This window comes from Pseudomonas sp. S04, assembly GCF_009834545.1.
GTDB lineage: Bacteria > Pseudomonadota > Gammaproteobacteria > Pseudomonadales > Pseudomonadaceae > Aquipseudomonas.
Map to the genome: position 1 here is coordinate 3593144 of NZ_CP019427.1, position 56515 is coordinate 3649658.

Genomic DNA, 56515 nt, shown 5'->3' on the forward strand with positions numbered 1-56515 from the left:
GCCGTTGCTGATCCAGTTCGTGCTGTTCAACTCGCTGAAAAGCATCGTCGGCCTGAACATCAGCGCCTTCAGTGTCGGCTGCATCGTGCTGGGGGTGTACGCCGCGGCGTACTTCACCGAAATCGTGCGTAGCGGTGTGCTCTCGGTGCCCTACACCCTGCGCCGCGCCAGTCGTTCCCTGGGTCTGAGCTACCTGCAGGACCTGCGCTGGATCGTCCTGCCGATGGCTACCCGCGTGGCCTTCCCCGGCTGGCTGAACCTGGTCCTGAGCGTGATGAAAGACACCGCGCTGGTGATGTGGATCGGCATCGTCGAACTGCTGCGCGCCTCGCAAACCATCGTCACCCGCATCCAGGAGCCGTTGTTGGTGCTGTGCGTCGCGGGTCTGATCTATTACGTCATGAGCCTGGTGGTTGCCCGCCTGGGCGCTCGTCTGGAAAGAAGGTGGCAAGAAAATGATTGAGATCGACAACGTACACAAATCCTTCGGCGACCTGGAAGTGGTCAAGGGCGTCAGCCTGACGGTGAACAAGGGCGAGGTGGTGTCGATCATCGGCGGCTCCGGCTCCGGCAAGTCGACCCTGCTGATGTGCATCAACGGCCTGGAACCGATCCAGAAAGGCAACATCCGCGTCGACGGCATCGAGGTCCACGGCAACGGCACCGACCTCAACCGCCTGCGGCAGAAAATCGGCATCGTGTTCCAGCAATGGAACGCCTTCCCGCACCTGACGGTCCTGGAGAACGTGATGCTGGCGCCGCGCAAAGTGCTCGGCAAAAGCAAGGCCGAGGCTGAGGAGCTGGCGGTCAGGCAACTGACTCACGTGGGCCTGGGCGACAAGCTCAAGACCTTCCCCGGCAAGCTTTCCGGCGGCCAGCAACAACGCATGGCCATCGCCCGCGCCCTGGCGATGTCGCCGGACTACATGCTGTTCGACGAAGCCACCTCGGCCCTCGACCCGCAGTTGGTGGGCGAAGTCCTGGACACCATGCGCATGCTCGCCGAAGACGGCATGACCATGGTCCTGGTGACCCACGAAATCCGCTTCGCGCGGGATGTCTCCGACCGCGTGGCGTTCTTTCGCAACGGCCTGGTGCACGAGATCGGCTCGCCGGACCAGGTCATCGGCAACCCGCTGCACGCAGAGACGGCGGCGTTTCTCAAATCGGTGAAATAACCCCAATCCTGTGGGAGCTGGCTTGCCCGCGATGGTCGTCAACGATGACACGTGCAGTCTGGACAAACGCGTCGCTCTTGCGACCATCGCGAGCAAGCTCGCTCCCACAGGGTTGGGTGGTGTACACAAAATCGATGGCCGCCACAGATCAATGTGGGAGCTGGCTTGCCAGCGATGGTCGTCAACGATGACATGTGCAGTCTGGATAAACCCGTCGCTCTTGCGACCTTCGCGAGCAAGCTCGCTCCTACAGGGTTGGGTGGTGTACACAAAATCGATGGCCGCCACAGATCAATGTGGGAGCTGGCCAGCGATGGTCGTCAACGATGACATGTGCAGTCTGGATAGACGCGTCGCTCTTGCGACCATCGCGAGCAAGCTCGCTCCCACAGGGTTGGGTGGTGTACACAAAATCGATGGCCGCCACAGATCAATGTGGGAGCGGGCTTGAAGCGATGGTCGTCAACGATGACATGTGCAGTCTGGATAAACCCGTCGCTCTTGCGACCATCGCGAGCAAGCTCGCTCCCACAGGGTTGGGTGGTGTACACAAAATCGATGGCCGCCACAGATCAATGTGGGAGCTGGCTTGCCAGCGATGGTCGTCAACGATGACATGTGCAGTCTGGATAAACCCGTCGCTCTTGCGACCTTCGCGAGCAAGCTCGCTCCTACAGGGTTGGGTGGTGTACACAAAATCGATGGCCGCCACAGATCAATGTGGGAGCTGGCTTGCCAGCGATGGTCGTCAACGATGACATGTGCAGTCTGGATAAACGCGTCGCTCTTGCGACCTTCGCGAGCAAGCTCGCTCCTACAGGGTTGGGTGGTGTACACAAAATCGATGGCCGCCACAGATCAATGTGGGAGCTGGCTTGCCAGCGATGGTCGTCAACGATGACACGTGCAGTCTGGACAAACGCGTCGCTCTTGCGACCATCGCGAGCAAGCTCGCTCCCACAGGGTTGGGTGGTGTACACAAAATCGATGGCCGCCACAGATCAATGTGGGAGCGAGCCTGCTCGCGATGAGGCCCAAATAGACAACAACAGGAGGACAGCATGCGTTCATCAAAAGTCATTCACGTCGTCAGTTGCCACGCCGAAGGCGAGGTCGGTGATGTAATCGTCGGTGGCGTTGCACCGCCACCCGGCGCCACGCTGTGGGAACAGTCGCGCTGGATCGCCCAGGACCAGACCCTGCGCAACTTCGTGCTCAACGAACCGCGCGGCGGAGTGTTCCGCCACGTCAACCTGCTGGTGCCGGCCAAGGACCCGCGGGCGCAGATGGGCTGGATCATCATGGAACCGGCCGACACCCCGCCGATGTCCGGGTCCAATTCCCTGTGCGTGGCCACCGTGCTGCTGGACAGCGGCATATTGCCGATGACCGAACCACAAACCCGGCTGGTACTCGAAGCCCCGGGCGGCCTGATCGAAGCGGTCGCCGACTGCCGGGACGGCAAGGTGCAACGGGTGGAGGTGAAAAACGTGCCCTCCTTCGCCGATCGCCTCGACGCCTGGATCGAAGTCGAAGGCCTGGGATCGCTGCAGGTCGATACCGCCTACGGCGGCGACAGTTTTGTGATCGCCGATGCCCAAGCCCTGGGCTTCTCGATTCGTCCCGATGAGGCGGCGGACCTGGTGGCGGTCGGGCTGAAGATCACCCGCGCGGCCAACGAGCAACTGGGCTTCGTCCACCCGCTGAACCCAGAGTGGTCGCACATTTCCTTCTGCCAACTGGCGGCCCCGATCGTGGTGGAGAACGGCATCGCCACTGGCGCCAACGCGGTGGTGATCCAGCCCGGCAAGATCGACCGCTCGCCCACCGGCACCGGCTGCTCGGCACGCATGGCGGTGTTACACGCCAAGGGCCTGATGCAGGTCGGCGAACGCTTTATCGGCCGCTCGATCCTTGGCTCCGAGTTCCACTGCCGCATCGATTCGCTGACCGAAGTCGCCGGACGCGCTGCCATCTACCCGTGCATTTCCGGGCGGGCCTGGATCACCGGCACCCATCAACACCTGCTCGACCCCAGCGACCCGTGGCCACAAGGCTATCGCTTGTCGGACACCTGGCCCGGCGCCTGAGTCTGCCCGGACCAACGGCAGCAAAACCCCTGTTTATTTTGCAAAAAGCACTAGCCGAGCTTCGGCATTTAAAATATCGTATACGAAATACAAAAAACCAATCGGAGGCAACAATGAGCAAGCGCATTAACTGGAGTGGCGTCTTCCCCGCGGTGACCACCCAATTCAACGATGACTTCTCGATCAACCTGGAAAAAACCCACCAGGTGATTTCCAACGTGATTCGCGATGGCGTATCCGGGCTGGTGGTCTGCGGTTCGGTAGGCGAAAACACCTCCCTGACCGCGGAAGAGAAAATCGCCGTGACCGAAGTCGCGGTCGACGCTTCCCGCGGTCGGGTCCCGGTGATCTGCGGCGTGGCCGAGTTCACCAGCGTGCAAGCGGCCAAAGTGGCCAACGCCGTGCGCCGGGTCGGGGTCGATGGCGTGATGCTGATGCCAGCGCTGGTCTACGGCTCCAAGCCGTTCGAGACCGCCGAGCACTACCGCTACGTGGCGAAAAATGCCGACGTGCCGCTGATGGTCTACAACAACCCGCCGATCTACAAAAACGACGTGACCCCGGACATCCTGATTTCCCTGGCCGACTGCGACAACGTGGTGTGCTTCAAGGACTCCTCCGGCGACACCCGGCGCTTCATCGATGTGCGCAATGAAGTCGGCGATCGCTTCGTGCTGTTCGCCGGCCTCGACGACGTGGTCCTGGAAAGCATCGCCGTGGGTGCCGAAGGCTGGGTCTCGGGCATGTCCAACGTGTTCCCCAAGGAAGGCGAAACCATCTTCCGCCTGGCCAAGGCCGGGCGCTTCGCCGAAGCCATGCCGATCTATGAGTGGCTGATGCCGATCCTGCACCTCGATGCCCGTGCCGATCTGGTGCAGTGCATCAAGCTGTGTGAAGCCATCGCCGGTCGCGGCAGCGCGCTGACCCGTCCGCCACGCCTGGCCCTGCCGGAAGCCGATCGGGCATTCGTCGAGCAGATCATGGCCAAGGCCCTGGCCAACCGTCCGCAGTTGCCGGACGTCGGTCTCTGAGTGAGTGCCGGGCGGACCTTCGCAGGTCCGGCCCGGCTGCCTGTTTTTGCGCCCCTACAGGAAACGCCAGCATGTCCAACGCTCAACCCACTCAAAGCGCAACCACCCCCGCAGGACTCAAACGTGTCGTCGGCGCCGCCATGGCCGGTACCGTCGCCGAATGGTATGAATTCTTTCTCTACGGTACGGCCTCGGCACTGGTCTTCGGCCAGCTGTTCTTTCGCCAGACCGACAGCCCCATCGACGGCATCATCGCCGCCTTCGCCCTGTACGCCGTAGGCTTTCTCGCCCGTCCCCTGGGTGGCCTGGTGTTCGGTCACTACGGCGACAAATTCGGCCGCAAGCGGCTGCTGCAACTGAGCCTGGTGGTAGTCGGCATCACCACCTTCCTCATGGGCTGCCTGCCCGGCTTCGACCAGATCGGTTATGCCGCGCCGGTGTTACTGGTGCTGTTGCGATTGATCCAGGGCTTCGCCTTTGGTGGTGAATGGGGCGGCGCGATCCTGCTGGTCTCCGAACACTGCCCGGACAACCGTCGTGGGTTCTGGGCCAGTTGGCCACAAGCCGGGGTTCCGGCGGGCAACCTGGTGGCCACGGTCGCCCTGCTGCTGTTGTCGTCGAACCTGTCCGAGGAGCAATTCCTCGCCTGGGGCTGGCGCGTAGCGTTCTGGTTCTCGGCCGTGGTGGTACTGATCGGCTACTGGATTCGCACCAGCGTCGACGATGCCCCGATCTTCAAGGAAGCCCAGGCTCGCCAGGCGCAGACCAAGCAGCAACAACTGGGGGTGGTGGAAGTCCTGCGCCACCACTGGCGTGCGGTGCTGGTGGGAATCGGCGCACGGTTTGCCGAGAACATCCTCTACTACACGGTGGTGACCTTCTCCATCACGTACCTCAAGCTGGTGGTGCACAAGGACACCTCGGAAATCCTGTTCCTGATGTTCGGCGCCCACCTGCTGCATTTCTTCCTGATCCCGCTGATGGGCTACCTGTCGGATATCGTCGGACGCAAACCGGTGTACCTGACCGGGGCGGTACTCACCGCGTTCTGGGGCTTCATCGGCTTCCCGCTGATGGACACCGGCAACAACTGGCTGATCATGGCGGCGATTACCCTGGGCCTGGCCATCGAGTCGATGACCTACGCGCCCTACTCGGCGCTGATGGCCGAGATGTTCCCCACCCATGTGCGCTACACCGCCCTGTCGCTGTGCTACCAGGTGGCGCCGATCTTCGCCGGTTCGCTGGCTCCGCTGATCGCCATCACCCTGCTGAACAAGTACCACAGCTCGACACCGATCGCCTGGTACCTGGTCGGCGCGTCGCTGATCTCCATCGTGGCCGTCGGCCTGACTCGGGAAACCCGTGGCAAGTCCTTGCACCTGGTGGATGCCGAATCCGCGGCACGGATCGCCGCCCTCGACCCGAACGCCACCCCACGCCGCGCCGACTCACTGGCGTAACCCGGTCTGTCTGTTGGGGTGGGCTCCCGCTTGCGGCCCCCGCTTGCGGCGCCTGTTTGCGGTGCCTGTTTGCGGTGCCCGCTTGCGGCGTGCTCCCGCCCCGACAAAATCAGCAGAGCCGACCCCATTTTTCACAGGAGCTTTTGCATGTCCGACCTTCTCGGCCACAACTACATTGGTGGTGCCCGCAGCGCCGCTGGCAGCCAAACCTTGCGCAGTTACGACGCCAGCACCGGCGAGCCCCTGTCCTACGCTTTCAGCCAGGCTACCGAGGCTGAGGTGGACGCCGCCGCCCAGGCCGCCGCGAGCGCCTATCCGGCCTTTCGCAGCTTGGCGGCCAGTCGCCGCGCCGAGTTCCTCGAGGCCATTGCCGAACAACTGGAGGCGCTGGATGAACAGTTCAGCGCCCTGGTCAGCCGCGAGACCGCGTTGCCGACAGCGCGCATTCAGGGCGAACGGGGTCGCACCAGTGGCCAGATGCGTCTGTTCGCCCAAGTCCTGCGCCGCGGCGATTTTTATGCCGCGCGCATCGACCGCGCCCTGCCCGATCGCCAGCCATTGCCCCGCGTGGACCTGCGTCAGTACCGGATCGGTGTGGGTCCGGTGGCAGTGTTTGGCGCCAGCAATTTCCCCCTGGCCTTCTCCACCGCCGGCGGCGACACGGCCGCAGCCCTGGCCGCCGGATGCCCGGTGGTGTTCAAAGCCCACAGCGGACATATGGCGACGGCCGAACGAGTCGCCGATGCGATCATCCGCGCCGCCGAACAGACCGGCATGCCCAAGGGTGTGTTCAACATGATCTACGGTGCCGGGGTCGGTGAAACCCTGGTCAAGCATCCGGCGATCCAGGCAGTCGGGTTTACCGGTTCATTAAAAGGCGGTCGAGCCCTGTGCGACATGGCCGCCGCACGCCCGCAACCGATCCCGGTGTTCGCCGAGATGAGCAGCATCAACCCGGTGCTGGTACTGCCCGAAGCCCTGCGGGTACGGGGTACGACAATCGCCAGTGAACTAGTGGCCTCGGTGGTCCAAGGGTGCGGGCAGTTCTGCACCAACCCAGGCTTGGTGATCGGGATTCGCTCTGGCGAATTCAGTGCCTTCATCGAGCAACTCAGTGCCCTGATGGCCGAGCAGCCGGGGCAAACCATGCTCAACGCCGGCACGCTGGCGAGCTATACCCGGGGGGTCGAAGCGTTGCACGCGCATCCGCAGGTCAGCCACCTCGCCGGCCGCGCGCAACAGGGTCGCCAGGCCCAGCCGCAGTTGTTCAAGGCCCACAGCCGTCTGTTGCTCGAGGGTGACCGGCTGCTGCAGGAGGAAGTCTTCGGTCCGACCACCGTGCTGGTGGAAGTGGCCGACGCCGCTGAACTGCAGCGCGCGCTGCACGGCTTGCACGGTCAACTGACGGCGACGCTAATTGCCGAAGCCGCTGACTTGCAGGCCCATGGCGAGCTATTGCCGTTGCTGGAGCAGAAGGTTGGCCGGGTGCTGTTCAACGGCTACCCGACCGGGGTCGAGGTGTGTGATGCGATGGTCCACGGCGGCCCTTACCCTGCCACCTCCGATGCTCGAGGCACCTCGGTCGGCAGCCTGGCCATCGAGCGTTTCCTGCGCCCGGTGTGCTACCAGAACTGCCCCGACCAGCTACTGCCCGAGCCCCTGAAAAACGCCAACCCACTGGCCATCAACCGCCTGGTTGACGGCAAACAGCAACGTGAAGCCATCAGCCAATAAGCGGGTTGCTCCAGGTGAGCGGGTGTATGCGGAACCTGTGGGCACCTAATATCACTGTAGGAGCGGGCGCCCGCTTGCGGCGCCCGCTACTTCTAAGGGTTCAGGCCAACAACGCCTTCAGGTCGTGGTACAGCGCCTCGGGGATCTGCACACCTTCTACCTGGCTGCGGGCTCGCGCTTCATAGCGGCGTTGCGATGGCAAACGGGCGCCTTGGCCTTCGATACTCTGGAACAGGGTTTCGGCACGGGCCAGGTGTTGCTCGGTGGCGTCGCCAAGGAAGCGCCGTGGGTCGAGGGCGATGATCAGTTCGCCGTGGTACGGCGAGGATTTGCTGCCCGCATCGTAAGCCAGGGATTCGGCGCTGGTCAGGTCACCGATCAATGGCCCGGCGATCAACTCCACCATGGCCGCCAGTGCCGAACCCTTGTGCCCACCGAAGGTCAGCATCGCACCGCTGTCGAGCACCACGTTGGCATCGGTACTCGGCCGCCCCTGCCCATCCACGCCCCAGCCTTGGGGAATCGCCTTGCCGGCTCGGCGGTGCAATTCGATATCGCCGCGGGCGATTGCACTGGTGGCGAAGTCAAAGACAAACGGCTCCTGGCCCGCGCGCGGCCAGCCGAAGGCAATCGGGTTGGTGCCGAACACCGGCTGACTGCCGCCAGCCGGTGCGACCCAGGCATGGCTCGGGTTGCAGGCCAACGCCACCAGGCCGGCCGCGGTGAGTTGCTCGATCTCCACCCACAACGCGGAAAAATGCACACAGCGATTGATCGCCAGGGCAGCAATCCCGTTGGCCCGGGTTTTCGCCGCCAGCATCGGCAACCCGGCCTGGAACGCCAGTTGGGAAAAGCCGCCGGCCGCGTCGACCCGCACGATCGAGGGCGCCTGGTCGATGACCTGGGGCTCGGCATCGGCCGAGACCTTGCCGGCCCGCAGTGAATTCACGCAGCCGAGAACCCGGTACAAACCGTGGGAGGCGCAGCCATCGCGCTCGCCGGCGATCACCGTGTTGCTCACTGCCTGGGCGTGGGCGGAGTTAAAACCGTTGTGCAGCAGGATCGATTCGGCCAGCTCGCGGGCTTCGGCCAGGGACAGTCGGATCATAGTCAGCTCCTTGAACAGACCGTCCAGACTCGCCCATTCCACCGCCCCCGGCTTGATCGCTTTAAGCCTGGGCGATGACGATTTCGGCACAACCTGGCGCAATCCGTCAGTCGATCAGATCAATCAACTGCTCACGCTGCGCCCCCGTCAGCATCGAGCCAAAACCGGCACCGGCATTTTCGCTCATCAAGCGCGGGTGGCGGGTACCGGGGATGACGCACGTCACCGCGCTATGGGACAACACAAACTTCAGCGCCAGTTGCGCCCAACTGCTGACCTGCACTTGCCCCGCCCAACCTGGCAACGGCTTGCCTTTGAGCCTGGCCAGCAAGTCACCGCCGCCAAACGGCCGGTTGCAGATCACCGCCACCCCTCGCTCGCGACACAACGGCAACAGGCGCTTCTCGGCGGCCCGGTCATCGAGGGCATAGTTGATCTGCAGGAAGTCCAGCGACTCGGCCTTGAGCAGGGCCTCGACCTCGGCATAGGCGCTGGCGCTGTAATGGCTGACGCCGATGTAGCGAATCCGCCCGGCCGCCTTCCACTCTCGCAGCGTCGGCAGATGGCTCTGCCAGTCCAGCAAGTTGTGGATCTGCATCAGGTCGACACGGTCAGTCTGCAGCAAGCGCAAGGACTGCTCCATTTGCCGAATGCCTTCATCGCGACCTCGGGTCCACACCTTGGTCGCCAGGAAGGCCGGCGAACGCGGCTCGTGGATCGACAGCAACTCGCCACTGGTCTGTTCGGCCCGCCCATACATCGGCGAGCTGTCGAGCAGCGTGCCGCCCTTAGCGAACAACGCATCGAGCACCGCCGGCAACTGTTGGTAGGACGCCGTTCCCGGTGCGACATCAAAGCCGCGATAGGTGCCCAACCCGACGATGGGCAAGGGTTCGGAACTGGAAGGAATGGCGCGGGTCAGCATGTTCATGCCTCCTGGTCCGATCGATGTACTAACGTTAGACGAATGTCGCGCATCCTGATGTCCATCGTGCTCATCGCTGTAGCGCTGTACCTCGCGCTCTGTACGGGACTGTGGGTGTTCCAGCGCGCGCTGATCTACTACCCGCAAGCGCGTTCCGCTGACAGCGCGACAACCCTAGTGAGGCTTGCGGTGGATGAGACCCAGGTGCTGGTCAGCGTCCGTCAGCGCGACGGGCCCCAGGCCCTGATCTACTTCGGCGGTAATGCCGAGGATGTCTCGGCGAACCTGCCGCAGTTTGCCCAGGCCTTTACCGATCACGCCCTGTACCTGATGCACTACCGGGGTTTTGGCGGCAGCGGCGGCTCACCTTCGGAGGAAGCGATTGCCGCGGATGCGCTGGCACTGTTCGATCAGGTCTACGCCGAGCACCGACAGGTTGTGGTGGTCGGTCGCAGTCTAGGCTCTGGGGTCGCGGTGCGCCTGGCCAGCCAACGGCCGGTGGCGCGACTGATCCTGATTACCCCCTACAACAGCCTGGAAGAGCTGGCCGCCCGCCAGTTGCCAATCTTCCCGGTGCACTGGCTGCTGCGCGACCGCTACGACTCCTGGAAGTACGCCCCGCGCATCCTGGTGCCAACCCTGCTGCTGGCCGCCGAACATGACGAGGTCATCCCCCGCGCCAGCACCGAGCGTCTGCTACGCCAGTTCGCCCCCGGCGTGGCCAGGCTCGAGGTCATACCCGGCACGGGACACAACTCCATCGCCGCCAGCCCCAGGTACCTGCCGTTGCTGCGCGATGGGATGTGAGGGCTGCGTCAACGGCCGCAGGACGTTCATTCAACTTGGCAACACTGGGCTAAGTAATACCCGCGTCACCCGCCGCTCTTCGACCTCGACCACGGTCAGGTTCCACCCTTCCCAGGTGAGTGTGTCGCCAATCACCGGCAGGCGGTCCAGCAGGCTCATGACCAGTCCCGCGAGGGTCTGGTAGTCATCCGTGGCCTTGGCCTGGAAGCCGATCTGCTGGCGCACCTGGCTCAGGTTCAAGGCGCCGCTGACCAGGAAACCATTGCCCTGGGCGACAATGTTCGGGCCTTCGATTTCGCTGGCGTCCGGCAACTCACCGGCGATCGACTCAAGGATGTCGGTCATGGTCAGCAAGCCAATGAAGTCACCGAACTCGTTCACCACAAAGGCGATGTGCGTCGACTCCTTGCGCATCTGTTCCAGCGCATTGAGGATCGAAAAACTCTCCAGCAGGTTGATCGACGTGCGGGCCATGGCTTCCAGGTTGGGCTGGTGGCCTGCGAGCAATTCCTTGAGCAGCTCTTTCTTGTGGACGAAGCCCAGCGGCTCATCGATGCGGCCCTCGCGGATCAACGGCAACCGCGAGTACGAGGAGTGCATCAGTGTGGTCCGGATCGCCTCGGCCGAGTCGGCCAGGTCAATGTAATCGACCTCGGCCCGCGGCGTCATCGCGCTGCGGATCGGCCGCTCGGCCAATTGCAGGACGCCGCTGATCATCACCCGCTCGCGGCGATCGAAGACCTGATCGGCGTCAGTGCCTTCGAGCATGTCGGCAATCTCCTCGCCCACTTCATCGGCGTGCAAGCTACGCCCGCCGAGCAAACGCAACACTGCGTGCGCAGTGCGCTCGCGCATCGGCCGGTGCCCTTGCAGACTCTTCTTGCGCCGCGCCCGCGCCAACTGGTTGAACAGCTCGATCAGGATCGAGAAGCCAATGGCCGCGTAGAGGTAGCCTTTGGGGATGTGGAAACCCAGGCCCTCGGCGGTCAGGCTGAAGCCGATCATCATCAAAAAGCCCAGGCAGAGCATGATCACCGTCGGGTGGCCGTTGACGAAGCGCGTCAGCGGCTTGCTGGCGATGATCATCAGGCCGATGGAGAACACCACGGCAATCATCATCACCGACAGGTGTTCGACCATGCCCACCGCAGTGATGACCGCGTCCAGCGAGAACACCGCATCCAGCACCACGATTTGCGCCACGATTGGCCAGAACAGCGCATAGGCGGCCGTCCCGGTGCGGGTGGCAACGTGGCCTTCGAGACGCTCGTGCAACTCCATGGTCGCCTTGAACAACAGGAACACACCACCGAACAACATGATCAGGTCGCGGCCAGAGAAGACCTTGTCGAACACCTCGATCAAGGGCTCCGTGAGGGTCACCATCCACGAAATACTCGCCAGCAAGCCCAGGCGCATCAGCAATGCCAGCGACAGGCCGATGACCCGGGCACGGTCACGCTGCTCGGGCGGCAGTTTGTCGGCCAGGATGGCAATGAACACCAGGTTGTCGATGCCGAGCACCAGCTCCAGCACAATCAGGGTCAACAGGCCAAGCCAGGCCGTGGGATCTGCAATCCATTCCATAGGGATTATTTACTCTCTCGAATCAGCTTGAACGATTGACGCGCACGCAAGTACGACGCCCTGCAACGCACAATGGGGGCGGTTTGGTTCGGGGTAAAGGGTGCTGCGCAACAGGCGAGGAAGGTGCCTGGGCGGTTTATCGCAACCGTGATAGGTGCGATGGACCTACGGGCGCTGACTGAGGGAAACGAGGCTGCAAGGTGAGCGAAGCGACTGGGAGGCTCCAGGAGGGTGTTCATACGGACCTGTAGAAAATTGGGTCCATGATCCTACAGTGCGGCAGGGTTTTTCTGCCGCGCAGAGTTATTACAAGATTTGACACGATCGACCACTGATTACACCGGGGAAATGGTGGCAAGGGCGCCGATCATGATTGTCAGCAGAAGGAATCCACCGAGAAACATCGCCATCTTGAACATCGCGCCTCCAAAAATTTGTCCAGGGTTACGGCCCTATTGTGGCGCCCCGGCTGTACCGAAAACAGCGTCAGGTACAGATGAAAAATACGTATCAGATGGCGCTGTACGGCTTGGTTGAAGGCGAGCCCGTCGAGACGCTCGACCCTGATCAAAATCAGTCGGGAGTGCCTGACTGACCGCGTTTGCCCAGCGCAAAATGGCTTATCAGCAACGCCAGAATGATCAACACGGTGGCCACCGCGAAGCTGGCGTGCATCCCCTGGGCCAATGCGGGCGCAGACGCAACCGACACATCCGCCGCCGTGGAGAAGGCAAACAGCGCGCCCATGCACGCCGCCCCACTGATCAGCCCCAGGTTGCGCGACAGGCTGAGCAGGCCTGCCACCACGCCCCGTTGCTGCGGGTCGATGCCGGCCATGATCGAGGTATTGTTGGCCGCCTGGAACAACGCATAACTGGCGGTCAGCAACAGCATCGGCATGAGGTAGCCGGGCACTGCGCTGGCGCTCGGCAATAGCGCCAGCGCCGTGGCGCCAAGCGCCATCCCCAACAGCCCGGCCTGGGTCATGCGGCGCGTGCCCCAACGGTCGACCAGGCGCCCGGCTGGCACACCGCTGAGGGCCGCGACTGCGGGCCCCGCCGCCAGCACCAAGCCCACTGCCAGGGCATCGAGCCCCAGGCCGCGAGCCAGGTAAAACGGCCCGACCACCAGAGTCGACATGATCACCGTCGACACCAGCAGGCTCATCGCCAGACCCGCGCTCAATTGCCGATCGCCCAGCAGTTGCAGGCGGACCAAGGGTACCGCCACCCGCCCCTGGCGCCAGACAAACAGCCCAGCGCCCGCGGCTGCCAGCAGCAACAGCACCCAGTGCCCCTGGGTCATGGCCAACGCGTAGGCACCCAGGGTCAACGCCAGCACCAGGCTCCCTGGCAGATCAAAACCGCGCGGTTTGCCTTTGGCGAACGGCCCATCCGCCGGCAGGTAGCGCCAGGCCAGCCAGCCATTGAGCAGGCCCAGCGGCACGCTGACCAGGAAGATTGCCTGCCAGCCGCTGGCGACCAGCAACACCCCGCCCAGCGCCGGACCCAGCGTGGTGCCGATCGCCGACAGGCTGCCCAGCAGGCCCATGGCGCTGCCAATCCGCGCCTTGGGCACAGTCTCGCCCACCAGCGCCAGGGTCAGGGCGAGCATGATCGCCGCGCCAAATCCCTGCAGCGCCCGTGCTGCGATCAGCCAGCCAAGACTGGGCGCCAGGCCGCAGAGCAATGAGGCCAGGGTGAACAGGCTGATGCCACACAGCAGCAGGCGTCGCCGCCCCATGAGGTCACCGAGGCGACCGGCACTGACCAGCAAGGTGGTGATGCTCAGCAGGTAGGCCAGGACAATCCATTGCACCTGGGCAAAAGAGGCCTCGAACGTCCCGGCCAGGGCTGGCAGACCAGCATTGGCGATACTGGTATCGAGTGACGGCAACAGCATCGACAGTGACAGGCTGGCCAGTGCCCAGCGGCTCGGTGGCGCTTGGGCGGCGGTTGTTGTGGAGAGAGTGTTCATGGATTAGGCCTTGTGCTCGGTGATGGCGAAAGCCTATGCCTGAGTGAGATAAGGCGGAAGACGCAGCATTTACACTTTATAGCTGCAGCAAACGCCATCCCAGGTGCGCAGCGTGCTACCGTTGCCCAATGTCGACGCCTGATCTGAACCTGCTGATTACCCTGGACGCCCTGCTCGCCGAAGGCAGTGTGGCGCGCGCGGCCCAGCGTTTTCACTTGAGCCCCTCGGCGATGAGCCGGGCCCTGGCTCGTTTGCGCACCACCACCGGCGACCCGCTGCTGGTGCGGGCCGGGCGCAGCCTGGTACCGACGCCACGGGCCATCGAGCTGCGCGAACAGGTGCGCCAACTGGTGCAGGACGCCAGCGCCGTGTTGCGCCCCGTCGAACAGCTGGACATCGGGCATCTGGTGCGCACTTTCACGCTGCGCACCAGCGACGGATTTGTCGAAAACTTCGGCCCGGCATTGATCCAGCGCCTGGCCGCAGAGGCGCCCGGTGTGCGCGTGTACTTCCTGCAAAAGCTCAGCAAGGACAGCGCCCCCCTGCGCGAGGGAAGTGTCGACCTGGACACTGGCGTGGTCGAGCCAGGGACCAGCCCCGAGCTGCACACTCGCCTGCTGTTCGAGGATCGTTTTGTCGGCGTGGTACGCCACGGGCACCCCTTGAGCCAGGGCCAAATCACCGTTGCCCGCTACATGGACGGGCAACACGTGCTGGTTTCCCGTCGCGGCCTGGCCAAGGGGCTGCTGGATCAAACCTTCAATAGCCAGGGTCTGCAACGCAACATCGCGACCCTGGTCAGTGGATTCGCTGCCGCATTGGCGCTGACCCGCGACTCGCAGTTGATCGCCACGGTGCCCGAGCGCCATACCCGGCACTTGCGCAGTGAGCTGTTCAGTTTCACCTTGCCGCTGCCCACCCCGGCCATCGGCCTGTCGCTGATCTGGCACCCACGAATGGACGCCGACCCTGCCCATCGCTGGCTGCGCGGCTGCATACGCGAGGTGTGTACCCAGGTGCTTGCTCAACCCGACACGTTGAGCAAGATCGTTCAAGCCTGAAGCCAACAACCCTTCTATGATCTCGCCATCAACCTGCTCAAGGACGGTGGCAAACCATGGCGACGCACAAGCTCTTCTGGCAAGACCCTTATCGAACCGAGCTGCAAACGCGGGTCACCGCGGTCGAGGGGGATGCGGTGTGTCTCGAACAGACAGTGTTCTTTGCCTTTTCCGGTGGCCAGGAGAGTGACAGCGGAACCCTCGCGGGCCTTGCAGTGCTGGCGGCGGAAAAACATGGCCTGGAGATTGTCTACACCCTGCCCACCGGGCATGGCCTGCAGGTGGGCAGCGAGGTCGAGATGCGCATTGACTGGGCGCGGCGCTACCGCTTGATGCGCCTGCATTTTGCTGCGGAAATGGTCCTGCAACTGGTCTACCAGCTTGAACCGGGCATCACTCGCATCGGTGCCCATATCTCGGCCGACAAGGCGCGCATCGACTTTGCCCGCGAGACCAGCATCGCCACCCTGTTCCCGCAGATCGAGTCCCAGGTCGCTACCTTGTTGAGCGCCGACCTGCCCATCATCACCGCCTTCAGCGATGAAGCCGCGCAGCGCCGCTACTGGCACGTCGAAGGATTTGCGCGAATGGCCTGTGGTGGCACTCACCCACGCTCCACCGGGGAAATCGGCGCCCTCAAGCTCAAGCGCAAGAACACCGGCAAAGGCAAGGAGCGCATCGAAATCACGTTGCTCTAGGCGTCGCTGGCAAGCCAGCTCCCACAGGTTGAGTAGGTGTACCCAAAATCTGCGAACACCCAGAACCACTGTGGGAGCGGGCTTGCCCGCGATGGGGCCGGCCCATTCAACATCGATGATGCCTACACCAACACGCCCAACCAGGCCGACAGCAGCAGCAACACCGCCAACCCACGGTTCATCCGCACAAACGCCCGGGGCGAACGCAATACCCGGGCGCTGCCCACGCCCAACAGCGCCCACAGGGTCATGCACGGCAGGCAGGTCAGGAGGAACAACAGTGACAACAGCAGCATCCGCGACGCCTGTTCCCCGTCGCCGGCAAACACGCTCGCCACGGCCACCGCCATCATCCAGACTTTGGGGTTGATCACTTGCAGGGCCGCGGCGCCGAGCACGCCCATACCGGCGTCGCGCGTGTCGGTCGAATCCAGCGCAGGCGGTGGACTGCGAAAGATCTGCCAGGCCAACCAGCTCAGCCACAACGCCCCGGCCCAGACCATCGCCTGTTGCACGCGCGGGAACCGCAGCAGCGTCTCACCCAGCCCGAGCCCGACACTCAACACCACCAGCGCCGCCGCGACACAGGCGCCGAGAATAATCGGCAGGGTGGCAACCAATCCGCGCCGGGAACCGTGACTCAGGACCAGGATATTGAGTGGCCCCGGGGTGATCGAGGCCACGAAGGCAAACAACAGAAAAGGCAGGAACGACAGCATGGCAGGGACTCCTTGATCAGACAGGGGTCCATGCTCGCGCGCCGGCGGGGTTCAGTCTGGAAGGTTTGAGCAGCGCTTACGGTAATCGGCCGGGGTGAGCCGATAGGCACGGCGGAACCAGCGCCCCAGATGACTCTGATCGGCAAAACCCAGGGCACTGGCAACCTGCGCCGGAGTTTCGCCCCGCGCCAGCCACAAGCGCGCCCGGGCCAGGCGCAGCTGGATCAGATAGGCATGGGGCGCCAGCCCGAACGCCGCCTTGAAGGCGCGGCTCAGGCGAAAACGGTCGACGCCACAGACCTGGGCCAATTGATCCAGGCCGATGTCTTCAAAGGCGTGGGCCTGCAGGTAGTCACGCGCCACCTGGGCCACCCGTGGCAGGCGCGGATCATAGGTCTGGCGCTGACGCCAGTCGAGGTGCCGGGTGAGCGCGGCCAACAAGTTGTCGGTGGCGCTCTGGCGCACGATGCGCAACTCGCCCCGGTGCAGCGCCTGGAAAGCCTGGCCAATGCACATTGCCAGGCCCGGATCCTGGCTCAGGGTGTCGGCGAAGCCCAACTGGCTGTGCTGCGGCACCTGCTCGAACAGCAAGCGCAGTTGCTGCTCCAGCCACGCCGGATCGAAGTACAGCATGGAGTAGGTGAAACCTTCCTCGGTCGGGGCCTGCCCATCGTGGATTTCCCCCGGCTCCAGCATGAACACCTTGCCGGGCGTACTGAGGTGGCGCACCCGCCGGCAATTGAACTGCTGCACGCCCTGCTCGGTGATTCCCACCAGGAAGCTGTCGTGCCAGTGCGGGTCATAGGCGTGGCCCTGGAAATGCGCGCGGATCGACTCGATCCCAGTGTCGGGATCCTGGGACAGTTCGATCCAGTGGTGATCGTCCATGGTGCCTCCGGCGCCAGCACTGGGCAAAAAATTCGGGCGATCAACTTACCGCGCTTTGCATCTCGCTGTTTAGAAGATTTGTGCAGCTCATCCCGCCGCCGGAAAAATCCTCGCCGCCACCAGGCCGGCCATTGCCAGCAGGCAAGCCAGCCCTAGCCCATAGGCAATCGTGCGCCATGGCTGCCAGCCGCCGAGGTACATCAGGGTGTGCAGCACCCGGGCACTGGTGAACAGGCAAAACAACCCGGGTGCGAGCTGGTCATCGGCTTCCAGGGCCAGACACAAGCCGCCCAGCGCAAAGAACAGCGGAATGTTTTCCAGGTCATTGGCCCAGGCTTTGCCGGCCCGATGTACCTGGGGCAGTTCCTGAGGTAGCGCCGGGCGCTGGAAAAATCGCGCATCCTCAGCGTTGGTGAACACCCGGTGGCGGATACGAAAGAACCCCTGGTAGCAGGAGATGAGCAACATTTTCCCGAACAACAGCAGCACACACAGGGCATAGACGTGCAGCGGGCTGTTCATCCCTGCCCCCTGGCGCCGGGCTTGGCGCAAAAGCCATTGACCACCAGGTACAGCAGCGGGCCGATCGAGACGAAGATCGCGGTGAGCAGCAAATACGGCAGCACCGATACCAAGGAGCGGCCCTTGGCCCGGGCGTCCCGGTACATCCAGACGCCGGCCATGCCCGCCAGCAGGTAGAGATCGATGACCACCTGGGCGGTATCCGGCCGGGACAAAAGGCCCATCCCGAACGCCAGCAGCGATTGCTCGGCGATCAACAGGGTCCAGCCGGTGTACAGGGAAAATCCGCTCAAGGCGGCCAGGGCGAGATAGGGTCGAGACATGCGGTGCTTCCTGCAATCGGCGGTTGATGAGCAGCACGTTAGTGCTATCGTCGCCCGGCCCTCAATGACCTCTGAGGTCATGGACGCCTACCCCTTGCACGGCCAGAGTCAACGTATGGATATCCGACCCTTTCCCCGCACGACACCCCCGACCACCGCCGGCGAGCAGTTGCGCCTGCTGCGCCGCCAGGCCCGCCTGAGCCAGCTCGACCTCGCCTTGATCGCGGGGGTTTCCCAGCGTCACCTGAGCTGCATCGAAACCGGCCGCGCCCAGCCGAGCCCCGGCACCCTGCACAACCTGCTGACCGCCCTGGAGGCACCCTTGGAGCAGTGCAACCGCGTGTTCCTGGCATCCGGTTATGCGCCGCGCTACGAAGCGACGCCCCTGACGGCGCCGCCCATGGAGGCGGTGCGCGGCGCGATCAGCCATGTCCTGCACGCCAACAATCCCGCACCGGCGATTGTCCTGGGCAGCCACTGGCAAGTGCTGGCCGCCAACGCCAGCACTGCCGTGCTCTTCGACCTGGTGGGACTGCCGGCCGATGCGGCGGTGGAGCTCAACCTGCTGGTGACGCTGCTGCAGCCGGGCGGACTGGGCGACCATTTGCGCAACGCCGAGGAGATCCGCAGCCTGGCCTGGCAGCGCGCAACCCGCGAGGCCATGGCCAACCCGACCCTGGCCCAGCTCCTGGACACCCTGCCCGCCCCGGTCAACCCGCCGCCGATGACAGCCGAACTGCCGCCGCTGGTACTGACGCGCATCGACTGCGCCCAGGGCGAATTGAACTTCCTGTCGACCTTCACCACCTTCGGCATGCCCCAGGACATCACCCTGAGCTCACTGCGCATCGAGCACCTGATCCCGGCCGATGCCCAGACCTGGCAAATCATGACCCGAGCGTACGAGCAGTCGTTGCAAGGCAACACCGAGGGGTGAGGCTGCGCTCCCACAGGTCTGGTGGCCGTACGCAAAATCTGCAAGCAACCAAAGCCACTGTGGGGCTGGGCCGGGCGGCGCTCCGCTAGCCCGGGAAGGCGGTGTGCCAGGAACCATAAATGTTGGCTGTAGCGGCCCCATCGCGGGCAAGCCCGCTCCCACAAAGGAAATTCATACACTAGGAAAAAAGCAGGCCGGCCGGTAGGCCGCCTCGCCCGCCCTTACCACTCAGGCCGACTGTCAGGTCGCCGTGCTTTTGCTCTTGATCTTGATCCACCTGCCCCTTCGGCAGGCTGAGCGAAGGTGTCCATCAGGGGGGAGGCGCGTAGCGCCGTGCGGCGAAGCCGCATACATCGAGAGGAGGTGCAGCGAAGCAAACCGGAGGCGATGCCCCCGGATGGATACCGTAGCGAAGGGACCCCGAGCCTTGGCGAGGGGCCGAACGCTGGGGCTGAGACTTTTTGGGTACTTTTGTGTCGTTTGACAAAAGTGCCTCGCCGTAAGGGCGAAACCCTAAGCCGCCATCACCGCAGCAACGGATATACCCACAAAACCAGGACTTCACCCACTGCGCTGTAGACCGCTTCTAACCTGCCAGACCGCCACCTTGCGTGGCGGTCCAGGGCCATGGCCTTACTTGTCGGTCTTGATGCTGGTCCAGACCCGAGTACGCACCCGCTCCAGCTTTTGTGGCAACGGCTGCACCACATACAGGGTTTTCAACGCCTCGCTGGTGGGCGTCAGGTTGGGGTTGCCGGTAATTTCCGGGTTGATCAGCGCCAGTGAGTCCTTGTTGGCATTGGGGTAACCGAGGAAGTCACTGATGGGGGCGATGACTTTCGGGTCCAGCAGGTTGTTGAGAAACTCGTGGGCCTCGGAGACGTTTTTTGCGCTCTTGGGGATGGCAAAGGTGTCGAACCAGATCGGTGCGCCCTCCTTGGGCAGGCGCCAATCGACCACCACGCCGTTGCCGGATTCCTTGGCGCGGTTGCCGAACTGATAAAAGCTGCCGGAGTAACCGATGGCCACGCAAATATCGCCATTGGCGATGTCGGTCATGTACTTGGCCGAGTTGAAATAAGCCACGTAAGGGCGAACCTTGAGCAGCAGGGCCTTGGCCTTCTCGTAGTCATCCGGGTTCTGGCTGTTGGGGTCCAGCCCCAGGTAATGCAGGGCCAATGGCAGGATTTCCGTCGGCGAATCGAGCATGGCCACGCCGCAGGCTTTCAACTTCTCCATGTTCTCTGGCTTGAACACCAGGTCCCAACTGTCCACGGGGGCATTTTCACCGAGGGCGGCCTTGACTTTGGCCGGGTTGAAACCAATCAGCACCGTGCCATACATGTACGGCACGCCGTACTGGTTGCCCGGGTCGTTCTGGTTCAGCAGCTTGAGCAAGACCGGGTCCTGGTGCTGCCAGTTGGGTAACTTCGACTTGTCGAGTTTCTGGAACACCCCGGCCTTGATCTGGGTCTCGAGAAACTGGTTGGAGGGCACCACCAGGTCGTAACCCGAGTTGCCGGTCAACAACTTGGCCTCCAGGGATTCGTTGGTGTCGAAGGTGTCCCAGGTGACCTTGATACCACTTTGCTTGGCAAAGTCCTTGGGCACGGACGGCAGGATGTAGTCCGCCCAGTTGTACACCCTCAATTCGCGCTGTTCGGCGTGCACGGCGCTGGCTAGCAGCGTCAGCCCACACAAGGTGGCGCCCAGAATACGGTTCATCGTGACCATGAATGGTTTCCCCAAATGCGGCGTTAGTTCGACGGTTTTTATGTTCTGTAAACGGCAGCGGGTTAAACGATAGCCAAGGGCAGGCGAATCCGGATTCTAGTTAGGGTTTGAGTGCACGTTCCGGGATCGGCCAACTGCCCCGATTGTTGCCCAGGGACGCAGCGGGACACAGTGCGGCCTTGGCCAAAAGGGGATCGTAATGGCCAAAATAAATGGCCATTTGGCTCAATGCGCGGCTATACCTGCGGCTGGTGGCTGGTCACGCAATGGATGCCGCCACCGCCACCGCCGGCGCTGATCGCGTCGATGTCCAGTTGCACCACTTCGCGGTCCGGGTAGAGCTGGGTCAGCAACTCAAGGGCCCGGCGATCGGCCGCCCGGTCACCAAACTGCGGTGCCAGCACGGCGCCGTTGATCACGAAGTAGTTGATGTAGCCGGCGGCAAAATCCGGGTTGTTTTTACTGAACTTGTTGTTGCGCGGCTTGTGTGCAAAAGGGGACTGTGCAAAAGGGGACAGATTTATTTAGCTCCCGATTTATTTGGCTCCCGTCAAATAAATCTGTCCCCTTTTGGGAAGGTGCTCCAACCCGACAAGAGGCCGCGGTAGCTTACTCTTCCAGACGCCCGCTCCCCTCGCGATCCTGCCGGTAGTGCCGGGCCAATGGAAATGCCGGCAACCAGGACTCGCGACGGATCACCCAGCTTTCATAGGTGGGCATCAACTGGTCAGGGGCATCCAAAGAACCCAGGTTGACTTCCACTTCGTCGGCGCTGCGGGCGAACACCGACGAGCCGCAGCGCGGGCAGAAAAACCGCCCGGCGTAATCCCGCGTTTCGCCTGTGATGGTCACCGCCGCTTCGGGAAATATCGCAGAGGCGTGAAACAGCGCGCCGTGGTGCTTGCGACACTCCAGGCAATGACACAGCCCAACCCGATAGGGCTGGCCCGCCGCTTCGATGCGTACATCGCCACATAGGCAACCGCCGGTGAATCGGTGCATGGTCGTGCTCCTGATGCAAGTCATCGATCAGCGCAGCCGAGTGACTCCCCGGTGCGATCCTGTCGAGGGTAAAAATAGCAGCTGGACCACCGTGCCGGATCGCATCAGCCCAATACCGGAATCACCCGCGACGGCTTCACCGACTTAAACGAAAAACTCGAATAAATCTCCTTCACCGCTGGCAAGGTCTGCAGCACTTCGCGGGCGAATTCGCCGAAGGACTCCAGGTCCTTGGCCACCACTTCCAAGAGAAAATCGTAGCGTCCGGAGACGTTGTGGCAAGCGACGATTTCCGGGATCTGCAGCAGACGCTGTTCGAACGTGCGGGCCATTTCCTGGTTGTGGGATTCCATCATCACGCTGACAAAAGCCGTCACGCCGTACCCCAGGGCCTTGGGCGAGAGGATCGCCTGGTAGCCAGTGATCACCCCGCTTTCCTCAAGGATTTTCACCCGACGCCAGCACGGCGAAGTGGTCAGGGCCACCTGGTCCGCCAGTTCGGCGGTAGTCAGGCGGGCGTTGCCCTGCAGGGCGTTCAGCAGGGCTTTGTCAGTACGATCCAGGCCGGCGGGCATATCTTGCCTCTTAATCTTGTTTTTATGGGTTTGTATTCCAATTAGCCGTTTATAAACGGGCAAGTTTGGAATTTATCGCGTTGAATTTGAGCATAGCATTGTAGGAAATCAGGGAGCGTTAACCATGAACAATAAAAACAACGAACTTGGCTTTTCTACCCGTGCGATTCACCACGGCTACAACCCGCTGGATAACCAGGGGGCGTTGATCCCGCCGATCTACCTCACGTCCACCTTCACCTTCCCCACCGCCGAATACGGCGCCGGCTGTTTTGCCGGCGAACAACCCGGGCATTTCTACACGCGGATTTCCAACCCGACCCTGGCGCTGCTGGAGTCGCGCATGGCGACCCTGGAAAACGGCGAGGCGGCCGTGGCCTTCAGTTCCGGCATGGGCGCGATTGCCGCAACCCTCTGGACCTTGCTGCGCCCGGCGGACGAGATCATCGTCGACCGTACCCTGTATGGCTGCACCTTCGCCCTGCTGCACCACGGCATCGGCGAGTTCGGGGTCAAGGTGCGGCATGTCGACCTGTCCAACCTCAGCGAGTTGCGCGCAGCGATCAGCCCGGCCACGCGGATGATCTACTGCGAAACACCGGCCAACCCGACCATGCAACTGGTGGACATCGCCGCCGTGGCCGAGATCTCCCGGCAGCACCCGCAGGTCACCCTGGTGGTGGACAACACCTATTGCACCCCTTACCTGCAACGCCCACTGGAGCTGGGCGCGGACGTGGTGGTGCACTCGGCCACCAAGTACCTCAGCGGCCATGGCGATATCACCGCCGGGATCGTGGTCAGCAGCCAGGCACTGGCTGACCGGATCCGCTTGCAAGGCCTCAAGGACCTGACCGGCGCGGTGATGTCGCCCCAGGATGCCTTCCTGCTGATGCGCGGGCTCAAGACCCTGGCCCTGCGCATGGAGCGCCATTGCAGCAACGCCCAGGTGATCGCCGAGTATCTGCAGGCGCACCCGGCAGTCGAGTGGGTGACCTACCCTGGCCTGGCGTCCTTTCCCCAGCACCAACTGGCCTCACGGCAAATGAAATTGCCCGGCGGCATGATCGCCTTCGAACTCAAGGGTGGCCTGGTCGACGGCCGGCGCTTCATGAACGCCCTGCAGCTGTTCAGCCGCGCGGTCAGCCTGGGCGACGCCGAGTCCCTGGCCCAACACCCGGCCAGCATGACCCACTCCACCTACTCCCCGGAGCAACGCGCCGAACACGGCATTTCCGAAGGGCTGGTACGCTTGTCGGTGGGCCTGGAGGACATCGCCGACCTGCTGGCCGACGTCACCCAGGCCCTCGACGCTTGCTCCTGAGGGAGACCAACGATGACTACCCCAGACCTGCTCCATCAGGGCCCGCCCTGCGCCCAGGATGAAGACCCGCAAGAAACCCGCGAGTGGCTCGACGCCCTGGCCTCGACCCTCGCCGCCTGTGGCCCTGAGCGCGCCCGCTACTTGCTCAAGCGCCTGCAAGAGTACGCCGGCGAGCACGGCATCAACCACGACGCCCAGGCCTTTTCCGCCTACCGCAACACCCTGTCGCTGGAGCAACAGGGCACCTACCCCGGTGACCTGCTGCTGGAAGAGCGCATCACCAGCCTGCTGCGCTGGAACGCCCTGGCCATGGTGGTCCGGGCCAACCATGCCTACGGTGAACTGGGCGGCCACATCGCCAGTTACGCCTCGGCGGCAGAGATCTTCGAGGTGGGTTTCCAGCACTTTTTCCGTGGCGATGGCGACAATGGCCAGCGCAACGCCGACCTGGTGTTTTTCCAGCCGCACTCGGCACCCGGGGTCTATGCCCGGGCCTTTCTCGAAGGGCGCTTGAGCGAGGAGCAACTGGCCAACTATCGCCAGGAAATCAACGGTCCCGGACTGTGCTCCTACCCTCACCCGTGGCTGATGCCGGACTTCTGGCAGTTCCCCACCGGCTCCATGGGCATCGGCCCGATCAGCGCGGTGTACCAGGCGCGGTTCATGCGCTACCTGCAGCACCGCGAGTTGCTGCAGACCGAGGGCCGGCATGTCTGGGGGGTGTTTGGCGACGGCGAGATGGACGAGCCCGAGTCCATCGCCGGCCTGTCCCTGGCAGCCCGCGAACAACTGGACAACCTGACCTTTATCGTCAACTGCAACCTGCAACGCCTGGACGGCCCGGTGCGCGGCAACGGCCAGATCATCCAGGAACTCGAAGCGCTGTTCGCCGGTGCCGGCTGGAATGTGATCAAGGTACTGTGGGGCTCGGAGTGGGATGCACTGTTTGCCCGCGACACCGACAACGTCCTGCTCAAGCGCCTGGCAGCCACCCCGGACGGCGAATACCAGACCCTTGGCGCCCATGACGGTGCCTATAACCTGGAGCACTTTTTCCAGAAAGACCCGCAAGTGCGGCGCCTGGTGGAACACATGAGCGTCGAGGAGATCAATGGCCTGAAACGCGGCGGCCACGACTTGCGCAAACTGCACGCCGCCTTCGCCGCCGCCAAGGCCTGCAAGGGCCGGCCGACGGTAATCCTGGCCAAGACCAAAAAGGGCTATGGCATCGGCGCGGCCGGCGAGTCGCGGATGACCGCGCACCAGGCGAAAAAACTCGATGTCGCCGCCCTGCTGGCGTTCCGCGACCGCTTCCACCTGCCGCTGTCGGACCAGGATGTCGAACAATTACGCTTCTATCGTCCGCCCGAGGACAGCGCCGAAATGCGCTACCTGCGCGCCCGGCGCCAGGCCCTCGGCGGTCCGCTGCCGGCGCGCAAGAGCGCTGCGCCGCAGATTCCGGTGCCGGCGCTGGCGTTGTCGGGCGGCTTTGCGCTCAAGGCGCAAGGCAAGGAAATGTCCACCACCATGGCCGCCGTGCGCCTGCTGACGGCCTGGCTCAAGGCGCCAGAACTGGGGCCGCGAGTGGTGCCGATCGTCGCCGATGAAGCACGCACCTTTGGCATGGCCAGCCTGTTCCGCCAGATCGGTATCTACTCGCCCCACGGCCAGTTGTACGAGCCGGAAGACAGCGGCTCGATCCTCTCCTACCGGGAGTCACGCAATGGCCAGTTGCTGGAAGAAGGCATCACCGAGGCCGGCGCCCTGTCCTCCTGGGTCGCGGCCGCGACCTCCTATTCAGTACACGGCGTGCCGATGCTGCCGGTGTACATCTACTATTCGATGTTCGGCTTCCAGCGGGTCGGCGACCTGATCTGGGCCGCCGCCGACCAGCGCTCCCGGGGCATTTTGCTCGGCGCCACGGCGGGCCGGACCACCCTCGGTGGCGAGGGCCTGCAACATCAGGACGGCTCCAGCCTGGTGATGGCGGCGATGGTGCCCAACTGTCGTGCCTGGGACCCGTGTTTTGCCGGGGAACTGGCGGTGATTCTCGACCACGCGGCCCGGCGCCTGCTGGAACAGCAGTGCGACGAGTTCCACTACGTCGCGGTGATGAACGAAAACTACCCGCAGCCGAGTCTCGACGACAGCCAGCATGCCGATGTCCTGCGCGGCCTGTATCGCTATTCGCGCAGTTGCACCGAGCCGTCGCAAATTCGCCTGCGCCTGGTGGGCTCCGGGGCGATATTGCGCGAAGTACTCGCGGCCAGCGAGTTGCTCGCCAAGGACTGGGGCATTCACACCGAGGTGTTCAGCGCCACCAGCTTCAGCGAACTGGCGCGCGAGGCCCGCGAGGTCGAGCGCGACAACCGCCTGCAGACCGGCGAGCCACGCAGCAGCCATTTGCAGCAACAGCTCGGCGGTCGCCAACCGATCATCGCCGCCAGCGATTACGTGCGTGCCTGGCCGCAACTGATCGGCCAGTACCTGGAGGCGCCCTACACCACCCTGGGCACCGACGGGTTTGGCCGCAGCGACAACCGCGCCAACCTGCGGCAGTTCTTTGAGGTGGATCAGCACAGCATTGTCCTGGCCGGATTAAAAAGTCTGGTGGACCACGATGGCCTCGACGCTGGCATACTCAGCGAGGCGATCGGCCGCTACCGCCTCGATCCAGCGCGAAGCGCGCCTTGGGATCGCTGAATCAACTGCAAGACCTTTATGAGTCATTACCCACAGGAGTGGAACACCATGAGTCGTATCAATAAAAAAACCACCCAACTGCTCAGCGCCATGATCCTTGCCGGCCTGTCCTGCCATGCCCTGGCTGAGGACACCATCCGCATCGGCATCGCCGGACCGAAAACCGGCCCGGTAGCGCAATACGGTGACATGCAGTTCAGCGGTGCCCGCATGGCCATCGAGCAGATCAACGCCCGTGGCGGCGTCGACGGCAAACAGCTGGTGGCCGTGGAATACGACGATGCCTGCGACCCCAAGCAGGCGGTGGCGGTCGCCAACAAAGTAGTCAACGACGGCATCAAGTACGTGGTCGGGCACCTGTGCTCCAGCTCCACCCAGCCAGCGTCGGATATCTATGAAGACGAAGGCATCGTGATGATCACTCCGGCCGCGACCAGCCCGGAACTGACCGCACGCGGCTACAAGATGATCTTCCGCACCATCGGCCTGGACAACGCCCAGGGCCCGGCGGCGGCGCGCTACATCGTCGGCCTGAAACCAGCCAATGTCGCGGTGCTGCACGACAAGCAGCAGTACGGTGAAGGCATCGCCACCTCGGTGCGCGAGATCCTCGGCAAGGAAGGCATCAAGGTGGCGATGTTCGAAGGTATCAACGTCGGCGAACGCGACTACTCCTCGATCCTGACCAAGCTCAAGCAGGCCAATGTCGACTTCGTGTACTTCGGCGGCTATCACCCGGAAATGGGCCTGCTGTTGCGCCAGGCCAAGGAAAAAGGCCTCAGCGCCCGCTTCATGGGCCCGGAAGGCGTGGGTAACGACTCGATCTCGCAGATCGCCAAGGACGCTGCCGAAGGCATGCTGGTAACCCTGCCTAAATCCTTCGACCAGGACCCGGCCAACCAGGCGCTGGTAGCGGCCTTCACCGCGAAACAGGAAAACCCCAGCGGCCCGTTTGTCCTGCCGACCTACTCGGCGGTGGACGTGATTGCCGGCGCGATCGTCGCGGCCAAGAGCGAAGACCCGGAAAAAGTCGCCGCGGCGATCCACAGCGGCACCTTCAAGACCCCTACCGGCGACCTGAGCTTCGACGAAAAAGGCGACCTCAAGGACTTCAAGTTCGTGGTCTACGAATGGCACTACGGCAAGCCGAAGACCGAAGCTGGGCAAAGCGCCGGTCTCTGAAGCTATGCCGAAACTGTAGGAGCGGGTGCCCGCTTGCGGTGCCCGCTTGCGGCCTGCTCGCGATGGTCGTCAACGATAACGCGCGCTGCCTGAAACAACGCGTCGCTCTTGAGATCATCGCGAGCAAGCTCGCTCCCACCTATGTCTCACAAAAAACACCGGATCTTCGCTTGATGCCGATCAGTTAAGCAATTTGCGCAGTACCTGTAGCATCTGTCGCTTAATTAGGGTCCAGCAACCCACCGTGCCAGTTACGCGATACCTGGCTGCCGGTGAACTTCGCGACCACCGTGCCCTGGGCCACCAGGCGGTCCCGATGGCGGGTGACCATCCGCCCGGCCTGTTCGGCCAGCAGCACCACCTCGGAAGACGGATCCCCCGGGCGCCCGATAATCCGCGCGAATCGCTGCCCCTGCTCGACGACATCCCCCAGTGCCTTCTCAAACACCAGCACCCCCGGCTGCGGTGCCAGGATGGTTTCCATCTGGCCCATGTCCATGGCCTCGACAGGCCAGTCCACAGGCTCACGCGCCTCATCGATGACCCCATGGCCACACAACCAGGCATACAAGCCCTCGGCGTCCTGCGCGGCATCGGCATCGCTGACATCGCCCTGCCCACGCAGCTCCAGGGTCGCGGCCATTTGCCGCTGGTTCACGCCTGCACGCAGCCAGGGGCTGATCAGGGCTTCTTCGAAAGAACCGTCACCGCCGTCATCCCAGATGATCGCCACGTCCATGCGCATCGCCGCCGCCAGCGCGCGGCCGCGAGGCCAGAAACTGCGGTGCAGGTAGAGGTATGGCAGGGCTTCGTCGTCGGTGTGCAAGTCCAGCACCACGTCGGCGCTGGAGGCCAGTTGCACCAGCTTTTTTTGCCAGTGCTGGACCACGGTCGACGGCTGGGCCATCGCCGCCGACTGGTCGAAACCGCGGTTGAAATTGTGTCCCGTGGCATCGTGGAAACGCCCGAGAATCCGCCCCTGGCGAAACTGCCCGATGCCCAGAGGATTGGCCTGGGGCACCACCGTCACCGAGCCCTTGAGCCGACCTGCGGCTTGGGCCCGGGCCAACTTGGGCATCAGCAGGTGCAGCACCAGCATGCCGGCGATTTCATCGGCATGTACCCCGGCCTGAAGGTGCACGGCAGGGCCCTGGCCGGCGCCGGCGTAACGCCAGGCGCCGACCCGCACCGGGTCGCCGTTATTGTTCGGCACACTGAATGAAATATCCTCGACCATCCGCCTGTCCTCCCCTGTTCATGGCTGCTGCTCAATGGATTGCCGGTCGCGTTCGGCCTGCTCCGGCGTCGCCGGCGGATACAGCGGCTGCGAGACCGAACACTCGGCCCCGACCACCTCCTGGCTGCCATGCCGCCCAAAGATCATCGCCAGGGTGCCGCTGATCGCGATCAACCCGGCGCCGATGATCAGCGAGCCATCCAGCAGCGTGCCCCAGACCAGGCTCGACAGGGCAAACGCCCAGATCAGCCCGGTGTATTCGAAAGGTGCGAGCAAGGTCGCGGTGGCCCGCTGGAAGCTGGCGAACAGCAGGAACTGACCGATCCCGCCCACCAGCCCCGCCGCAAGCATGCCCAGCCAGGCCGGGGTCGGTGCCGGGGTGTGGGTCCAGGGCAACGCCACCAGCATGCACACCACAAACACCACATTGGTGATCAGCATCTGTTCCAACACCGAGGTCTGTTCATCGACCTGACGCAACTGGATGTAGGTGAAGGCCCAGCACATGGCGGCCAGCAGGGTCAGTACCACCGGCCACGGGTCCTGGATCTGGGTCGGGCGGCAGGCGATCACCACCCCGACAAAACCGATGATCAGGCTCAGCCACTGCCAGGTGTTGGCGCGCTCCTTGAGCATCACTGCCGCCAGCACCGTAACCATGATCGGCGCCGAGAAATACAGGGTGGTCATCTCCGCCAGGGTCAGGTCGCGGGCGGCGGTGTAATACAGCAGCCAGGCGACAATCGACAGCAAGCCGCGCACCACCAGCAAGCGCCGGCTTGGCGAGCGCCAGGCCCGTTGTACCAGTTGCAGGCGGCCCACCAGCAGGCAGGCGACGACCACCACCAGGCTGCGCCAGAACAGGATGCTGACCACCGAATAATCGGCCACCAGCCACTTGATGCCGGCGTCCTGCAGGGCCAGGAAGGCGTAGCCCAGGGTGCACAGGCCAATGCCTTGCAATGAGCGGTCGACCCGCGAGCTACTCATCACACCGACCTGCGCACGGGAGTACCACGGCGTTCGGCGAAGGCAAACAGCGCCTCGATCAGGAACGTCAGGCAGACATACACCAGTGCCACCAGCAGCAACGGTTCATAGACCTGCAGGGTCTGGGCGCGCACGACGTTGGCGGCGCCCAGCAGGTCGATCACCGCGATGGTCGAGGCCAGCGCCGTGGACTTGAGCAGCATCACACACTCCCCGGCCAGGGTCGGCAACAGCAAGCGCATGGCCCGGGGCAGGCGCACCCGCAGCAGCGCCTGGCGCGCCGTCATGCCAAAGGCCGAGGCCGCTTCCATCTCGCCCTTGGGCACCGCCAGCAGGCCGCCGCGAATCACTTCACCGACATAGGCCCCCACCGACAGCACCAGGGCGAACACGATGTACCAGTAGCCATCGCGCAGGTAGGGCCACAGGAAGCTGGCGCGCAGCAGCGGGAACTGGGCAAACAGGCTGCCCAGGCCGTAGTAGAAAATGTAGATCTGGATCAGCAGCGGCGTGCCGCGCCACAGGCTGGTGTAGAGCAGGCTGGCCTTGGCCAGCAGACGGTTTTTCGAGATCCGCGCCAGGGCCACCAGCACCGCCAGGACGAAGCCCAGCACGCTGGCGATCAGCAGGATGCTGATGGTGGTCTGCAACCCTCGGCCCAACAGGGCGGCGTACTCGATTATCCACGCTGCAATCATCTCATTCACTCAGCCAAAGGCATCCAGCGACGAATGCGTCGCTCCAGCCGTCCCGACAGGTAGTTGGACAGTAGCGTCACCGCGTAATACAGCGCGGCGGCGGTGAGGTAGAACAGCAGGTAGTGGCGGGTCGAACCCGCGCCCTGCTTGGCGGTGTACAGCAACTCGTTGGTGCCGACCACGCTGATCAGGGCGCTGTCCTTGATCAGGTTGATCCACAGGTTGGCCATCCCGGCCATCGCATAGGGCGCCATGATCGGCAGGGTGACGCGACGGAACAGGCCAAAGCCGCTGAGGCCGAAGGCTCTTCCCGCCTCGATCAGGCCAAAGGGGATTGCCTGGATCGCCGCGCGGAAAATCTCCGAGGCGTATGCCCCCTGCACCAGCCCCAGGACGAGGATCGCCGCCAGCGGCCCGCTGACGTCTATCGCGTCGTAGCCCATGTGGGCCATAAGGGCGTTGAGCAGCATGGAGCCGACGTAGTACAGCAGCAGGATCAGCAGCAGCTCCGGGATCGCGCGGAACAAGGTGGTGTAGCCGCGCATCAGGGCCGCGATCGGTTTCGGCGCGCCCAACTTGAGGCAGGCCACCACCAGCCCGATCAACAACCCGACCACAAACGCTCCGGCGGATATCTGCAGGGTCATCCACAACCCACGCAACAAGGCCCCGCCCCATCCTCGTTCGCTGAAGCCGATCAATTCGAACATTGCAGGCATTTCACTCTCCGGTTACTGACCTTCAACCGCCTGTGGCGGTCTGGCCCCATCGCGGACAAGCCTGTAGGAGCGAGCTTGCTCGCGAAAGACTCAAGAACGCCGCGTTGAGTCAGGCTCGGCGCGTTATCGTTGGCGACCATCGCGAGCAAGCTCGCTCCTACAAAGACTGGGTTCACAACATCAGCATGTGCACCGCCGCACTCCTTGTGGGAGCTGGCGCCCGCTTGCGGCTTGCCAGCGATGGCGGCCTCAGCCACGGCGACCCGGTTTGTCGTCAGAAGGCAGGTTTCACGCTGGTTCCGAAATAGTGCTGCGACAGGTCGTCATAGTCCTTGCTTGCCAGCAGGGTCTGGATCGCCTGGTCGAGGCGCGCCTTGAGGGCGGCGTCGTCCTTGCGCAGGCCGGCGCCGACGCCTTTGCCGAAGATCGGGTCGTACGGCACGGTGCTCAGGTACGCGAGGTCCTTGGCATCGGCGGTCTTGACGAACTCGGTCATGGCGGTGCCGTCGGCCATCATCAAGTCGAGACGCCCGGCGATCAGGTCGGCGTTGGCCGAGTCCTGGGTGTCGTAGTACTTCACGTCGGCGATTTTTTCGTATTTGGCCTTCAGGTAGCTGGCGCTGACGGTGGAGTTCTGCACGCCGATGATCTTGCCCTTGAGGTCATCCGGGTATTTGCTCACCGAGCTGCCCTTGGGCCCGACCACGGCGATCGCCGAATCGTAGTAGGCCTTGCTGAAGGCGATCTGTTTCTCGCGTTCGGCGGTGACTGACATCGAGGAAAAAATCACGTCGATCTTCTTCGCCAGCAGCGAAGGAATGATGCCGTCCCACGCCACCTCCTTGATCTCGCACTCGGCCTTCATCGCGCTGCACAGCTTGTGGATCAGGTCGACTTCAAAACCCTTCCACTCACCGTTGGGCTGCTTCTCGGTGTACGGCGGATAAGGTTCGGCCGCCACCGCGAACCTGATCGGCTGTGCCTGCGCGGCGCTCATGCCGGCCAGCATCACGCAGGCCACGCCCGTCAACCAGTTTGCCAAACGTCGATTTGCCATGATGTTTCCCCGTCTTGTTATTGTGTTTTAGCGAGTCTGATGAGCGTTGACGAACTGTCGGCAACGCTCGCTGCGTGGGTGTACAAACACTTGGTCCGGCGTACCGGTTTCCTCGATCAGCCCCTGATGCAGGAAGGCGACATTGGATGAGACATCGCGGGCGAAGGCCATCTCATGGGTCACCAGGATCATGGTCCGGCCTTCTTCGGCGAGCGAGCGGATCACCCGCAACACTTCGCCCACCAGTTCCGGGTCGAGTGCCGAGGTCGGTTCATCGAACAGCATGACTTTGGGCCGCATGGCCAGGGCCCGGGCGATGGCCACCCGCTGCTGTTGGCCGCCGGAAAGAAACGCCGGGTACTCGTTGCGCTTGGCCGCCAGCCCCACCCGTTCGAGCAGGGCTTCAGCGCGTTCGGTGGCCTCGGCCCGGCTCTCGCGCAGGACCTGGGTGGGCGCCTCGATCAGGTTCTCCAGCACCGTGCGATGGGGCCAGAGATTGAAGTTCTGGAACACCATGCCCAGGCTCGAGCGAATCCGCACCAGTTGCCTGGCGTCGGACACCAGCGGCGCGCCAGGACGGGAATGGTTGAGGCGGATGCTTTCACCGTCCACCAGGACGCGCCCCTGGTCCGGCACTTCGAGCATATTGATGCAGCGCAGCAAGGTGCTTTTGCCTGAGCCACTGGCGCCGATCAGCGAGACCACTTCGCCTTCGCGGGCCGTCAGCGAGACGCCCTTGAGCACCTCGATGTTGCCGAAGCGTTTATGCAGGCGATCGACTTCGATCATTGTCCGGGCGGCCTGAGGAATCTCCCCGACGTCAGCATCCGGGCCTGGGATTCGCTCTACCAAGGGTGAAAACCGCATGCCAGTGCCTCATTCGAAGTGAAGAAAGCCAAGCCCGCAACCAGCCGGGAACAGAAGGTGCGCTCAACATAGTTCAAGCTGAACAGTCGTTCAACAGAAAACTCAGCGCGGTTCGCGTTCGATGCCAACAGGTCGTTTTCACGACAGTCCGGGCGCTTTCCCGATGCCCACAGCCGATTCGGCTGTGGGCATCGGGTATTCGACCGCAACCGCTGCGCCATAGCCACGGATTGGCCGAGATAGACCGGCGCTTACCCCGACAATGGCGCTATGGCCAACTCCTGCATCTCCTCCCCTCAAACGCTAATAAAAAAGGTACGCCCATGACCCGTTACGTTGACGTCAATGACCTGAGCCGCCTCGTCCAGGCCAAAGGCCTGACCTGCTGCCTGACTGAAATGGCCGAGTACATTCGCCAGGACTACCTGCGCTGGGAAGACTTCGAGAAATGTGCCCGCCTGGCCAACCACTCGCCGGAGGGCGTGATCGAGTTGATGCCGGTGTCGGATGCCGCGCTGTACGCCTTCAAGTACGTCAACGGTCACCCGAAAAACACCCATAACGGCATGCTGACGGTCATGGCCTTTGGCGCGTTGGGGGATGTCGATACAGGCAAGCCGGTCCTGCTCAGCGAGATGACCCTGACCACCGCCATTCGCACCGCCGCCACCTCCGCCCTGGCCGCACGCTACCTGGCCCGGCCAGACAGCCGGCGCATGGCGCTGATCGGCAACGGCTCGCAAAGTGAATTCCAGGCCCTGGCATTCCACACCCTGCTGGGCATCGAAGAACTTAGCCTGTACGACATCGACCCGGCCGCCAGCGCCAAACTACAGGCCAACCTGAGTGCCTACCCGGCCCTGAAGATCACGATTGCCGCCAGCGTTGCCGATGCCGTGCGCGGAGCCGATATCGTCACCACCGTGACCGCCGACAAGGCCTACGCGACCATCCTCACCCCACAAATGATCGAACCCGGCATGCACCTCAATGCCGTGGGTGGTGACTGCCCTGGCAAGACCGAGTTGCACCGCGACATCGTCGAGCGGGCCCGGGTGATCGTCGAGTACGAACCGCAAAGCCGCATCGAGGGCGAGATCCAGCAGATGCCCGCGGATTCGCCGGTGATCGAATTCTGGAAAGTGGTCAACGGCCAGGAACAGGCTCGACGAAGCGCCGACGAAGTCACCCTGTTCGACTCCGTGGGCTTCGCCCTCGAGGACTACTCGGCCCTGCGCTACGTGCTGGACGTGGCCGAGGCCCTGGACATCGGCAGCGAGATTGAACTGGTGCCGACGCTACAGGACCCGAAAAACCTGTTCGCCTTGCTCCAGCCGCCCGTGGTCGCCGCCCACTTGCGCCGCGCCTGAGCAATCGGCCCTTGATTCAGGGATCGACCTGGCCCATCAGTTCGGCCACCGTCTCCGGGCGTTTGGCGTAGCGCTGGGCCAGCACCGCACAGACCATCAGTTGAATCTGGTGGAACAGCATCAGGGGCAGGATCAACAGGCCGATAGTGCTGCCGGCAAACAGCACCTGGGCCATCGGCACGCCGGTGGCCAGGCTTTTCTTCGAACCGCAGAACAAAATAGTGATGCGGTCTTCCTGGTTGAAACCAAAGGCCTTGCCCAGTAGCGTCGCCGCGATCAACACCAGCGCCAGGACGATACAGCAGGCCAGCACCAGGCCCGCCAGTTCCCACAGCGGAATCTGCTGCCACAGCCCTTCGTTCACCGCCTCGCTGAAGGCGCCGTAGACCACCAGCAGAATCGAGCCCTGATCGACGAATTTCAGCCAATGCTTGTTGCGCCCTACCCAGGCGCCGACCCAGCGGCGTGCGATCTGCCCGGCCACAAACGGCAGCAGCAACTGCAGGCTGATCTTGAGGATGGCATCGAGGGTCGAGCCGCCGTCGCCGTGCACATTCAGGAGCAAGGCCACCAGCAAGGGCGTGAGGAAGATCCCGAACAGGCTGGATGCCGCCGCACTGCAGATGGCCGCCGGAATGTTGCCGCGCGCCAGGGAGGTAAAGGCAATCGCCGACTGCACCGTGGCCGGCAACGCACAGAGGTAGAGCATGCCCATGTACAACTCATTACCGACCATCGGTGAGAGCAGCGGCTTGAGCGCCAGGCCCACCAGCGGGAACAGCACAAAGGTCAGGCCGAACACCAGCAGGTGCAGGCGCCAGTGGCCGGCACCGGCGATGATCGACTCACGGGACAGCTTGGCCCCATGCAGGAAAAACAGCAGGGCAATCGCGCCGTTGGTCAGCCAGCCAAAGCCGACCGCGGCCTGGCCGCTGACGGGCAGCAGGCTGGCCAGGAGCACCACGCCGATCAGGGTCAGGGTGAAGTTGTCGGGCAGGAAACGAGGACGGGTCATCGGTATCATCCGGGGGTTGCCAAGTACGTAGCGGCGACTCTAACGTGACTGCCGATTACCGACTAACGCCAAAGAGCCAGCAGATGCCGCCTAAAGGACATGACCAGAGCTACCGGCGCAGTGTGCCCGGGCTGCCCAGCCTGCCACGACCGGTCTACGGGCGCACCGAGTCACTGCCCAATCGCGCCCTGACCCGCCGCCACAGCCATCCCTGGGTGCAATTGTCCTACGCCATTCAAGGGGTGCTCGAGGTGCAGACCAGCGCCGGGCGCTTCGTCGCGCCGCCGCAACGGGCCGTGTGGATCCCCGCCGGCGTGCCGCACCGGGTGTTCAGCTCGCCGCGCACGGAAATGCGCAGCCTGTACCTCGATTGCAGCGTCACCGCCTGGGCGCAGCCGCGATGCCACGTGCTCGGGGTCAGCGATCTGTTGCGCGAACTGATCCGCCGCTTCAGCCAGATGCCGGTGGAATACCAGGAGGACGGCGCCCAGGGACGACTGGTCCAAGTCCTGCTCGACCAATTGGCCGAGGCGCCGCAGATCGACTTGATGCTGCCCCTGCCACAGGACAGCCGCCTGCAGAAAATCTACCAGAGCCTGCAACTGCACCCGGAGCAGGCCACCACCCTGGGCCACTGGAGCGAAAAATTCGCGGTCACCGAAAAGACCCTCAGCCGCCTGTTCCTGCGCGATACCGGCCTGACCTTCCGCGCCTGGCGCCAGCGCTTGCGTCTGCTCGGTGCGCTGACCCCGCTGGAACAGGGCGAGCGTGTTACCGACGTGGCGCTGGCCTGCGGCTACGACTCGACCTCGGCCTTCATCGCCGCCTTCCGCCAGCAATTCGGCGCCACACCCGGAGAGTTCTTTCCCTGAGCGCACGACCACCTTGCTGCGACCAATTGTCCCGAAGCCGGCACCCATCGCCGCGATTTTGATAGGATGCTGCCCTTTCACGGTGACCCCCCTGCCAGGTCAACTCGACTGCCAGGTGGCCAAAGGGCGTTGACGCATGAGTGTTTTGATGAATCGCCGCAAGGTGATTGCAGGTATGGGGCTGTTGGGCCTGGGGCTGCTGACCGGCTGCGACACTCGCGGCGAGCTGTCATACAAATACGGCAAGGACCTGAGTGACAAGATCCTCGGGCGCACCTTCAAGTTGAAAGACACCAATGGCGATGTGCAAACCCTGTCGAGCTTTCGCGGGATGATGCCGATGGTGTTCTTCGGGTTTACCCAATGCCCGGCGATCTGCCCCACCACGCTTGCGCGTGCGGCGAAAATCAAGAAGCTGATGGGCAAGGATGGCGACCGCCTGCAGGTGATCTTCATCACCCTGGACCCGGAACGGGACACCCCGCAAGTACTCGACGCCTACGTCAAGGCTTTCGACCCATCGTTTGTCGCGTTGTACGGCAGCCTCGAAGAAACCGCGGCCACGGCCAAGGAGTTCGACGTGTTCTTCGAGAAGGTCCCCAGCGGCTCGACCTACACCCTGTCCCACACCGCGACCAGTTATGTTTATGACTCCAGGGGCACCCTGCGCCTTGGATTGTCCCAGTCGCTTTCGGCACAAGAGTGTACGGAAGACCTGCTCACCGTCATGGAGGTCTGCTAATGACCGCATCGTTCAGCAAAAGCCGTATCAAACAGTTGCTCCTGGGTGTTTCCCTGCTGGGCCTGGCCTTGCAGGCCTCGGCCCAGACCCAGGTCGATGACGCCTGGGTTCGCGCCACCGTCGCCGGGCAGCAAGCCACCGGGGCGTTCATGACCCTGACCGCCAGCACCGACAGCAAGCTGCTGGGCGTGCAATCGCCAGCGGCGAAAATCGTCCAGGTGCATCAGTCGACCATGAAGAACGACGTGATGAGCATGCAACCGGTGGAGTCCGTCGCCCTGCCTGCCGGCAAGGCGGTGTCGTTCGACCCCCACGGCTACCACGTGATGCTGATCGACCTGGTGGCCCAGGTGAAGGAAGGCGACAGCGTGCCGCTGACCTTGATCGTCGAAAACGCCAAGGGTGAAAAAGAGTCGATTGAAGTCCAGGCCCCGGTGCGGGCGCTGAACATGGCCGACCACAAGATGTAATCCAGGGTCGCGGCGCACCGGTTGGCGATTGCAGTGTTGATCCTCTCGAAGGTAGTATTGAGAACGATTCACACTAACATCTGGAAAGCCGACCGGTGCAACCCCCTTCGACCCGCAAGCTGGGCTTCTTCTTCAGCGACCATCACCGCTGGCTGTTGCAGCATATCCAGCGTCGCCTGCGCAATCACGCGGACGCCGAGGACACTGCCGCCGATACCTTCTGCCAGATGCTGGTGGCCCGGGTCGACCCCGACAGCATCGAACAACCGCGCGCCTTCCTGGCGACCATCGCCCGCCGACTGATCTTTGACCGCCATCGTCGGCGCAAGCTGGAGCTGGCGTACCTGGAACGCTTGTCGGCACTTCCCGAATTGCTCGCGCCCTCCCCCGAAGAACAATTGCAGCTGATTGAAGCCCTGGTGGCGATTGACCGGGCCCTCGACGGCTTGCCCCTGGTCGTCAAGGCCACCTTCCTCTACAGCCAACTGGACGGCCTGACGTACGTCGAGATCGCCCGTCGTCTGAACTTGTCCGAGCGCACCGTCAGCCGCTACATGAAACAGGCCCTGCGCCAGTGCTGTCTGAGCGAGATGAGCTCATGAGTGCGCCGCGCCTGGACCCTCTCAGCGAGCAGGCCATCGACTGGATGGTCAAGTTGCGCGCCGGCCAGCCCGACGCCGGACTGCAAGAACGCTTCAATGCCTGGCTGGCCATGGACCCTGCCCACGCACAGGCCTGGGCCACGTTGCAGGAACGCCTCGGCGGCTCGTTCAATACCCTGCGCGCCCTTGATCGACGGGTTCCCGGCCAGGCCGCGCAAGCTCGACAGTTGCTCCTGCAACCCCAGGGCTCGCGCCGCGATGCGCTACGGCTGATCGCTGGCCTCGGCCTGCTCGGTGGCGGTCTGTGGCTGGGGGCGCGCAGTCCACTGGGCGACAACCTGTTCGCCGACCTGCACACCGGGCGTGGGCAGCGCCGGGACTTCAACCTGGCCGATGGCAGCCGCCTGAGCCTGAACGCCGAGAGCGCGGTCGACCTGCAGTTCGATGGGCAGCAACGACTGGTGATCCTGCGCCACGGCGAACTACTGATCCAGGTGGCCGCCGATCCCCGGCGTCCGTTGCGCGTACGCACCGCCCAAGGCGAAGTGTGCGCGCTGGGCACGCGTTTCCTGGTGGCCCAGGAACGTGATGCCAGCCGGGTCCTGGTGCTTGAGCATGCAGTCCAGGCGAGCCTGTTCGACGGCAGCCAGGCGGTCCTGCAGGAAGGCCAGTCGGCTCTGCTCTACCGGCAACGAATAGTCCGTCTCGCCGGTGATCAACGGCATCGCGCCGACTGGCTGGACGGGCGCCTGAACGTGCTCGACGAACCTCTGGAACAGGTGGTGAATGCCCTGCGCCCCTACAGCCGTGGTTTTGTCCGGGTGGCCCCCGCGATTCGCGATCTGCGGGTGCAAGGGGTATTCCCCCTCAACGACCCGGACAAAACCCTGGCCGCCCTGGCGGAAACCCTACCGATCCGGGTCCAGCGCTACAGCCCCTGGCTGACCCTGATTCAAGCGAAATGACAGCCGCCAGGATTATTTTTTGAAAATCGATCTTATTTGTGTCTGGTTTTCATTTCTCATCCCACCTATCTCCTGACACTTCCACACGATCAGGAGAACGCTGTGTTTAACCCGTGGCCCAATGCCCTTTCCTTCGCCGTTGCCCTGGCAACCCTGGCCAGCCCTGTCCTGGTGCAGGCGCAGAGCCTGTCCTTCAACCTCCCGGCCGGTCCGCTGGCCCGCACGCTGAATGCCATTGCCAGCCAGAGCGGGCAGATCATTTCCCTGGACCCTGGCCTGGTACAGGACAAGCTGGCACCCGCCGTGATCGGCCAGATGCCCACCGAACAGGCCCTGCACATGGCCCTGGCCGGCAGCGGCCTGCAACTGCGCGTGACCGGGCAAGGCAACTACAGCGTCGAGCCGACCACGGACAGCCAGGACGCCCTGCAACTGGGGCTCACCAGCATTGTTGAACAAAGCACCGACGCCACCACCGAGGATTCGGGCTCCTACGCCGCCCGCGCGGTAACCATCGGCAAGGGCAGCCACAGCCTCAAGGAAATCCCCCAGTCGGTCAGCGTGCTGACCCGCAAGCAAATGGATGACCAGGGCCTCACCGACCTCAAGGATGCGGCCAACCAGACCACCGGCCTGGTGGGCGTCCAGGGCGTCGGCAAAGGTATGATCCTGACGTCCCGCGGGTTCCAGATCGATGACTGGCAATACGACGGCGTGCCAATCCCGCGCAATACCTACGCGCTCGGCAACTGGGCGACCCAGGACCTGATCTTCTTCGACCGCATGGAAGTGCTGCGCGGTGCATCGGGCCTGCTCCAGGGCGCGGGCAGCCCGGGCGGTGCGATCAATCTGGTACGCAAGCGCGGCCAGAACGCGCCGACCGTGGCCCTCACGGCCAAGGCCGGGACCTGGGATCACTACGGCCTGCAACTGGACGCCGGTGGTCCGCTGAACAGCAGCGCCACCGTGCGCGGCCGGGTGGTGGCGGACGAGGACCAGAGCCAGTCGTTCATCGACTATGAATGGAGCAAGACCCATTCGTTGTACGCGGCACTGGACTTCGACCTGCAGGACGACACCACCCTGGGCCTGGCCGTGAGCAATTCCGACGCCTCCGCCCGGCCCATGCTGCGGGGCCTGCCGCGCTACGCCAACGGCGATCCGGTGGACGTTCCGCGCTCGACCTACACCGGCTCCGGGTGGAACCGCTCGCACATCGATGTCACCACGGTCTACGCCGACCTTGAGCACCGATTCAACGACGACTGGAGCGCCAAGGTCGGCGCGGTACGCATGAGCGAAAACAACGACTCGACCCAACAGCGGGTGCAAAGCAGCGGGGATGGCCTCAACCTTGATGGCAGCGGTGTGCAATATGCCGACTGGGTCACCGACTTCGACTCCACCAAGGTCGGCCTGGACGCTAACCTGGTCGGCCGCTTCGAAGCCCTGTCGATGGCCCAGGAAATCATCGTCGGCGGCAACTACTCCAAGTTCACCTCCGATGACCGCATCGCCCGGACCTTCAACGACAGCAACGACAGTATTTTTGCGATCAACCACCAGCGCCCCGCCATCAGCTACGAAAGCCTGCTCAACACCCCGGGAGGGCGTGGCACCAGCAGCAGCTACGACATTCGACAAAAAGGCCTGTACGGCACTTGGCGGGTCAAGCCGATCGAGCCCCTGACCCTGATCCTTGGCAGCCGGGTCAGTTGGTATGACTACCGCTACAGTGCCTCCAACGAGGCGGCCATCAGCCACGTCGTTACGGTCAATGAGCCCAGTAGCATGAGTGAAACCGGCGAAGTCACACCCTTCCTCGGCGCCATCTACGCGCTCAACCCGCAATGGTCGGTCTATACCAGCTACACCGACGTGTTCCAGCCGCAAAGCGAGCGCGACGCCAGCGGCTCGGTGCTCAAGCCGGTGATCGGCAGCAACTACGAAATCGGCCTCAAGGGGGAGTTGCTGGACGGACGGATCAACACCTCGCTGGCGCTGTTCCGTTATGACCAGGAAAATCGCGCGGTAAATGACGTCGCGGCGGGCTATGCCTGCGATGGCTGGTACTGCTCGACGGCCTCGGGTAAGGTCCGCAGCCAGGGGTTGGACGCCGAGATCAGCGGCGAAGTGCTGGACGGCCTGCAACTGTTTGCCGGCTACACCTACAACACCACCAAGTACCTCGACGACCCGGTCAACGAAGGACGAGTCTTCAGCCAGTGGACGCCCAAGCATATGTTGCGGGTGTGGAGCGACTACCAGTTCAGCGGCGACTGGCGCCAGGTCAGCACCGGCCTGGGCTTCACCAGCCAAAGCCACACCCTGGGTTACGAGCGCACCTATGACGTCCCGGGCTACACCCTCTGGAACGCGCGCCTGGGCTATCAACTGAGCCCGGAAATCGGCCTGGCGCTCAACGCCAACAACCTGTTCGACAAACACTACTACGCGGCGGGCTACAACCAGCTCGATGGCAACAACAACTTCGGCGACCCGCGCAACCTGATGTTCAGCGTCAAATACACGCCGACGTTCTGAACCCACAACCTGCGCCTCAGCGCCGGACATCAGAGGATGCCCGGCCTGCGTAAATGGTGGTAGGACAGAGTCTTCAATCGAGCATCATCGAATGCTCCCAACGTGACCTTTGACGGTCACAGCAGGCCATTTCTCATTGCATACTCATACAACTCTTTATCGTTGCTGATTCCCAACTTCTAGCACCAGCAAGGCGCAGCCCACGCCGGCAAAAGAACCCAGGGAGCGGCGAAAACCACCGCCCAGCCCGGCATTCAAGGCCATGAAATTGACCGGACCGGGGCTGTACATGACGCTGAAGGCGTAGAGAAAGATTTCCATGAGCTGGCTTGCTGAACCTTGAGAGTGGCGATGCCCTGCAAGGGCGATAGACCCGTTGCAATTGACTGAGCGACGCAGTCTACGCAAGCAGCTGCCGACCTGGCTTGTACCTGTGCGGGTGATGAAATTGCTCATTGACGCAGGACCACCCGCCGCTTATTGATAGGCCCCGCCGATCACTACAATAAAAGGACGACTCATTGACCAGCCTCAGACAGCGTGCCGCCCAGGGCCTGAAGGTGGGCGACAGCTTCACCCTCAGCCGCCACTTCAGCGAGGCCGACATCCAGGACTTCGCGAAGATTTCCCGTGACTACAACCCGGTGCATTGTGATGCCCGCTTCGCCGAGGCACGTGGCTTTCGGGCGCCGGTGTCCCACGGCCTGCTGACCGCCAGCCTGCTCACCGAAATCGGTGGACAGATTGGCTGGTTGGCGGCTGGCATGACATTCGAATTCAAGAAGCCGGTGTATGCCGGCGACCGCATCACCTGCCACTGGGTCATCACTGAAATCACCGACAACGCCCGGGCCAAGGCGGTAGTAACCATGACCAACGAAGACGACGTTGTGGTGTTGCAGGCCCATACCAGCGGCATCGTACCGAGGGCAGAAGAACGGCAAATCCTCAGCCGGATGCTGGCCGAAGGCGACCCCAGCAACGGCGCCCGTGAAGCCTGCGCCCTGGCGACGCCTGCTATGCTGCTCTGACACCGCGACGCCGAGATCCCCTGCTGCTGGGGTCCGTCAACGATTTTCACGGGAGCGCACAGATGAACCGTCTCACTGCGAAAGACTTTGCCCCTGAACTGCTGGAACTCTACGACTACTACGCCCATGGGCGAATCAACCGCCGCCAGTTCCTCGATCGAGCGGCGTTGTTCACCTTCGCCGGCATGAACGCCAGTGCCCTGCTCGCCGCCCTGAGCCCCAACTATGCGCTGGCCGAACAGGTGGCCTTTACCGACCCGCAGATTCTCGCCGAGTACGTCACTTACCCCTCGCCCAAGGGCCATGGCGAAGTTCGCGGCTACCTGGTGCGCCCGGCCAAGGCCAGCGGCAAGCTGCCAAGCGTGGTGGTGGTGCATGAGAATCGCGGGCTCAACCCCTATATCGAGGATGTCGCACGGCGCCTGGGCAAGGCCGGCTTCCTCGCCCTGGCGCCCGACGGCCTGAGTTCGGTGGGCGGTTATCCGGGCAACGATGACAAGGGTCGCGAGCTGCAGGCCAAGGTCGACCCGGCCAAGCTGATGAACGATTTTTTCGCCGCTATCGAGTGGCTGATGAAACACGACGCCAGCAACGGCAAAGTCGGGATGACCGGCTTCTGTTATGGCGGTGGGGTGTCCAATGCCGCCGCGGTGGCCTACCCGGAACTGGCCGCGGCCGTGCCCTTTTATGGCCGCCAGCCGGACGCCAAGGATGTACCACGGATCAAGGCACCGCTGCTGTTGCACTACGGCGAGCTGGACAAGGCAATCAACGAAGGCTGGCCAGCCTATGAGCAGGCCCTGAAGGCCAATGGCAAGACCTATGAAGCCTACATCTACCCCGGCGCCAACCACGGCTTCCACAACGACTCGACCCCGCGCTACGACCAGCAAGCCGCTGAACTGGCCTGGAGCAGAACCCTGGCCTGGTTCAATCGATACCTGGTCTAGAAGCTGCCCTGACAAGGGACCAAGTTGTTCGCAGATTTTGCATGTACCCACTCAACCTGTGGGAGCGGGCTTGCCCGCGAAAAGCCTGAGGGCGCTGCTGGGTAGCAGCCTGTACGCGTCATCGTTGACGACCATCGCGGGCAAGCCCGCTCCCACAGTAATTTGCGGTGCTTGCAAATCCTGCATGCACCCACTGAACCTGTGGGAGCGGGCTTGCCCGCGAAAAGCCCGAGGGCGCTGCTGGGTGTCAGACTGTACGCGTCATCGTTGACGACCATCGCGGGCAAGCCCGCTCCCACAGTAATTTGCAGTGCTTGCAGATCCCGCATACACCCACAGAACCTGTGGGAGCGGGCTTGCCCGCGAAAAGCCCGAGGGCGCCGCTGGGTGTCAGACTGTACGCGTCATCGTTGACGACCATCGCGGGCAAACCCGCTCCTACCGTTATTTGCGGTGCTTGCAAATCCTGCATGCACCCACTGAACCTGTGGGAGCGGGCTTGCCCGCGAAAAGCCTGAGGGCGCCGCTGGGTGTCAGACTGTACGCGTCATCGTTGACGACCATCGCGGGCAAGCCCGCTCCCACAGTAATTTGCAGTGCTTGCAAATCCTGCATGCACCCACTGAACCTGTGGGCGCTGCGGGGTGTCAGACTGTACGCGTCATCGTTGACGACCATCGCGGGCAAGCCCGCTCCCACAGTAATTTGCAGTGCTTGCAGATCCCGCATGCACCCACTGAACCTGTGGGAGCGGGCTTGCCCGCGAAAAGCCTGAGGGCGCCGCTGGGTGTCAGACTGTACGCGTCATCGTTGACGACCATCGCGGGCAAGCCCGCTCCCACAGTAATTTGCAGTGCTTGCAGATCCCGCATGCACCCACTGAACCTGTGGGAGCGGGCTTGCCCGCGAAAAGCCTGAGGGCGCCGCTGGGTGTCAGGCTGCACGCGTCATCGTTGACGACCATCGCGGGCAAGCCCGCTCCCACAGTAATTTGCAGTGCTTGCAAATCCTGCATGCACCCACTGAACCTGTGGGAGCGGGCTTGCCCGCGAAAAGCCTGAGGGCGCCGCTGGGTGTCAGACTGTACGCGTCATCGTTGACGACCATCGCGGGCAAGCCGGCTCCCACAGTAATTTGCGGTGCTTGCAAATCCTGCATGCACCCACTGAACCTGTGGGAGCGGGCTTGCCCGCGAAAAGCCTGAGGGCGCCGCTGGGCATCAGATTGTACGCGTCATCGTTGACGACCATCGCGGGCAAGCCCGCTCCCACAGTAATTTGCAGTGCTTGCAGATCCCGCATACACCCACTGAACCTGTGGGAGCGGGCTTGCCCGCGAAAAGCCTGAGGGCGCCGCTGGGTGTCAGACTGTACGCGTCATCTTTGACGACCATCGCGGGCAGACGGAGCGCCGCCCGACTCTCTCCCACCAAAAAGAGCGGGTAGTCAGTTCAGCTGGATTTTTTTAGTTTCTTCAAACGCAGCGTTGCCCGTTGCACTGCCGCCATCTTTTCCGGGCGCTTCATGCGTTTCCATTGGCGGATGTCGTCCTTGGTCCGGCCGCAGCTGACACACAACTCGCCGCTCAACTGGCAGACGGCGATGCACGGGTTCTCGATGTCCTTGGCCATGGTTCAACCCCGCAGCGCTTCGCAGGCGAACTGCACGTGAGTCGCGATCTGCTGGAACGCCACCTCGGCCTCGCGCAATGCGACTGCCGTCAGCTCGAGCATGCGCTCGCCCTCACCGCTGGCCAGTGCCCGATCCAGCTGGGCCTGCGCCTCGAACACCCAGGTCACCCGCAGGCTGGCGGGAAACCGTTGATAGTCGACCTCGTGGGTCAACCAGCAGAAGCCGACAATCTCGGCCTTGGCCGTTTCGCAAGCCTCGGTCAGGGTAGCGATCAGGCGCCGCTCGATGTGCGCCTGTTCGCGTTTACTCAGTGCCATGGGGGTTCCTTGAATGACGGGCGGCTAAAGCGCCCATCATACGTGACCGACGCCCACTCAGCGGGCGCTGGTGAGCGTGGACCGGTTTTTCTGCCAGCCTTGTGCAGGCCAAACGCAAAAAAGCCCAGCACTAAGCTTAATGCTGTTCACTTAAGCGGAGCAGCCTTACGGTCCACTGGGAACCGGGTCTTTGAAATCTTCACCGTCCTTGGCCTCGAAGGCCTGGGGCGGTGATCCAGAAACAATCCCCCGATACCTGCCCTCAGTTCCGCCAAGCGTCTCCCTGTCGCTGAAACTGGATTGGCTGCTGCCATCACGATCAATTGCACGGCGATGTACTGACAGGCCGGTTTGAAACGGATGTCCGAAGGCGCTCGACCAAACGCCACCGCCGCTTGGCTCGCTTCCCGGCGAATCACGTTGTAAGCCAGCAACAGCCCCCACACTTCCTGATAGATCAGCTCGATTTTTTTGCTGCGCAAGGTCATTGCGTTCTGTTGCATTGAACTCTTGATGTCCCTGAAACCCAACTCGATCTCCCAACGCTCCTGATAAAGTTTGGCAACAGCCTTAGTGGTGTAGGTCTTGGCCGGCAAGGACGTCATGACGGTTTTCACTTTGCCTTGAATTTCATAGCTGACTTCGCGTACCTCCCAGTGCGAGGGAAGAGTCGGATTTCGCTTTCTGGCCTGTGGCGAGACTTTCATACGCACCAAACGGTCGCGCTGGTTGTAGCGGGCCACTTCCTCGCAGACCAGTCCCTTTTTTGCCGGGATCAACCAATGACGGCTGGTGCCCGTTCTACTTAGGCTCAACAGCAGCTCCGCGCCCCAGAACCCTTTGTCGAACAGCGTCACCGAGTGGTCGGGAATCTGCTGCAAAAACTCGTCGGCCAGGCGCATTTCACTGCGTCGGTAGGGGCTCAATTGTGCATCTAGGATCACGTGCGAACGCACATTCATTAGCGCCACCAGGCGCAGCATCGGAAACGGTGTCTGGCGATCGCTGGGGGTGTTTCCCGACCCGAAGTGATCTCGAAGCTCGGGCGTATCCGGGGTGCGAAAAAGCGCACCGTCCACCGCGAAAACCTGCAAATTATGCCAGGCATCATCGTCATAGCGCTCTGCGCCCCAATGGTTGCCGGTCTTACGGAACAACCACTCAACAGGATCGGCGCCGAGCCGTTTACGAGCTTCGGTTACACCACTGCGCGCCAGCAAATGGTCAGAGGCCAGGCCTTGGGCGCAGATGTTCAAACGCCTGGCCACCTCGTGAACCGGCTCGTCACGAAATAACGCCATGCCAAGCACTAGCCACAGCACTTGATCAGCGGGCAGGCGCCGCCGGCGAATGGTCGCCTGACTGGAGAGGTCGAGCGCAGACGCTACCCACTCGATGGGAATGTTTTGGGTGAAGGTGCTCAGGTCGCAGAAGTTAAAAAGGTCGTCGAGGTCGAGCAGGTCCTGTTGAACAGACATAAAAAATCCGATGCCAGAGGTCTGGCATCGGATTTTCTAGGAAGCCCGGCGTGAGCTCAAATGCTTAAGTGAACAGCATTACAGCACTAAGCTGGGCTTTTTCACATCGATTGAAAACCTGCGCGCCCCTCAAACGGGCTGAAGGGCGCCCAAGGTCTTACAGCGCCATGTCGGCCGCTGGGTTGCTCGGCACAGGCTTGGCCGGGGCTGCCGGGGTTGCAGCCGGCGCCAGGGCCGGGTTGATCGCCGGCGGCGGATCCAGTTGCAGGACCTCGCTGGTGTAAGCCCATTCCTGGGCTACACGGGCTGGATCATCGTTGAGCTTGGTACCGTAGCTCGGCACGATCTGGTGCAGTTTTTCCTGCCAGGCCGGGGTCGCTACCTTGTCCTTGAAGACCTTCTCCAGCACGCTGAGCATGATCGGTGCTGCGGTCGAAGCGCCTGGCGATGCGCCCAGCAAACCGGCGATGCTGCCGTCTTGCGAAGCCACGATCTCGGTGCCCAACTTCAGCACGCCGCCCTTCTCTTCGTCACGCTTGATGATCTGCACGCGCTGACCGGCCTGCCACAGACGCCAGTCTTCAGCCTTGGCGTTCGGGAAGTATTCCTTCAGGGCGTTCATGCGGTCGGCGTCCGACAGCATCAACTGACCGGCCAGGTATTCAACCAGTGGGTACTGCTCAATGCCCACCTTGGTCATTGGCCAGAAGTTGTGGGTGGTGGTGCTGGTCAGCAGGTCGAAGTACGAGCCTTCCTTGAGGAACTTGGTGGAGAAGGTCGCGAATGGGCCAAACAGGATCACGCGCTTGCCATCCAGCACGCGGGTATCCAGGTGCGGAACCGACATCGGCGGTGCGCCAACCGACGCCTTGCCGTAGGCCTTGGCCAGGTGTTGCTGGGCAATGGTCGGGTTCTCGGTGACCAGGAACGAACCACCCACCGGGAAACCGGCATATTCCTTGGCTTCCGGGATACCGGACTTCTGCAGCAGGTGCAGGGCACCGCCGCCAGCGCCGATGAACACGAACTTGGCGTCGGTCTGGGTTTCGCTACCGTCTTTCAGGTTCTTGTAGGACACACGCCAGGTGCCGTCCTCGTTGCGCGCGATGTCTTCGACTTCGCTCGACACTTTCAGCGAGAAGTTCGGCTTGGTCTGCAGATAACCGGCGAACTGGCGGGTGATCTCGCCGAAGTTGACGTCGGTGCCCAGGGGCGACCAGGTGGCGGCGATCTTCTGGTTCGGATCACGGCCTTCCATCATCAGCGGGACCCATTGCTTGATCTGGGCCGGGTCTTCGGAGTACTGCATGCCAGCGAACAGCGGGCTAGCCTGCAGGGCTTCGTAGCGCTTCTTGAGGAACTTGATGTTGTCGTCGCCCCACACAAAGCTCATGTGCGGCGTGGAGTTGATGAACGAACGAGGATCTTTCAGGACGCCGTTCTTGACCTGCCAGGCCCAGAACTGACGGGAAATCTGGAAGGCTTCATTGATTTCAATGGCCTTGGGGATTTCGACCTTGCCGTTCTTGTCTTCCGGCGTGTAGTTCAGCTCAGCCAGGGCGGAGTGGCCGGTACCGGCGTTGTTCCAGCCGTTGGAGCTTTCCAGGGCGACGCCGTCGAGACGCTCGACCATCTCCATCGACAGGCCAGGCTCAAGTTCGTTGAGCCAGACACCCAGGGTGGAACTCATGATGCCGCCACCGATCAACAGCACATCGACTTTTTTGGTTTCAGCTGCATGCACAGGCATCAGGGCCATCGACATGGCCAGGCCAAGTAGCCCCTTGTTCATTTTTTTTAACATTCGGTAATACCTAGGATAGAACGCCATTCACCCCGTTCACGATCATGAGGCGCCCTGGCTGGCAACATGCACTGGCGCATGCCGACGAACCCCGCACTCAGGAAGATCGGTGGGTGAACATATAAGGCCGACAAACACTGTCGACTTCACGTTTAGGCCCCTCCCGCGCTGACTTTCTTGTAAGTCATTGGCTTCAGCTACATGGGTGACACTAATTTCGGATACAACTTCAAGCGCAGTGATTAAACAGAGTAGACCCGCTTGCTCAAATACGCCCGTCAACCGCTTCGCGGCACTCACACCCAACGCCTGAAGACGCCGGATGCCCATGATCCCCGAGGCCGCGAGCCTCCGTGCCGCGGCATTCTACCTCAGGTGCGGCGCTCAACGAACCCGCAAAACCGCTTGATTACCGCCTGCAGCGGCCATTGGCAAAAACCGTTTAAATTGGCCCCTTACTGCGCCGTGCCATTACGCGGTTTGTAGAACAGAAACTTACCGGTCTCGGCGGTCTTGATGTACGTGCGCGACCAGTCGGGTTTCACATTGCGATCATGGAAATACAAGGCGCCCAGGGTGCGGTCCTTGAGTTGCTGGTTGAGGGCCTTGCGCGCGATCTCCTTGGCCTCGGTGTACTCGCCCTCCTCCCGGACCTGATCCGAGCGCCCGTCGCACCACCAGGAAAACTGGCAGGCGCGGGTCTCGACGCCCTGCTTGACCACGCCACACACGGTGTCGGGAAAACCTTCATGGCCCAGGCGGTTCATCACCACGCTGGCCACCGCTTCCATGTCGGCCGTGGAGATACCTTTAGCCTCCCAGTAGATCGTCCGCGACAGGCAGGTGATGGCATCATCCAGCGGCGCCTTGCCTACCGGATCGACCACCTGCACCTCGCTGGGGGTGATGGCCTGGGTCTTGGGCACCGGAGCCGTCCCGGCCTTGTCGACGACTTTCTGCTCGAGGACCTCGGCCTTGTCCTCGACCACCGCGGCCGGTTTTTGCGCCGTTTGTGCCGCGACTGCCTGGCTACCCAGGAGCGCGAATAGCAAACCACTGACCATCCAGATGCAACGCATGAGCGCACCCTGCTGATAGATTGGCGACGGGCCCAAACAGTCGACACTGCGGCCGATTGACAGGCTTAAGCGTAGCTGCGAAGTAAAAACCCATTGCGCGACCCGGGGCAAGATCGCGCATCATGTGCCCAGTCAGTTCAAGGGAGACTTCCATGCGCGTCCTGTCATCCATTTTGCGTCTTGCCACGTTGTCGCTGGCAATCGGCTTTGCCAGCAGCGCGGCGGCCACCGAGGAAAGCCAACTGGTGGAGTCGATCAACACCTATCGCAGCCAGATCCAGCGCTGCGCGGGCCAGGCCGCCGGCGAATTGCCTGCGCTGGCGGCCGACCCGCGACTGGTACTGTCCCCCGACAGTAATCTGGGCGACCTGCAACAGGCCATGGCCCGCGCGGCGTACCCGATGGTCAACGTGCAGGCGATCACCCTCAAGGGCCCACTCAATGCCCAGGCAGCGATGAAAGCGGTGCAGGAAAGTTTTTGCCAGGTGGTGCTCGACCCGCAGTTCGTCGATATCGGGGTCAGCCGCGCTGGCCCGACATGGCGCATCGTCCTGGCGCGGCCGCTATTGAGTGGACGCCTGGGGGATTGGCAAACCGAAGGCCAGAAGCTCCTGGAGTTGATCAACAGCGCCCGCGCCCAACCGCGCCAGTGCGGCACCCAGGCGTTCAGCGCCACCGCGCCCCTGGCCTGGAACGCCACGCTCGCCACTGCCGCCCAGGATCACAGCCGGTCGATGGCCAACAACAATTTCTTCGATCACAAGGACCGCGACGGCCGCACCCCCGGCGACCGCGCGGAACTGGCCGGCTACAGCGGCCAACTGGTGGGCGAGAACATCGCCGCCGGCCAGGACACTCCGCGCAAAGTGCTCGACGGCTGGCTGTCCAGCCCCGGGCACTGCGCCAACCTGATGAACCCGCAATTCAGCGAGCTGGGCGCGGCCTATGCGGTGGACCCGAAAAGTGACGCCGGCATCTACTGGACCAGCCTGTTCGGCACGCCATAAACCACGCGCCTTAACGCCGGTCATCCGACAACGGCGTCGGCTCGTCAGGTGGTGGTACCTGGGGGTTGGCGCCGGGCGCATCCGGGTCCATCGGACGCTCGACATCAGTGCCCTGATCCTGGCGATCGGGATCGCCATTGACGTTGGGGTCAGTCACCGGATCGTGTTGCCGGGCCGGATCTGGTGGATCACTGGGGCTGGGTTCATTCGGGGTAAACATCGACATCATCGTGCACCTCATGCAAGACGCCTGAGGGGCGCCAGGCCCCGCCAGGCGTTTGGTTCAAGGGGTAATCAGTCATTGGGCAGCGGCATATCCTTGTCACTGGGAATGCCATCGCCCTCGCTGGGTTCGTTCCAGTCCTCAGGCCGTTTGCGAGGTACCACATCCGGACGCGCCAGCGGATCGGACAACCGTGGATCGTCCTCCGGTGCCGGGTCGGCAGTGGAAGGATCATCGTCCAGGGGTTCGTCCTGGAAACTCGAGTCAGTAGACATAGTCACCTCACCGATTGAGGTCCAGAAAGCCTGGGCCGTACTCGTTGGAAGGCGGCCATGCGCCGGGGTGCGGGCGAGATGACGAACGGTTTGCGGCTGCCGGGCCAGGCGGCAAATCCCGACTAGGCTGAGTCAGGCCTGTACCTCATCCCACGACTCAAGGAGACTCCCATGGCATTGCGCATCAACGACCTCGTCCCCGACTTCAGCGCCGACACGGACCAGGGCCCGATCCAGTTCCATGACTGGATCGGCTCGGGCTGGGCGATCCTGTTTTCTCATCCCAAGGATTTCACCCCGGTATGCACCACCGAATTCGGCGCGGTGGCGCAACTGGCCGCCGAATGGGCCAAGCGTGGTACCCAGGTGATCGGCGTGTCCGTGGACAGTGCCGACTCGCACACCCAGTGGAAGACCGACATCGAAGGTTTCTGCCGCGCCAGGGCCGACTTCCCGATCATTGCCGACGAGGGCCTGGCTGTCTCCAAGGCGTTCGACATGCTGCCCGCCGAAGCCTACCTGCCCGATGGCCGGACGGCCGCCGACACCGCCACGGTACGCTCGGTATTCATCATCGGACCGGACAAGAAACTCAAGTTGTCGATGACTTACCCGATGTCCGTCGGGCGTAACTTTGCCGAGGTGCTGCGCGCCCTGGATGCCTTGCAGTTGACCTACAACGTACCGCTGGCGACTCCGGCCAATTGGCAGGCGGGACAGGATGTAATCGTCGCCCTGGCGCTCAACGATGAGCAGGCCCGGGACAAGTACGGCAGCCTGGACATCCACCTGCCGTATCTGCGCACCACCGCGGCGCCGAAGTAAGCGCAAACGACAGCCGCCCGGCCGTAACGACGGCACGGGCGCTTGCCCTACACCAGGCGTTCGATCTTCTGATGGCGCCACACCAGCCGGTAGTAGGCAGTCTGCAGTGCCAGCATGCTCAGGTAGGCCACTGGAAAGGCCATCCACACCCCAGGCAGACCGAAACGTGCATTGAGCAGGTAGGCCACCGGCAACTCGACACCGAGGATGCAAAACAGCGAGATCGCCACCGGCACCAGCACCGTACCGCTGGCCCGCATGATCCCGCCGATCACCGACTGGAAGCCGAACACCAACATGCTCCAGAGCATGATGTGCAACAGGTGCTGGGCCTGCGCCTGGGTCGCCGGCTCTGTGATGAACAACCCCAGCAGCCAGTGCGACAACAGGTAGCCCAGCAGCACCAGGCCGCCAGTCAACCCGACGTTGATCAACAGGCCCGTGCGCAGGATCGGGCCAATGCGCTCGACGCGTCCGGCACCAATGGCCTGGGCCCCGAGGATCGAGGCGGTGATGGCGATCGACAGCGCGGGAAACTGCACGTAGTTGACGATCTGCGTGACCGCGCCGTACGCCGCCGTGGCCTGGGAGCCGTGCTGGTTGACCAGCGCCAGGATCACCAGTTCGGACAGTGAAATCACCACCATCTGCAGCCCCGTGGGCAAGCCGATCCGCAGCACCTTGGCCAGGATCACCCGGTCCAGGCGCATCGCGGCCAGCAACGCACGATCCGGGGCCAGCACATGAGCCTTGCGGTTCAAGTGCCAGACCAACCACAGCATCGCCGCCAGGTTACCCGCCAGCCCGGCCCACGCCGCACTCTGAATCCCCATCTCGGGCAAGCCGAACCAGCCGCGAATCAACGCCGGCGTCAGCAACAGGCCAATGCAGGTCGAGACCACCAGCGCCAACAGCGGCGACAACGTATCGCTGACCCCGCGCAACAACTGGGTGAACAGCACAAACACCAACAGCAGCGGCATGGTCCACATCATCACGCGGGCGTAGGCGACCGCATCCTCCAGCACGTCCGCCGGGGTGCCCAAGCCCTGCAATGCCTGCCGGGCGAACACACTGCCGAGCAGCGCCGCGACCAGGCCGATCAGCGCTCCCAGCAGCAGCGTGGTGCCGGCGATGGCCTTGACCATCGCCGGCTCACGCGCGCCCCAGGCCTGCCCAATCAACACCCCGGCGCCGGCGCCCAGGCCGATCACCAGGGCAATGAAGAAAAACACGATGGGGAACATCCCGGACACCGCCGCCAGCGCCTGGGTACCAAGCATTTGACCGATGTAAATACTGTTGACCGTGCCCGACATCGACTGCAGGAAATTCGAAAGCACCATCGGGGCGAGGAACAGCAGGTAGGTTTTCCAGAGGGGGCGCGGCGAAACCGGGTTGTGCATGGAGGATCCATCTCGGACAGGCAAGAGAATGTGCTCGCCGCAGTCTACGCCAAATCGCTTCTAGCTGGCCTGGTGGAGGGAAGCGAGGTGACTAGGGAATGGGTATAGCGGTGCCATAATCCTGGTCCAAGCGTTCTGAGGCTAAGGCAGCACGCATTTTTTGGTCACTTCGTTCATCCAGGCAGTGTGCGGTATCGTTGACGACCATCGCGAGCAAGCTCGCTCCCACAGGATTTACGGCGTGCCCATAGATTGCAGCAACCCGGGATGGCCCCATCGCGAGCAAGCCGCAAGCGGGCACCCGCTCCACAGTGTCCGGTATATGCAGGGACCTGTGGGAGCTGGCTTGCCAGCGATAATCGCAAGGACGGCGCGGTGCATCAGGCAGTGTGCGGCATCGTTGACGACCATCGCGAGCAGGCTCGCTCCCACAGGATTTACGGCGTGCCCATAGATTGCGGTAATCCGGGATGGCCCCATCGCGGGCAAGCCCGCTCCCACAGGGGAGATTCATACACCAGGGAAAAGCAGGTCGGTAGGCCGCCTCGCCCGCCCTTGCCACTCAACAGGCCGAGCGTTAGCTCGCCTGCAGCTCTTGATCTTGATCCACCTGCCCCATCGGCAGGCTGAGTGAAGGTATGCATCCGGATTTTGGTTACCACCATGGAGGCCTTGAGCGAGTAGCGCAGTGCCGGATGGGCCCGGTGCCGGGTTATTTCAGGTCCAGGCAATAGGTGTAGTAGCCCGGGTCGCGGACGTAGCCCAGCGACTCGTAGAGGCGCTGCGCGATATGGTTGTCCGTGGCGGTTTCCAGGACCAAGCCCTTGGCCCCGGTGGCCACGGCGAACTCCCGGGCGGCGTTCATCAACAAGCTCCCTACTCCGCGCCCGCGGGCCTGGGAGGCGGTGAACAGGTCGCTGAGCAGCCAGGTGCGATGGGCATCGATCGAGGAAAAACTGGGGTACAGCTGCACGAAACCCAGCGCCTGGCCGGACGCATCCTGCACATAGAAGATCACCGACTCGTCGCGGGCCAGGCGCTCGGCGAGGAACTGCCGCGATTGAGGCAGGTTCGCTGGCTGGCCGTAGAAACCTCGGTAGGCATCGAACAGGCCGGCAACTTGATCCACACGGGAAGCATCGGCGCGCAGCAGTTCAAGGGTCATGGGCAACTCGGATCAGGTCAGGGCTCGATCCTGAAGTCTAGCCAAGCCCGCCAGCCACGCACGGGCTTTTCTGAGCGCCAGGCCCCGCGATCAAACAATCGGGGCAAACCCGGCCGGGGTGTCCGGCCAGGGGCTCAGCACCTCGAAGCCATCGGCGGTTACCGCCACCATGTGCTCCCACTGCGCCGAAAGTGAGTGATCCTTGGTCACCACCGTCCAGCGATCGCCCAGGGTGCGGGTGTGGGGTTTGCCAGCGTTGAGCATCGGCTCGATGGTGAAGATCATCCCCGGCTTGAGGATCAGGCCCTGGCCGGGATGGCCGTAGTGCAGCACCTGCGGCTCGTCGTGATAGACCTTGCCGATACCGTGGCCGCAGTACTCGCGCACCACGCTGTAGCCCTCGCGGTGGGCCACGGTTTGGATCGCATGACCGATGTCGCCCAGGGTCGAGCCCGGGCGCACGGTGCGGATCCCCGCACACATGGCTTCATAGGTGGTCTCGACCAGGCGTCGGGCGTCCGCGCTGGGTTCGCCGACGAAGTACATGCGGCTGGTGTCGCCGTACCAGCCGTCCTTGACCACCGCGATGTCGATGTTGAGGATGTCGCCGTCCTGCAGGGCCTTGCCCGAGGGAATGCCATGGCAGACCACCTGGTTGACCGAGGTGCATACGGTTTTCGGGAAGCCGTGATAACCGACGTTGCCGGGAATGGCTTGCTGCACGTTGACGATGTAGTCGTGGCAGATTTTATCCAGTTGATCGGTGGTGACCCCCGCCTTGACGTGCGGGGTGATCATCGCCAGCACTTCGGCAGCGAGCATCCCGGCCGTACGCGACTGGGCGATCTGTGCCGGGGTATTGAGCGGGACTTTCGCACTCATCGCGAGGTCCCCCCGACCGCCCGCACTGCCGGGCTCAAGGCCTGGTCCGCCGGTGCGCACAGTTGGTTCAAGTCGAGGCCACCGGCCTGTTCGGCACGAATCAGCAAACGGCAGATATCGCTGTGGTCGAGGTTGGGATGCAACTCACTCAACATGCCGATACGCATCCAGTGCTCGGCCTGGGCGTTGATCGAGCGACTGAGCGCATCACTGGCGACACGCAGGTTCTCATGCATGCCTTCGGAAATTTTTACGATACCCATGGCGCCACTCAATATGAAATGTATACGTTTCGTATATTAAGCCAATCCAGGGCGCGATCGCAATTGGCGGATTGCACAGGTGGGTGAAGGCGGCCTTCCCTTGGCGTGACACGCCGCGAAAAAATCTTGGCCTGCTTCTTTTAGCCGCGCCTTGGTGTTAAATAGCCCGCTCAGGGCGCAAGCCCGGACCCTGGCGGGTAATACAGTGCAATGAGAGCCGATATGAAACAGCAGTTTGAGGTCACCGAGGTATCCATTGCGCAGCTGCGGGCTGCGCTCGAATCCGGCCGGACAACTTCGGTTGAGCTGGTCCAGGCCTATCTTGCGCGAATCGCCGCCTACGATGGCGCCGACACCCCCACCGCGCTGAATGCCGTGGTGGTGGCCAACCCGGACGCGCTGCAGGAAGCCCGGGCCAGCGATGAGCGGCGCGCCAAGGGCCAGACACTCGGACCGCTGGATG

53 protein-coding genes and 3 pseudogenes (2 of these 56 cut by a window edge) are annotated in these 56515 nt (G+C 63.1%); 25 read left to right on the forward strand and 31 right to left on the reverse strand.

Features of this window, described 5'->3' with window-relative positions:
- From PspS04_RS15825 to PspS04_RS15850, 6 genes are all read left to right on the forward strand, one after another.
- Positions 1-463, forward strand: partial view of an amino acid ABC transporter permease gene (locus PspS04_RS15825; RefSeq protein WP_095169115.1) — the 3' portion only. The gene continues 188 nt to the left of window position 1, outside the view; 463 of the gene's 651 nt are visible here — the last part of the coding sequence; the start codon falls outside the window, past its left edge; its stop codon occupies positions 461-463.
- The gene (locus tag PspS04_RS15830) at positions 456-1178 is read left to right on the forward strand and encodes an amino acid ABC transporter ATP-binding protein (protein WP_159996457.1); all 723 of its coding nucleotides are present in this window, start codon (positions 456-458) and stop codon (positions 1176-1178) included. Before PspS04_RS15825 ends, PspS04_RS15830 begins: the two co-directional genes overlap by 8 nt.
- Positions 1179-2239: 1061 nt before the next feature.
- Positions 2240-3268, forward strand: coding sequence for a trans-3-hydroxy-L-proline dehydratase (locus PspS04_RS15835; RefSeq protein WP_159996459.1), 1029 nt, complete (start codon positions 2240-2242; stop codon positions 3266-3268).
- Positions 3269-3381: 113 nt separating this feature from the next.
- Positions 3382-4299 carry a dihydrodipicolinate synthase family protein gene (locus tag PspS04_RS15840; protein ID WP_159996461.1) on the forward strand — a complete coding sequence of 306 codons (918 nt, stop codon included), beginning with the start codon at positions 3382-3384 and terminating at the stop codon, positions 4297-4299.
- Between the two features lie 71 nt (positions 4300-4370).
- On the forward strand, positions 4371-5762 hold the full coding sequence (gene abaF / locus PspS04_RS15845; protein WP_095169111.1) for a fosfomycin efflux MFS transporter AbaF: 1392 nt from the start codon (positions 4371-4373) through the stop codon (positions 5760-5762).
- Between the two features lie 147 nt (positions 5763-5909).
- Entirely contained in the window at positions 5910-7496 is a 1587-nt protein-coding gene (locus tag PspS04_RS15850) for an aldehyde dehydrogenase (NADP(+)) (RefSeq protein ID WP_159996463.1), read from the forward strand.
- Positions 7497-7596: 100 nt separating this feature from the next.
- On the opposite strand, the gene PspS04_RS15855 is transcribed toward PspS04_RS15850, so the two are convergent.
- The gene (locus tag PspS04_RS15855) at positions 7597-8604 is read right to left on the reverse strand and encodes an Ldh family oxidoreductase (RefSeq protein WP_159996465.1); all 1008 of its coding nucleotides are present in this window, start codon (positions 8602-8604) and stop codon (positions 7597-7599) included.
- A gap of 106 nt (positions 8605-8710) precedes the next feature.
- Positions 8711-9541, reverse strand: a pseudogene (locus PspS04_RS15860) (aldo/keto reductase); the annotation flags it as partial.
- A 30-nt stretch (positions 9542-9571) separates the two neighbouring features.
- Between PspS04_RS15860 and PspS04_RS15865 the strand changes: the two are divergent.
- On the forward strand, positions 9572-10336 hold the full coding sequence (locus PspS04_RS15865) for an alpha/beta hydrolase (protein WP_159996469.1): 765 nt from the start codon (positions 9572-9574) through the stop codon (positions 10334-10336).
- Positions 10337-10366: 30 nt separating this feature from the next.
- Here PspS04_RS15865 and PspS04_RS15870 read toward each other — a convergent pair whose 3' ends face one another.
- Positions 10367-11923: a TerC family protein gene (locus tag PspS04_RS15870; protein ID WP_159996471.1), complete on the reverse strand. Its 1557-nt coding sequence runs from the start codon at positions 11921-11923 to the stop codon at positions 10367-10369.
- A 573-nt stretch (positions 11924-12496) separates the two neighbouring features.
- Positions 12497-13900 carry an MFS transporter gene (locus PspS04_RS15875; RefSeq protein ID WP_159996473.1) on the reverse strand — a complete coding sequence of 468 codons (1404 nt, stop codon included), beginning with the start codon at positions 13898-13900 and terminating at the stop codon, positions 12497-12499.
- Positions 13901-14028: 128 nt separating this feature from the next.
- Here PspS04_RS15875 and PspS04_RS15880 point away from each other — a divergent pair, with 128 nt between their 5' ends.
- Entirely contained in the window at positions 14029-14961 is a 933-nt protein-coding gene (locus PspS04_RS15880; protein WP_159996475.1) for a LysR family transcriptional regulator, read from the forward strand.
- Positions 14962-15017: 56 nt separating this feature from the next.
- Positions 15018-15659 carry an alanyl-tRNA editing protein gene (locus tag PspS04_RS15885; protein WP_159996477.1) on the forward strand — a complete coding sequence of 214 codons (642 nt, stop codon included), beginning with the start codon at positions 15018-15020 and terminating at the stop codon, positions 15657-15659.
- Between the two features lie 122 nt (positions 15660-15781).
- Here PspS04_RS15885 and PspS04_RS15890 read toward each other — a convergent pair whose 3' ends face one another.
- From PspS04_RS15890 to PspS04_RS15905, 4 genes are all read right to left on the reverse strand, one after another.
- The gene (locus PspS04_RS15890) at positions 15782-16378 is read right to left on the reverse strand and encodes a LysE family translocator (protein ID WP_159996479.1); all 597 of its coding nucleotides are present in this window, start codon (positions 16376-16378) and stop codon (positions 15782-15784) included.
- Positions 16379-16429: 51 nt separating this feature from the next.
- Complete coding sequence (locus PspS04_RS15895; protein WP_159996481.1) at positions 16430-17266, reverse strand: AraC family transcriptional regulator; 837 nt, start codon at positions 17264-17266, stop codon at positions 16430-16432.
- Between the two features lie 87 nt (positions 17267-17353).
- Complete coding sequence (locus PspS04_RS15900) at positions 17354-17788, reverse strand: MAPEG family protein (protein ID WP_159996483.1); 435 nt, start codon at positions 17786-17788, stop codon at positions 17354-17356.
- The gene (locus tag PspS04_RS15905) at positions 17785-18111 is read right to left on the reverse strand and encodes a DUF2834 domain-containing protein (protein WP_159996485.1); all 327 of its coding nucleotides are present in this window, start codon (positions 18109-18111) and stop codon (positions 17785-17787) included. The genes PspS04_RS15900 and PspS04_RS15905 overlap by 4 nt, the downstream gene beginning before the upstream one ends.
- A 115-nt stretch (positions 18112-18226) precedes the next feature.
- Here PspS04_RS15905 and PspS04_RS15910 point away from each other — a divergent pair, with 115 nt between their 5' ends.
- Positions 18227-19048, forward strand: coding sequence for a helix-turn-helix domain-containing protein (locus PspS04_RS15910; RefSeq protein ID WP_237234922.1), 822 nt, complete (start codon positions 18227-18229; stop codon positions 19046-19048).
- A 633-nt stretch (positions 19049-19681) separates the two neighbouring features.
- Here PspS04_RS15910 and PspS04_RS15915 read toward each other — a convergent pair.
- From PspS04_RS15915 to PspS04_RS15930, 4 genes and pseudogenes are all read right to left on the reverse strand, one after another.
- Positions 19682-20782: a polyamine ABC transporter substrate-binding protein gene (locus PspS04_RS15915; RefSeq protein WP_095169097.1), complete on the reverse strand. Its 1101-nt coding sequence runs from the start codon at positions 20780-20782 to the stop codon at positions 19682-19684.
- 236 nt (positions 20783-21018) lie between these two features.
- Positions 21019-21264 (reverse strand): annotated as a pseudogene (locus tag PspS04_RS15920) (agmatine deiminase family protein); the annotation flags it as partial.
- Between the two features lie 127 nt (positions 21265-21391).
- Positions 21392-21784 (reverse strand): GFA family protein, encoded by a 393-nt coding sequence (locus tag PspS04_RS15925; protein ID WP_095169089.1) that lies wholly within the window; start codon positions 21782-21784, stop codon positions 21392-21394.
- A gap of 104 nt (positions 21785-21888) precedes the next feature.
- Positions 21889-22359, reverse strand: a complete 471-nt coding sequence (locus PspS04_RS15930; RefSeq protein ID WP_159996489.1) for an Lrp/AsnC family transcriptional regulator — start codon at positions 22357-22359, stop codon at positions 21889-21891.
- A 124-nt stretch (positions 22360-22483) separates the two neighbouring features.
- Here PspS04_RS15930 and PspS04_RS15935 point away from each other — a divergent pair, with 124 nt between their 5' ends.
- Genes PspS04_RS15935 through PspS04_RS15945 form a run of 3 tightly spaced genes read left to right on the forward strand, consistent with a single transcriptional unit; the run spans position 22484 to position 27568 of the window.
- Entirely contained in the window at positions 22484-23683 is a 1200-nt protein-coding gene (locus PspS04_RS15935) for a methionine gamma-lyase (RefSeq protein ID WP_159996491.1), read from the forward strand.
- A gap of 12 nt (positions 23684-23695) precedes the next feature.
- Positions 23696-26386, forward strand: a complete 2691-nt coding sequence (mdeB, locus tag PspS04_RS15940; RefSeq protein WP_159996493.1) for an alpha-ketoglutarate dehydrogenase — start codon at positions 23696-23698, stop codon at positions 26384-26386.
- A 48-nt stretch (positions 26387-26434) separates the two neighbouring features.
- Complete coding sequence (locus PspS04_RS15945) at positions 26435-27568, forward strand: branched-chain amino acid ABC transporter substrate-binding protein (protein WP_095169085.1); 1134 nt, start codon at positions 26435-26437, stop codon at positions 27566-27568.
- Positions 27569-27788: 220 nt separating this feature from the next.
- Here the strand turns inward: PspS04_RS15945 and PspS04_RS15950 are convergent, their stop codons facing one another.
- The 6 genes from PspS04_RS15950 to PspS04_RS15975 all read right to left on the reverse strand — a co-directional run bounded on the left by PspS04_RS15950 (position 27789) and on the right by PspS04_RS15975 (position 33058).
- Positions 27789-28805, reverse strand: coding sequence for a succinylglutamate desuccinylase/aspartoacylase domain-containing protein (locus PspS04_RS15950; RefSeq protein ID WP_159996495.1), 1017 nt, complete (start codon positions 28803-28805; stop codon positions 27789-27791).
- Between the two features lie 18 nt (positions 28806-28823).
- Positions 28824-29795 (reverse strand): DMT family transporter, encoded by a 972-nt coding sequence (locus tag PspS04_RS15955; protein ID WP_159996497.1) that lies wholly within the window; start codon positions 29793-29795, stop codon positions 28824-28826.
- A complete protein-coding gene (locus PspS04_RS15960; protein ID WP_159998848.1) occupies positions 29795-30493 on the reverse strand; it encodes an ABC transporter permease in 699 nt (232 codons plus the stop codon). The genes PspS04_RS15955 and PspS04_RS15960 overlap by 1 nt, the downstream gene beginning before the upstream one ends.
- A 5-nt stretch (positions 30494-30498) precedes the next feature.
- Complete coding sequence (locus PspS04_RS15965; protein WP_095169082.1) at positions 30499-31212, reverse strand: ABC transporter permease; 714 nt, start codon at positions 31210-31212, stop codon at positions 30499-30501.
- 274 nt (positions 31213-31486) lie between these two features.
- Complete coding sequence (locus tag PspS04_RS15970; protein ID WP_095169080.1) at positions 31487-32269, reverse strand: transporter substrate-binding domain-containing protein; 783 nt, start codon at positions 32267-32269, stop codon at positions 31487-31489.
- A gap of 27 nt (positions 32270-32296) precedes the next feature.
- Entirely contained in the window at positions 32297-33058 is a 762-nt protein-coding gene (locus PspS04_RS15975) for an ABC transporter ATP-binding protein (RefSeq protein ID WP_143501217.1), read from the reverse strand.
- A gap of 401 nt (positions 33059-33459) precedes the next feature.
- On the opposite strand from PspS04_RS15975, the gene PspS04_RS15980 reads away from it, so the two are divergent.
- Positions 33460-34506 (forward strand): ornithine cyclodeaminase, encoded by a 1047-nt coding sequence (locus PspS04_RS15980; RefSeq protein WP_159996499.1) that lies wholly within the window; start codon positions 33460-33462, stop codon positions 34504-34506.
- Between the two features lie 16 nt (positions 34507-34522).
- Here PspS04_RS15980 and PspS04_RS15985 read toward each other — a convergent pair whose 3' ends face one another.
- Positions 34523-35521 (reverse strand): bile acid:sodium symporter family protein, encoded by a 999-nt coding sequence (locus PspS04_RS15985; protein ID WP_159996501.1) that lies wholly within the window; start codon positions 35519-35521, stop codon positions 34523-34525.
- Positions 35522-35604: 83 nt separating this feature from the next.
- Between PspS04_RS15985 and PspS04_RS15990 the strand changes: the two genes are divergently transcribed.
- From PspS04_RS15990 to PspS04_RS16015, 6 genes are all read left to right on the forward strand, one after another.
- On the forward strand, positions 35605-36393 hold the full coding sequence (locus tag PspS04_RS15990) for an AraC family transcriptional regulator (RefSeq protein WP_095169077.1): 789 nt from the start codon (positions 35605-35607) through the stop codon (positions 36391-36393).
- 136 nt (positions 36394-36529) lie between these two features.
- Entirely contained in the window at positions 36530-37135 is a 606-nt protein-coding gene (locus PspS04_RS15995; RefSeq protein ID WP_159996503.1) for an SCO family protein, read from the forward strand.
- Positions 37135-37605: a copper chaperone PCu(A)C gene (locus PspS04_RS16000; protein ID WP_095169075.1), complete on the forward strand. Its 471-nt coding sequence runs from the start codon at positions 37135-37137 to the stop codon at positions 37603-37605. Before PspS04_RS15995 ends, PspS04_RS16000 begins: the two co-directional genes overlap by 1 nt.
- A 95-nt stretch (positions 37606-37700) precedes the next feature.
- On the forward strand, positions 37701-38207 hold the full coding sequence (locus PspS04_RS16005) for a sigma-70 family RNA polymerase sigma factor (protein ID WP_159996505.1): 507 nt from the start codon (positions 37701-37703) through the stop codon (positions 38205-38207).
- On the forward strand, positions 38204-39172 hold the full coding sequence (locus tag PspS04_RS16010) for a FecR domain-containing protein (protein WP_159996507.1): 969 nt from the start codon (positions 38204-38206) through the stop codon (positions 39170-39172). Before PspS04_RS16005 ends, PspS04_RS16010 begins: the two co-directional genes overlap by 4 nt.
- Positions 39173-39274: 102 nt before the next feature.
- The gene (locus PspS04_RS16015) at positions 39275-41716 is read left to right on the forward strand and encodes a TonB-dependent siderophore receptor (protein WP_159996509.1); all 2442 of its coding nucleotides are present in this window, start codon (positions 39275-39277) and stop codon (positions 41714-41716) included.
- A gap of 174 nt (positions 41717-41890) precedes the next feature.
- Here PspS04_RS16015 and PspS04_RS16020 read toward each other — a convergent pair.
- Positions 41891-42037, reverse strand: a pseudogene (locus PspS04_RS16020) (LysE family translocator); the annotation flags it as partial.
- A gap of 200 nt (positions 42038-42237) precedes the next feature.
- Between PspS04_RS16020 and PspS04_RS16025 the strand changes: the two are divergent.
- A complete protein-coding gene (locus tag PspS04_RS16025) occupies positions 42238-42747 on the forward strand; it encodes a MaoC family dehydratase (RefSeq protein WP_159996511.1) in 510 nt (169 codons plus the stop codon).
- 62 nt (positions 42748-42809) lie between these two features.
- Positions 42810-43697 (forward strand): YghX family hydrolase, encoded by an 888-nt coding sequence (gene yghX / locus PspS04_RS16030; protein WP_095169065.1) that lies wholly within the window; start codon positions 42810-42812, stop codon positions 43695-43697.
- A gap of 1450 nt (positions 43698-45147) precedes the next feature.
- Here the strand turns inward: yghX and PspS04_RS16035 are convergent.
- From PspS04_RS16035 to PspS04_RS16055, 5 genes are all read right to left on the reverse strand, one after another.
- On the reverse strand, positions 45148-45327 hold the full coding sequence (locus tag PspS04_RS16035) for a DUF1289 domain-containing protein (RefSeq protein ID WP_095169917.1): 180 nt from the start codon (positions 45325-45327) through the stop codon (positions 45148-45150).
- A gap of 3 nt (positions 45328-45330) precedes the next feature.
- Entirely contained in the window at positions 45331-45645 is a 315-nt protein-coding gene (locus tag PspS04_RS16040) for a hypothetical protein (RefSeq protein ID WP_159996513.1), read from the reverse strand.
- A gap of 146 nt (positions 45646-45791) precedes the next feature.
- Complete coding sequence (locus PspS04_RS16045) at positions 45792-47123, reverse strand: IS4 family transposase (RefSeq protein WP_159993239.1); 1332 nt, start codon at positions 47121-47123, stop codon at positions 45792-45794.
- Positions 47124-47280: 157 nt separating this feature from the next.
- A complete protein-coding gene (mqo, locus tag PspS04_RS16050) occupies positions 47281-48927 on the reverse strand; it encodes a malate dehydrogenase (quinone) (RefSeq protein WP_095169912.1) in 1647 nt (548 codons plus the stop codon).
- Between the two features lie 455 nt (positions 48928-49382).
- On the reverse strand, positions 49383-50006 hold the full coding sequence (locus PspS04_RS16055; protein ID WP_159996515.1) for a cell wall hydrolase: 624 nt from the start codon (positions 50004-50006) through the stop codon (positions 49383-49385).
- Between the two features lie 152 nt (positions 50007-50158).
- Between PspS04_RS16055 and PspS04_RS16060 the strand changes: the two genes are divergently transcribed.
- Positions 50159-51013: a CAP domain-containing protein gene (locus PspS04_RS16060; protein WP_159996517.1), complete on the forward strand. Its 855-nt coding sequence runs from the start codon at positions 50159-50161 to the stop codon at positions 51011-51013.
- A gap of 10 nt (positions 51014-51023) precedes the next feature.
- Here PspS04_RS16060 and PspS04_RS16065 read toward each other — a convergent pair whose 3' ends face one another.
- Together PspS04_RS16065 and PspS04_RS16070 are read right to left on the reverse strand one after the other, a co-directional pair.
- Positions 51024-51239, reverse strand: coding sequence for a hypothetical protein (locus PspS04_RS16065; protein WP_237234923.1), 216 nt, complete (start codon positions 51237-51239; stop codon positions 51024-51026).
- Positions 51240-51307: 68 nt separating this feature from the next.
- Positions 51308-51511 carry a hypothetical protein gene (locus tag PspS04_RS16070; protein ID WP_095169908.1) on the reverse strand — a complete coding sequence of 68 codons (204 nt, stop codon included), beginning with the start codon at positions 51509-51511 and terminating at the stop codon, positions 51308-51310.
- A 171-nt stretch (positions 51512-51682) separates the two neighbouring features.
- On the opposite strand from PspS04_RS16070, the gene PspS04_RS16075 reads away from it, so the two are divergent.
- Entirely contained in the window at positions 51683-52336 is a 654-nt protein-coding gene (locus PspS04_RS16075; RefSeq protein ID WP_095169907.1) for a peroxiredoxin, read from the forward strand.
- Between the two features lie 47 nt (positions 52337-52383).
- Here the strand turns inward: PspS04_RS16075 and PspS04_RS16080 are convergent, their stop codons facing one another.
- The 4 genes from PspS04_RS16080 to PspS04_RS16095 all read right to left on the reverse strand — a co-directional run bounded on the left by PspS04_RS16080 (position 52384) and on the right by PspS04_RS16095 (position 56052).
- Positions 52384-53742: an MATE family efflux transporter gene (locus PspS04_RS16080; RefSeq protein ID WP_159996521.1), complete on the reverse strand. Its 1359-nt coding sequence runs from the start codon at positions 53740-53742 to the stop codon at positions 52384-52386.
- Between the two features lie 712 nt (positions 53743-54454).
- Positions 54455-54907, reverse strand: coding sequence for a GNAT family N-acetyltransferase (locus PspS04_RS16085; protein WP_159996523.1), 453 nt, complete (start codon positions 54905-54907; stop codon positions 54455-54457).
- Between the two features lie 90 nt (positions 54908-54997).
- Positions 54998-55789 (reverse strand): type I methionyl aminopeptidase, encoded by a 792-nt coding sequence (gene map, locus PspS04_RS16090; RefSeq protein WP_159996525.1) that lies wholly within the window; start codon positions 55787-55789, stop codon positions 54998-55000.
- Positions 55786-56052, reverse strand: coding sequence for a ParD-like family protein (locus PspS04_RS16095; RefSeq protein ID WP_095169903.1), 267 nt, complete (start codon positions 56050-56052; stop codon positions 55786-55788). Before PspS04_RS16095 ends, map begins: the two co-directional genes overlap by 4 nt.
- A 222-nt stretch (positions 56053-56274) precedes the next feature.
- On the opposite strand from PspS04_RS16095, the gene PspS04_RS16100 reads away from it, so the two are divergent.
- A protein-coding gene (locus PspS04_RS16100) for an amidase (protein WP_162530207.1) crosses the window boundary here: on the forward strand, positions 56275-56515 show its 5' end (the start). Its footprint extends 1469 nt past the window's final position; only the first 241 of its 1710 coding nucleotides appear in the window; its start codon is at positions 56275-56277; its stop codon lies off the right edge, out of view.

Coding starts and splice junctions, on each gene's coding strand:
- PspS04_RS16045 (WP_159993239.1), bottom strand. CDS start 47,123: ATGTCTGTTCAACAGGACCTGCTCGACCTCGACGACCTTTTTAACTTC.
- PspS04_RS16060 (WP_159996517.1), top strand. CDS start 50,159: ATGCGCGTCCTGTCATCCATTTTGCGTCTTGCCACGTTGTCGCTGGCA.
- PspS04_RS15970 (WP_095169080.1), bottom strand. CDS start 32,269: ATGGCAAATCGACGTTTGGCAAACTGGTTGACGGGCGTGGCCTGCGTG.
- PspS04_RS16065 (WP_237234923.1), bottom strand. CDS start 51,239: ATGTCGATGTTTACCCCGAATGAACCCAGCCCCAGTGATCCACCAGAT.
- PspS04_RS16040 (WP_159996513.1), bottom strand. CDS start 45,645: ATGGCACTGAGTAAACGCGAACAGGCGCACATCGAGCGGCGCCTGATC.
- PspS04_RS16055 (WP_159996515.1), bottom strand. CDS start 50,006: ATGCGTTGCATCTGGATGGTCAGTGGTTTGCTATTCGCGCTCCTGGGT.
- PspS04_RS15980 (WP_159996499.1), top strand. CDS start 33,460: ATGACCCGTTACGTTGACGTCAATGACCTGAGCCGCCTCGTCCAGGCC.
- yghX (WP_095169065.1), top strand. CDS start 42,810: ATGAACCGTCTCACTGCGAAAGACTTTGCCCCTGAACTGCTGGAACTC.
- PspS04_RS15990 (WP_095169077.1), top strand. CDS start 35,605: ATGCCGCCTAAAGGACATGACCAGAGCTACCGGCGCAGTGTGCCCGGG.
- PspS04_RS16085 (WP_159996523.1), bottom strand. CDS start 54,907: ATGACCCTTGAACTGCTGCGCGCCGATGCTTCCCGTGTGGATCAAGTT.
- PspS04_RS15875 (WP_159996473.1), bottom strand. CDS start 13,900: ATGAACACTCTCTCCACAACAACCGCCGCCCAAGCGCCACCGAGCCGC.
- PspS04_RS15930 (WP_159996489.1), bottom strand. CDS start 22,359: ATGCCCGCCGGCCTGGATCGTACTGACAAAGCCCTGCTGAACGCCCTG.
- PspS04_RS15830 (WP_159996457.1), top strand. CDS start 456: ATGATTGAGATCGACAACGTACACAAATCCTTCGGCGACCTGGAAGTG.
- PspS04_RS15855 (WP_159996465.1), bottom strand. CDS start 8,604: ATGATCCGACTGTCCCTGGCCGAAGCCCGCGAGCTGGCCGAATCGATC.
- PspS04_RS15905 (WP_159996485.1), bottom strand. CDS start 18,111: ATGTCTCGACCCTATCTCGCCCTGGCCGCCTTGAGCGGATTTTCCCTG.
- map (WP_159996525.1), bottom strand. CDS start 55,789: ATGAGTGCGAAAGTCCCGCTCAATACCCCGGCACAGATCGCCCAGTCG.
- PspS04_RS16075 (WP_095169907.1), top strand. CDS start 51,683: ATGGCATTGCGCATCAACGACCTCGTCCCCGACTTCAGCGCCGACACG.
- PspS04_RS15895 (WP_159996481.1), bottom strand. CDS start 17,266: ATGGACGATCACCACTGGATCGAACTGTCCCAGGATCCCGACACTGGG.
- PspS04_RS16095 (WP_095169903.1), bottom strand. CDS start 56,052: ATGGGTATCGTAAAAATTTCCGAAGGCATGCATGAGAACCTGCGTGTC.
- mdeB (WP_159996493.1), top strand. CDS start 23,696: ATGACTACCCCAGACCTGCTCCATCAGGGCCCGCCCTGCGCCCAGGAT.
- PspS04_RS15910 (WP_237234922.1), top strand. CDS start 18,227: ATGGATATCCGACCCTTTCCCCGCACGACACCCCCGACCACCGCCGGC.
- PspS04_RS15945 (WP_095169085.1), top strand. CDS start 26,435: ATGAGTCGTATCAATAAAAAAACCACCCAACTGCTCAGCGCCATGATC.
- PspS04_RS15935 (WP_159996491.1), top strand. CDS start 22,484: ATGAACAATAAAAACAACGAACTTGGCTTTTCTACCCGTGCGATTCAC.
- PspS04_RS15965 (WP_095169082.1), bottom strand. CDS start 31,212: ATGCCTGCAATGTTCGAATTGATCGGCTTCAGCGAACGAGGATGGGGC.
- PspS04_RS16000 (WP_095169075.1), top strand. CDS start 37,135: ATGACCGCATCGTTCAGCAAAAGCCGTATCAAACAGTTGCTCCTGGGT.
- PspS04_RS16070 (WP_095169908.1), bottom strand. CDS start 51,511: ATGTCTACTGACTCGAGTTTCCAGGACGAACCCCTGGACGATGATCCT.
- PspS04_RS15870 (WP_159996471.1), bottom strand. CDS start 11,923: ATGGAATGGATTGCAGATCCCACGGCCTGGCTTGGCCTGTTGACCCTG.
- PspS04_RS15985 (WP_159996501.1), bottom strand. CDS start 35,521: ATGACCCGTCCTCGTTTCCTGCCCGACAACTTCACCCTGACCCTGATC.
- PspS04_RS15890 (WP_159996479.1), bottom strand. CDS start 16,378: ATGCTGTCGTTCCTGCCTTTTCTGTTGTTTGCCTTCGTGGCCTCGATC.
- abaF (WP_095169111.1), top strand. CDS start 4,371: ATGTCCAACGCTCAACCCACTCAAAGCGCAACCACCCCCGCAGGACTC.
- PspS04_RS15885 (WP_159996477.1), top strand. CDS start 15,018: ATGGCGACGCACAAGCTCTTCTGGCAAGACCCTTATCGAACCGAGCTG.
- PspS04_RS15995 (WP_159996503.1), top strand. CDS start 36,530: ATGAGTGTTTTGATGAATCGCCGCAAGGTGATTGCAGGTATGGGGCTG.
- mqo (WP_095169912.1), bottom strand. CDS start 48,927: ATGTTAAAAAAAATGAACAAGGGGCTACTTGGCCTGGCCATGTCGATG.
- PspS04_RS15975 (WP_143501217.1), bottom strand. CDS start 33,058: ATGATCGAAGTCGATCGCCTGCATAAACGCTTCGGCAACATCGAGGTG.
- PspS04_RS15915 (WP_095169097.1), bottom strand. CDS start 20,782: ATGGTCACGATGAACCGTATTCTGGGCGCCACCTTGTGTGGGCTGACG.
- PspS04_RS15955 (WP_159996497.1), bottom strand. CDS start 29,795: ATGAGTAGCTCGCGGGTCGACCGCTCATTGCAAGGCATTGGCCTGTGC.
- PspS04_RS15865 (WP_159996469.1), top strand. CDS start 9,572: ATGTCGCGCATCCTGATGTCCATCGTGCTCATCGCTGTAGCGCTGTAC.
- PspS04_RS16010 (WP_159996507.1), top strand. CDS start 38,204: ATGAGTGCGCCGCGCCTGGACCCTCTCAGCGAGCAGGCCATCGACTGG.
- PspS04_RS15880 (WP_159996475.1), top strand. CDS start 14,029: ATGTCGACGCCTGATCTGAACCTGCTGATTACCCTGGACGCCCTGCTC.
- PspS04_RS16080 (WP_159996521.1), bottom strand. CDS start 53,742: ATGCACAACCCGGTTTCGCCGCGCCCCCTCTGGAAAACCTACCTGCTG.
- PspS04_RS15950 (WP_159996495.1), bottom strand. CDS start 28,805: ATGGTCGAGGATATTTCATTCAGTGTGCCGAACAATAACGGCGACCCG.
- PspS04_RS15960 (WP_159998848.1), bottom strand. CDS start 30,493: ATGATTGCAGCGTGGATAATCGAGTACGCCGCCCTGTTGGGCCGAGGG.
- PspS04_RS15835 (WP_159996459.1), top strand. CDS start 2,240: ATGCGTTCATCAAAAGTCATTCACGTCGTCAGTTGCCACGCCGAAGGC.
- PspS04_RS16035 (WP_095169917.1), bottom strand. CDS start 45,327: ATGGCCAAGGACATCGAGAACCCGTGCATCGCCGTCTGCCAGTTGAGC.
- PspS04_RS15850 (WP_159996463.1), top strand. CDS start 5,910: ATGTCCGACCTTCTCGGCCACAACTACATTGGTGGTGCCCGCAGCGCC.
- PspS04_RS15900 (WP_159996483.1), bottom strand. CDS start 17,788: ATGAACAGCCCGCTGCACGTCTATGCCCTGTGTGTGCTGCTGTTGTTC.
- PspS04_RS15840 (WP_159996461.1), top strand. CDS start 3,382: ATGAGCAAGCGCATTAACTGGAGTGGCGTCTTCCCCGCGGTGACCACC.
- PspS04_RS15925 (WP_095169089.1), bottom strand. CDS start 21,784: ATGCACCGATTCACCGGCGGTTGCCTATGTGGCGATGTACGCATCGAA.